Origin of the sequence: Pseudogracilibacillus sp. SE30717A (assembly GCF_037071985.1) — a bacterium.
Taxonomy (GTDB): domain Bacteria; phylum Bacillota; class Bacilli; order Bacillales; family Amphibacillaceae; genus Pseudogracilibacillus.
The window spans coordinates 1-57,671 of record NZ_JAXHDF010000004.1 but is presented as its reverse complement, the minus strand read 5'-3'; the positions used below and the strand labels follow the sequence as shown (position 1 = coordinate 57,671).

General features: G+C 34.8%; 63 protein-coding genes and 2 riboswitches (1 of these 65 running past the window's edge). Of the genes, 35 read left to right on the top strand and 28 right to left on the bottom strand.

The genetic code is table 11. The annotated features are described in order from the left end of the window. The 5 genes from sufC to sufB form a co-directional block, all read left to right on the top strand. Positions 1 to 29, top strand: partial view of a Fe-S cluster assembly ATPase SufC gene (gene sufC / locus SPD48_RS07320; protein ID WP_336257435.1) — the 3' portion only. Its footprint begins 760 nt before the window's first position; only the last 29 of its 789 coding nucleotides appear in the window; its start codon lies off the left edge, out of view; its stop codon occupies positions 27 to 29. Between the two features lie 20 nt (positions 30 to 49). Further along, positions 50 to 1,357 carry a Fe-S cluster assembly protein SufD gene (sufD, locus tag SPD48_RS07315; RefSeq protein ID WP_336257434.1) on the top strand — a complete coding sequence of 436 codons (1,308 nt, stop codon included), beginning with the start codon at positions 50 to 52 and terminating at the stop codon, positions 1,355 to 1,357. Continuing rightward, positions 1,357 to 2,580 carry a cysteine desulfurase gene (locus tag SPD48_RS07310; RefSeq protein WP_336257433.1) on the top strand — a complete coding sequence of 408 codons (1,224 nt, stop codon included), beginning with the start codon at positions 1,357 to 1,359 and terminating at the stop codon, positions 2,578 to 2,580. The genes sufD and SPD48_RS07310 overlap by 1 nt, the downstream gene beginning before the upstream one ends. Continuing rightward, positions 2,567 to 2,995, top strand: coding sequence for a Fe-S cluster assembly sulfur transfer protein SufU (sufU, locus tag SPD48_RS07305; protein ID WP_336257432.1), 429 nt, complete (start codon positions 2,567 to 2,569; stop codon positions 2,993 to 2,995). The genes SPD48_RS07310 and sufU overlap by 14 nt, the downstream gene beginning before the upstream one ends. A 120-nt stretch (positions 2,996 to 3,115) precedes the next feature. After that, entirely contained in the window at positions 3,116 to 4,513 is a 1,398-nt protein-coding gene (gene sufB / locus SPD48_RS07300) for a Fe-S cluster assembly protein SufB (RefSeq protein ID WP_336257431.1), read from the top strand. 500 nt (positions 4,514 to 5,013) lie between these two features. On the opposite strand, the gene SPD48_RS07295 is transcribed toward sufB, so the two are convergent. Further along, the gene (locus SPD48_RS07295) at positions 5,014 to 5,565 is read right to left on the bottom strand and encodes a DUF3267 domain-containing protein (protein ID WP_336257430.1); all 552 of its coding nucleotides are present in this window, start codon (positions 5,563 to 5,565) and stop codon (positions 5,014 to 5,016) included. A gap of 802 nt (positions 5,566 to 6,367) precedes the next feature. Here SPD48_RS07295 and SPD48_RS07290 point away from each other — a divergent pair. The 6 genes from SPD48_RS07290 (at position 6,368) to SPD48_RS07265 (ending at position 11,668) form a co-directional block, all read left to right on the top strand. After that, a complete protein-coding gene (locus tag SPD48_RS07290) occupies positions 6,368 to 7,195 on the top strand; it encodes a sulfite exporter TauE/SafE family protein (RefSeq protein ID WP_336257429.1) in 828 nt (275 codons plus the stop codon). A gap of 11 nt (positions 7,196 to 7,206) precedes the next feature. Then, positions 7,207 to 8,607 (top strand): bifunctional metallophosphatase/5'-nucleotidase, encoded by a 1,401-nt coding sequence (locus SPD48_RS07285; protein WP_336257428.1) that lies wholly within the window; start codon positions 7,207 to 7,209, stop codon positions 8,605 to 8,607. Positions 8,608 to 8,667: 60 nt separating this feature from the next. Beyond that, positions 8,668 to 8,970 (top strand): YunC family protein, encoded by a 303-nt coding sequence (locus SPD48_RS07280; protein WP_336257427.1) that lies wholly within the window; start codon positions 8,668 to 8,670, stop codon positions 8,968 to 8,970. A gap of 90 nt (positions 8,971 to 9,060) precedes the next feature. Then, positions 9,061 to 9,843: a sporulation protein YunB gene (gene yunB, locus SPD48_RS07275; RefSeq protein ID WP_336257426.1), complete on the top strand. Its 783-nt coding sequence runs from the start codon at positions 9,061 to 9,063 to the stop codon at positions 9,841 to 9,843. 139 nt (positions 9,844 to 9,982) lie between these two features. After that, positions 9,983 to 11,524 carry a sodium-dependent transporter gene (locus tag SPD48_RS07270; RefSeq protein ID WP_336257718.1) on the top strand — a complete coding sequence of 514 codons (1,542 nt, stop codon included), beginning with the start codon at positions 9,983 to 9,985 and terminating at the stop codon, positions 11,522 to 11,524. A gap of 39 nt (positions 11,525 to 11,563) precedes the next feature. Further along, complete coding sequence (locus SPD48_RS07265) at positions 11,564 to 11,668, top strand: methionine/alanine import family NSS transporter small subunit (RefSeq protein WP_336257425.1); 105 nt, start codon at positions 11,564 to 11,566, stop codon at positions 11,666 to 11,668. A gap of 242 nt (positions 11,669 to 11,910) precedes the next feature. Here SPD48_RS07265 and SPD48_RS07260 read toward each other — a convergent pair whose 3' ends face one another. Next, complete coding sequence (locus SPD48_RS07260; protein WP_336257424.1) at positions 11,911 to 12,900, bottom strand: M23 family metallopeptidase; 990 nt, start codon at positions 12,898 to 12,900, stop codon at positions 11,911 to 11,913. Between the two features lie 127 nt (positions 12,901 to 13,027). Here SPD48_RS07260 and SPD48_RS07255 point away from each other — a divergent pair, with 127 nt between their 5' ends. Then, positions 13,028 to 13,300 (top strand): YutD family protein, encoded by a 273-nt coding sequence (locus SPD48_RS07255; RefSeq protein WP_336257423.1) that lies wholly within the window; start codon positions 13,028 to 13,030, stop codon positions 13,298 to 13,300. Between the two features lie 38 nt (positions 13,301 to 13,338). Here the strand turns inward: SPD48_RS07255 and SPD48_RS07250 are convergent, their stop codons facing one another. Both SPD48_RS07250 and SPD48_RS07245 read right to left on the bottom strand, forming a co-directional pair. Continuing rightward, a complete protein-coding gene (locus SPD48_RS07250) occupies positions 13,339 to 13,614 on the bottom strand; it encodes a hypothetical protein (protein ID WP_336257717.1) in 276 nt (91 codons plus the stop codon). An 82-nt stretch (positions 13,615 to 13,696) separates the two neighbouring features. Beyond that, entirely contained in the window at positions 13,697 to 15,148 is a 1,452-nt protein-coding gene (locus SPD48_RS07245; protein WP_336257422.1) for an amidase, read from the bottom strand. A 226-nt stretch (positions 15,149 to 15,374) separates the two neighbouring features. Between SPD48_RS07245 and SPD48_RS07240 the strand changes: the two genes are divergently transcribed. From SPD48_RS07240 to SPD48_RS07230, 3 genes are read left to right on the top strand one after another with little or no spacing between them, the layout of a single operon-like run. Continuing rightward, the gene (locus tag SPD48_RS07240) at positions 15,375 to 15,815 is read left to right on the top strand and encodes a DUF86 domain-containing protein (RefSeq protein WP_336257421.1); all 441 of its coding nucleotides are present in this window, start codon (positions 15,375 to 15,377) and stop codon (positions 15,813 to 15,815) included. Between the two features lie 11 nt (positions 15,816 to 15,826). After that, entirely contained in the window at positions 15,827 to 16,459 is a 633-nt protein-coding gene (locus tag SPD48_RS07235) for a helix-turn-helix transcriptional regulator (protein ID WP_336257420.1), read from the top strand. A 27-nt stretch (positions 16,460 to 16,486) separates the two neighbouring features. Continuing rightward, complete coding sequence (locus tag SPD48_RS07230) at positions 16,487 to 17,257, top strand: TIGR01457 family HAD-type hydrolase (protein WP_336257419.1); 771 nt, start codon at positions 16,487 to 16,489, stop codon at positions 17,255 to 17,257. 21 nt (positions 17,258 to 17,278) lie between these two features. Here SPD48_RS07230 and SPD48_RS07225 read toward each other — a convergent pair whose 3' ends face one another. Then, complete coding sequence (locus tag SPD48_RS07225) at positions 17,279 to 17,779, bottom strand: phosphatidylglycerophosphatase A family protein (RefSeq protein WP_336257418.1); 501 nt, start codon at positions 17,777 to 17,779, stop codon at positions 17,279 to 17,281. Between the two features lie 156 nt (positions 17,780 to 17,935). Between SPD48_RS07225 and SPD48_RS07220 the strand changes: the two genes are divergently transcribed. Then, positions 17,936 to 18,901, top strand: coding sequence for a 2-hydroxyacid dehydrogenase (locus tag SPD48_RS07220; RefSeq protein ID WP_336257417.1), 966 nt, complete (start codon positions 17,936 to 17,938; stop codon positions 18,899 to 18,901). A 44-nt stretch (positions 18,902 to 18,945) separates the two neighbouring features. Here SPD48_RS07220 and SPD48_RS07215 read toward each other — a convergent pair whose 3' ends face one another. Beyond that, a complete protein-coding gene (locus tag SPD48_RS07215; protein WP_336257416.1) occupies positions 18,946 to 19,206 on the bottom strand; it encodes a NifU family protein in 261 nt (86 codons plus the stop codon). A gap of 295 nt (positions 19,207 to 19,501) precedes the next feature. Between SPD48_RS07215 and SPD48_RS07210 the strand changes: the two genes are divergently transcribed. Further along, positions 19,502 to 19,828 carry a YuzD family protein gene (locus tag SPD48_RS07210; protein ID WP_336257415.1) on the top strand — a complete coding sequence of 109 codons (327 nt, stop codon included), beginning with the start codon at positions 19,502 to 19,504 and terminating at the stop codon, positions 19,826 to 19,828. Between the two features lie 91 nt (positions 19,829 to 19,919). After that, the gene (locus tag SPD48_RS07205; RefSeq protein WP_336257414.1) at positions 19,920 to 20,276 is read left to right on the top strand and encodes a HesB/IscA family protein; all 357 of its coding nucleotides are present in this window, start codon (positions 19,920 to 19,922) and stop codon (positions 20,274 to 20,276) included. A 90-nt stretch (positions 20,277 to 20,366) separates the two neighbouring features. Here the strand turns inward: SPD48_RS07205 and SPD48_RS07200 are convergent, their stop codons facing one another. Next, positions 20,367 to 21,353 (bottom strand): NAD(P)/FAD-dependent oxidoreductase, encoded by a 987-nt coding sequence (locus SPD48_RS07200; protein WP_336257413.1) that lies wholly within the window; start codon positions 21,351 to 21,353, stop codon positions 20,367 to 20,369. A 285-nt stretch (positions 21,354 to 21,638) separates the two neighbouring features. On the opposite strand from SPD48_RS07200, the gene SPD48_RS07195 reads away from it, so the two are divergent. Next, a complete protein-coding gene (locus SPD48_RS07195; protein ID WP_336257412.1) occupies positions 21,639 to 21,950 on the top strand; it encodes a YuiB family protein in 312 nt (103 codons plus the stop codon). A gap of 137 nt (positions 21,951 to 22,087) precedes the next feature. Further along, positions 22,088 to 22,780, top strand: a complete 693-nt coding sequence (locus tag SPD48_RS07190; protein ID WP_336257411.1) for a 3D domain-containing protein — start codon at positions 22,088 to 22,090, stop codon at positions 22,778 to 22,780. Between the two features lie 49 nt (positions 22,781 to 22,829). On the opposite strand, the gene SPD48_RS07185 is transcribed toward SPD48_RS07190, so the two are convergent. The 4 genes from SPD48_RS07185 to SPD48_RS07170 form a co-directional block, all read right to left on the bottom strand. Beyond that, a complete protein-coding gene (locus SPD48_RS07185) occupies positions 22,830 to 23,306 on the bottom strand; it encodes a divergent PAP2 family protein (RefSeq protein ID WP_336257410.1) in 477 nt (158 codons plus the stop codon). A 63-nt stretch (positions 23,307 to 23,369) separates the two neighbouring features. Further along, a complete protein-coding gene (gene deoD, locus SPD48_RS07180; RefSeq protein WP_336257409.1) occupies positions 23,370 to 24,077 on the bottom strand; it encodes a purine-nucleoside phosphorylase in 708 nt (235 codons plus the stop codon). Between the two features lie 18 nt (positions 24,078 to 24,095). Further along, positions 24,096 to 24,482 (bottom strand): sporulation phosphorelay system protein KapB, encoded by a 387-nt coding sequence (gene kapB / locus SPD48_RS07175; RefSeq protein WP_336257408.1) that lies wholly within the window; start codon positions 24,480 to 24,482, stop codon positions 24,096 to 24,098. A gap of 810 nt (positions 24,483 to 25,292) precedes the next feature. Further along, positions 25,293 to 25,535: a hypothetical protein gene (locus SPD48_RS07170; RefSeq protein WP_336257407.1), complete on the bottom strand. Its 243-nt coding sequence runs from the start codon at positions 25,533 to 25,535 to the stop codon at positions 25,293 to 25,295. 723 nt (positions 25,536 to 26,258) lie between these two features. On the opposite strand from SPD48_RS07170, the gene SPD48_RS07165 reads away from it, so the two are divergent. Together SPD48_RS07165 and SPD48_RS07160 are read left to right on the top strand one after the other, a co-directional pair. Next, positions 26,259 to 26,474: a hypothetical protein gene (locus SPD48_RS07165; protein WP_336257406.1), complete on the top strand. Its 216-nt coding sequence runs from the start codon at positions 26,259 to 26,261 to the stop codon at positions 26,472 to 26,474. Positions 26,475 to 26,576: 102 nt separating this feature from the next. Beyond that, positions 26,577 to 27,152 carry a superoxide dismutase family protein gene (locus SPD48_RS07160; RefSeq protein WP_336257405.1) on the top strand — a complete coding sequence of 192 codons (576 nt, stop codon included), beginning with the start codon at positions 26,577 to 26,579 and terminating at the stop codon, positions 27,150 to 27,152. Positions 27,153 to 27,188: 36 nt separating this feature from the next. Here the strand turns inward: SPD48_RS07160 and SPD48_RS07155 are convergent, their stop codons facing one another. The 3 genes from SPD48_RS07155 to SPD48_RS07145 all read right to left on the bottom strand — a co-directional run bounded on the left by SPD48_RS07155 (position 27,189) and on the right by SPD48_RS07145 (position 30,514). Next, positions 27,189 to 28,361: a MalY/PatB family protein gene (locus tag SPD48_RS07155; RefSeq protein ID WP_336257404.1), complete on the bottom strand. Its 1,173-nt coding sequence runs from the start codon at positions 28,359 to 28,361 to the stop codon at positions 27,189 to 27,191. A 232-nt stretch (positions 28,362 to 28,593) separates the two neighbouring features. Then, positions 28,594 to 29,907: a glucose-6-phosphate isomerase gene (locus SPD48_RS07150; RefSeq protein WP_336257403.1), complete on the bottom strand. Its 1,314-nt coding sequence runs from the start codon at positions 29,905 to 29,907 to the stop codon at positions 28,594 to 28,596. A gap of 64 nt (positions 29,908 to 29,971) precedes the next feature. Next, positions 29,972 to 30,514, bottom strand: coding sequence for a thioredoxin family protein (locus tag SPD48_RS07145; RefSeq protein WP_336257402.1), 543 nt, complete (start codon positions 30,512 to 30,514; stop codon positions 29,972 to 29,974). Between the two features lie 191 nt (positions 30,515 to 30,705). On the opposite strand from SPD48_RS07145, the gene SPD48_RS07140 reads away from it, so the two are divergent. Continuing rightward, positions 30,706 to 30,837 carry a hypothetical protein gene (locus tag SPD48_RS07140; protein ID WP_336257401.1) on the top strand — a complete coding sequence of 44 codons (132 nt, stop codon included), beginning with the start codon at positions 30,706 to 30,708 and terminating at the stop codon, positions 30,835 to 30,837. A 328-nt stretch (positions 30,838 to 31,165) separates the two neighbouring features. Beyond that, a complete protein-coding gene (locus SPD48_RS07135; RefSeq protein ID WP_336257400.1) occupies positions 31,166 to 31,483 on the top strand; it encodes a YolD-like family protein in 318 nt (105 codons plus the stop codon). 397 nt (positions 31,484 to 31,880) lie between these two features. On the opposite strand, the gene SPD48_RS07130 is transcribed toward SPD48_RS07135, so the two are convergent. Next, positions 31,881 to 32,048, bottom strand: a complete 168-nt coding sequence (locus tag SPD48_RS07130) for a hypothetical protein (RefSeq protein WP_336257399.1) — start codon at positions 32,046 to 32,048, stop codon at positions 31,881 to 31,883. Between the two features lie 319 nt (positions 32,049 to 32,367). After that, on the bottom strand, positions 32,368 to 32,727 hold the full coding sequence (locus SPD48_RS07125) for a YybH family protein (RefSeq protein WP_336257398.1): 360 nt from the start codon (positions 32,725 to 32,727) through the stop codon (positions 32,368 to 32,370). Positions 32,728 to 32,957: 230 nt separating this feature from the next. Here SPD48_RS07125 and SPD48_RS07120 point away from each other — a divergent pair, with 230 nt between their 5' ends. Further along, positions 32,958 to 33,176, top strand: coding sequence for a hypothetical protein (locus SPD48_RS07120; RefSeq protein WP_336257397.1), 219 nt, complete (start codon positions 32,958 to 32,960; stop codon positions 33,174 to 33,176). Positions 33,177 to 33,221: 45 nt separating this feature from the next. Here the strand turns inward: SPD48_RS07120 and SPD48_RS07115 are convergent, their stop codons facing one another. After that, on the bottom strand, positions 33,222 to 33,731 hold the full coding sequence (locus tag SPD48_RS07115; RefSeq protein WP_336257396.1) for a DUF3231 family protein: 510 nt from the start codon (positions 33,729 to 33,731) through the stop codon (positions 33,222 to 33,224). A gap of 269 nt (positions 33,732 to 34,000) precedes the next feature. Beyond that, a riboswitch (FMN riboswitch) is annotated at positions 34,001 to 34,139 on the top strand. A 159-nt stretch (positions 34,140 to 34,298) separates the two neighbouring features. Here SPD48_RS07115 and SPD48_RS07110 point away from each other — a divergent pair. Continuing rightward, a complete protein-coding gene (locus tag SPD48_RS07110) occupies positions 34,299 to 34,883 on the top strand; it encodes an ECF transporter S component (protein WP_336257716.1) in 585 nt (194 codons plus the stop codon). A gap of 106 nt (positions 34,884 to 34,989) precedes the next feature. On the opposite strand, the gene SPD48_RS07105 is transcribed toward SPD48_RS07110, so the two are convergent. Genes SPD48_RS07105 through SPD48_RS07095 form a run of 3 tightly spaced genes read right to left on the bottom strand, consistent with a single transcriptional unit; the run spans position 34,990 to position 37,128 of the window. Continuing rightward, positions 34,990 to 35,769 carry an NRDE family protein gene (locus tag SPD48_RS07105; RefSeq protein ID WP_336257395.1) on the bottom strand — a complete coding sequence of 260 codons (780 nt, stop codon included), beginning with the start codon at positions 35,767 to 35,769 and terminating at the stop codon, positions 34,990 to 34,992. A gap of 18 nt (positions 35,770 to 35,787) precedes the next feature. Beyond that, a complete protein-coding gene (locus tag SPD48_RS07100) occupies positions 35,788 to 36,165 on the bottom strand; it encodes a hotdog fold thioesterase (protein ID WP_336257394.1) in 378 nt (125 codons plus the stop codon). A 27-nt stretch (positions 36,166 to 36,192) separates the two neighbouring features. Beyond that, positions 36,193 to 37,128 (bottom strand): 1,4-dihydroxy-2-naphthoate polyprenyltransferase, encoded by a 936-nt coding sequence (locus tag SPD48_RS07095; protein WP_336257393.1) that lies wholly within the window; start codon positions 37,126 to 37,128, stop codon positions 36,193 to 36,195. A gap of 234 nt (positions 37,129 to 37,362) precedes the next feature. Between SPD48_RS07095 and SPD48_RS07090 the strand changes: the two genes are divergently transcribed. The 7 genes from SPD48_RS07090 (at position 37,363) to ytkD (ending at position 44,755) form a co-directional block, all read left to right on the top strand. Then, positions 37,363 to 38,766, top strand: coding sequence for an isochorismate synthase (locus SPD48_RS07090; RefSeq protein WP_336257392.1), 1,404 nt, complete (start codon positions 37,363 to 37,365; stop codon positions 38,764 to 38,766). Beyond that, a complete protein-coding gene (menD, locus tag SPD48_RS07085; RefSeq protein WP_336257391.1) occupies positions 38,753 to 40,495 on the top strand; it encodes a 2-succinyl-5-enolpyruvyl-6-hydroxy-3-cyclohexene-1-carboxylic-acid synthase in 1,743 nt (580 codons plus the stop codon). The genes SPD48_RS07090 and menD overlap by 14 nt, the downstream gene beginning before the upstream one ends. Then, a complete protein-coding gene (menH, locus tag SPD48_RS07080) occupies positions 40,485 to 41,336 on the top strand; it encodes a 2-succinyl-6-hydroxy-2,4-cyclohexadiene-1-carboxylate synthase (RefSeq protein WP_336257390.1) in 852 nt (283 codons plus the stop codon). The genes menD and menH overlap by 11 nt, the downstream gene beginning before the upstream one ends. Next, positions 41,317 to 42,135: a 1,4-dihydroxy-2-naphthoyl-CoA synthase gene (menB, locus tag SPD48_RS07075; protein ID WP_336257389.1), complete on the top strand. Its 819-nt coding sequence runs from the start codon at positions 41,317 to 41,319 to the stop codon at positions 42,133 to 42,135. The genes menH and menB overlap by 20 nt, the downstream gene beginning before the upstream one ends. 232 nt (positions 42,136 to 42,367) lie before the next feature. Beyond that, positions 42,368 to 43,810, top strand: coding sequence for an o-succinylbenzoate--CoA ligase (locus tag SPD48_RS07070; RefSeq protein WP_336257388.1), 1,443 nt, complete (start codon positions 42,368 to 42,370; stop codon positions 43,808 to 43,810). 53 nt (positions 43,811 to 43,863) lie between these two features. Further along, on the top strand, positions 43,864 to 44,196 hold the full coding sequence (locus tag SPD48_RS07065; protein ID WP_336257387.1) for a hydrolase: 333 nt from the start codon (positions 43,864 to 43,866) through the stop codon (positions 44,194 to 44,196). 85 nt (positions 44,197 to 44,281) lie between these two features. Further along, on the top strand, positions 44,282 to 44,755 hold the full coding sequence (ytkD, locus tag SPD48_RS07060) for an RNA deprotection pyrophosphohydrolase (protein WP_336257715.1): 474 nt from the start codon (positions 44,282 to 44,284) through the stop codon (positions 44,753 to 44,755). A gap of 171 nt (positions 44,756 to 44,926) precedes the next feature. On the opposite strand, the gene SPD48_RS07055 is transcribed toward ytkD, so the two are convergent. The 4 genes from SPD48_RS07055 to pckA all read right to left on the bottom strand — a co-directional run bounded on the left by SPD48_RS07055 (position 44,927) and on the right by pckA (position 49,286). Further along, positions 44,927 to 45,733, bottom strand: a complete 807-nt coding sequence (locus SPD48_RS07055) for an ABC transporter permease (protein WP_336257386.1) — start codon at positions 45,731 to 45,733, stop codon at positions 44,927 to 44,929. Positions 45,734 to 45,735: 2 nt separating this feature from the next. Further along, positions 45,736 to 46,524, bottom strand: coding sequence for an ABC transporter ATP-binding protein (locus tag SPD48_RS07050; protein WP_336257385.1), 789 nt, complete (start codon positions 46,522 to 46,524; stop codon positions 45,736 to 45,738). An 11-nt stretch (positions 46,525 to 46,535) separates the two neighbouring features. Next, positions 46,536 to 47,525, bottom strand: coding sequence for an ABC transporter substrate-binding protein (locus tag SPD48_RS07045; protein ID WP_336257384.1), 990 nt, complete (start codon positions 47,523 to 47,525; stop codon positions 46,536 to 46,538). A gap of 177 nt (positions 47,526 to 47,702) precedes the next feature. After that, entirely contained in the window at positions 47,703 to 49,286 is a 1,584-nt protein-coding gene (gene pckA / locus SPD48_RS07040; protein WP_336257383.1) for a phosphoenolpyruvate carboxykinase (ATP), read from the bottom strand. A 257-nt stretch (positions 49,287 to 49,543) separates the two neighbouring features. Further along, positions 49,544 to 49,653: riboswitch (SAM riboswitch) on the top strand. 144 nt (positions 49,654 to 49,797) lie between these two features. Between pckA and metK the strand changes: the two genes are divergently transcribed. Then, complete coding sequence (metK, locus tag SPD48_RS07035) at positions 49,798 to 50,991, top strand: methionine adenosyltransferase (RefSeq protein WP_336257382.1); 1,194 nt, start codon at positions 49,798 to 49,800, stop codon at positions 50,989 to 50,991. Positions 50,992 to 51,050: 59 nt separating this feature from the next. Here the strand turns inward: metK and SPD48_RS07030 are convergent, their stop codons facing one another. The 3 genes from SPD48_RS07030 to SPD48_RS07020 all read right to left on the bottom strand — a co-directional run bounded on the left by SPD48_RS07030 (position 51,051) and on the right by SPD48_RS07020 (position 53,608). Continuing rightward, positions 51,051 to 52,394 carry a GntP family permease gene (locus SPD48_RS07030; protein WP_336257381.1) on the bottom strand — a complete coding sequence of 448 codons (1,344 nt, stop codon included), beginning with the start codon at positions 52,392 to 52,394 and terminating at the stop codon, positions 51,051 to 51,053. Positions 52,395 to 52,500: 106 nt separating this feature from the next. Next, on the bottom strand, positions 52,501 to 53,028 hold the full coding sequence (locus SPD48_RS07025) for a gamma carbonic anhydrase (protein WP_336257380.1): 528 nt from the start codon (positions 53,026 to 53,028) through the stop codon (positions 52,501 to 52,503). Positions 53,029 to 53,047: 19 nt separating this feature from the next. Beyond that, positions 53,048 to 53,608: a class I SAM-dependent methyltransferase gene (locus tag SPD48_RS07020; RefSeq protein WP_336257379.1), complete on the bottom strand. Its 561-nt coding sequence runs from the start codon at positions 53,606 to 53,608 to the stop codon at positions 53,048 to 53,050. A gap of 402 nt (positions 53,609 to 54,010) precedes the next feature. Between SPD48_RS07020 and leuS the strand changes: the two genes are divergently transcribed. Then, on the top strand, positions 54,011 to 56,422 hold the full coding sequence (gene leuS / locus SPD48_RS07015; RefSeq protein WP_336257378.1) for a leucine--tRNA ligase: 2,412 nt from the start codon (positions 54,011 to 54,013) through the stop codon (positions 56,420 to 56,422). A 43-nt stretch (positions 56,423 to 56,465) separates the two neighbouring features. On the opposite strand, the gene SPD48_RS07010 is transcribed toward leuS, so the two are convergent. After that, complete coding sequence (locus SPD48_RS07010; RefSeq protein ID WP_336257377.1) at positions 56,466 to 57,230, bottom strand: hypothetical protein; 765 nt, start codon at positions 57,228 to 57,230, stop codon at positions 56,466 to 56,468. Between the last annotated feature and the right edge of the window lie 441 nt (positions 57,231 to 57,671).

The following is a 57,671-nucleotide window of genomic DNA, read 5'->3' as shown; positions in this document are numbered from 1 at the left end:
AAGACGAAACGGTTGGTCAAAAAGCTTAAGGTAGGAGGGAGATAGTTCAATGACGACAATTACTACGGTTCCATATAATAATGAATATATTGAACAATTTTCTAAAGAAAATAATGAACCAAGTTGGATGACATCTTTACGCTTAAAAGGTTTAGATCTAGCACAATCCCTTGATCTACCTAAACCTGATAAAACGAATATTACAAGATGGAATTTCACCCAATTTAAACATGGAGCAAAGGGAGAAGCGATCTCTGATTTAAAAAATGTTCCTGAAGAATTAAAAGATTTTATTGATGAAGAGAACATACCTGAAAATATTGTGATTTTACGTAACCAATCGGTTGCTTATGCTGCATTAAGTGATGATTTAAAAAATAAAGGTGTTATCTTCACAGATATATTTACTGCTCTTAAGGAACATGGAGAGCTCGTTGAAAAGTATTATATGAAAGATGCAGTTGGTATTGATGAGCATAAGCTAACTGCCTTACATGCAGCTTTAATGAATAGTGGAGTATTTGTATACGTACCAAAAAATGTACAAGTCGATGTACCTTTACAAACATTATTCTGGCAAGAGGATCGTGAAGCAGCTTTATTTAATCATGTAATTGTAGTTGCAGAGGAAAATAGTGAAGTAACATATGTTGAAAACTATATCTCCGATAATGAGTCAGAACAAACAGTATCCAATATTATTACTGAAGTATTTGCACATGATAATGCAAAAGTTTCTTTTGGTGCTGTTGACCATTTTGCAGCTGGAACTACTTCTTATATCAATCGACGTGGAGTGGCTTATAGAGATGCTACAATCGATTGGGCATTAGGTCAGATGAATGAAGGAAATACAGTATCTGAGAACGTTACTAATCTAATTGGTGATAATTCTTCTGTTAATGCAAGAACAGTAACTGTAGGACGCGGGAAACAAACGCAGAACTTTACAGCGAAAACAGTTCACGTCGGGTTAGATACAGACGGACAAATTTCTCAAAGAGGAGTACTTAGCGGTAAAACAACTGCTATCTTTAATGCTATTGGGAAAATTGAAAATGGAGCAACTCGGGCCAATGCAGAGCAAGAATCAAGAGTACTCATGTTAAGTGGAGATGCTCGTGGGGATGCAAACCCAATCTTACTTATTGATGAAGACGATGTAACTGCTGGTCACGCGGCTTCAGTCGGTCGTATAGATGATATGCAACTATACTATCTACAAAGCAGAGGTATTACAAAAGAAGAAGCAGAAAGACTAGTCATTCACGGATTTTTAGCACCGGTTGTTAGTGAACTACCTATCCAAACGATTAAAAATCAGTTGACTCAGTTAATTGAAGGGAAATTAAGCTAATGGATATACGAGCAATTCGTAAACAGTTCCCAATTTTGGATCAGGAAGTGAATGGCCATCCTTTAGTTTATCTTGATTCTTCGGCAACTTCTCAAAAACCAATACCGGTTATTGAAGCGGTAGATAACTATTATCGACTAACGAATTCAAACGTTCATAGAGGTGTTCATACACTCGGATCTCGAGCTACCGACTTATATGAAGGTGCTCGAGAGAAGGTCAGACGTTTTATCAATGCTCGTAGTACAGCAGAAATTATTTTTAACCGAGGAACTACAACAGGAATAAATATGGTTGCGCAAAGTTATGGGCTACAAAATGTTAAAGCCGATGATGAAATTGTTATTACACCGATGGAACACCATAGTAATATAATTCCATGGCAACAAGTAGCTAAAATTACTGGAGCTACTTTAAAATATATTCCATTACAAGAAGATGGAACAGTTTCTATTGAAAATGTGAAAAATACAATTACGGATAAAACGAAAATTGTAGCGATCACCCATTTATCAAACGTACTAGGAACGATAAATCCGGTTAAGGAAATTGCAAAAATCGCTCACGAAAATGGTGCAATCATCGCTGTTGATGGAGCTCAGAGTGCACCACATATGAAAGTGGATGTCCAAGATTTGGATTGTGATTTCTATACTTTTTCTGGGCATAAGATGTGTGCTCCAACTGGAATAGGTGTATTATATGGAAAAGAAGAACTTTTACAACAAATGGAGCCAGTTGAGTTTGGCGGAGAAATGATTGATTTTGTTGAGAAATACGACTCAACATGGAAGGAGCTTCCTTGGAAGTTTGAGGGAGGGACTCCAATTATAGCTGGAGCTATTGGTCTTGGTGCAGCAATTGATTTCCTTACAGATATAGGGATGGATAATATTTTACAACATGATAAAAAATTAGCAAAATATGCACAAGAACGCTTGAATGAAATTGAAGGTCTTACTATTTATGGACCAAAAGATCGTGCAGCACTCGTGACATTTAATTTAGATGATGTCCATCCGCATGATGTGTCGACTGTATTGGATATGGAAGGAATTGCTGTTCGTGCGGGCCACCATTGTGCCCAAGTGTTGATGAAATGGTTAGATGTTTCAGCTACTGCACGTGCGAGTATGTATTTATATAATACGGAAGAAGACATTGATCGTTTAGCCGAAGGTCTGGTGAAAACAAAGGAGTATTTTGGTAATGTCGCATATTAATTTAGACACATTATACCGACAAGTCATCATGGACCATTATAAGCATCCACGAAATCGAGGAACATTTGAAGATGAAACTTTGACGGTTGAGATGAATAATCCTACGTGTGGAGATCGCATTTTCTTACAATTTAAATTAGATGGAGACATTGTTGAAGATGTGAAATTTACAGGTGAAGGATGTTCCATTAGCCTTGCATCTGCTTCGATGATGACTCAAGCAATAAAAGGAAAAAAGATTGATGAAGCACTCGAGATGTCAGAACTTTTTTCAAAAATGATGCTCGGGCAGGATGTTAATGTAGATGATTTTGGGTTAGAAGATATAGAAGCATTACAAGGTGTATCCAATTTTCCAGCGCGAATTAAATGCGCAACGCTTCCTTGGAAAGCGATGGAGAAAGTAAGTAAGTAAAGCAATGGTTAGCACTGGTGCTGTCTTTTATAGTCAGACGGCAGATTAAAAAATTTCCAGTGAGCAGTAAGAGTATTTCTTACTTTCTAACCGCCTAGAAAAACGAAGGAGGTTTTTTACGTGGCGAAAAATATGCCTGATGTTGGCGAGTATAAATATGGGTTCCATGATCGAGATGTGTCGGTATTTCGTACGGAAAGAGGACTAACAAAAAATATTGTTGAAGAAATCTCCCGCATGAAAAATGAACCTGAATGGATGTTAGAAGAACGTTTAAAAGCTTTAGATATATTTTATAAAAAACCAATGCCTCAATGGGGTGGAGACTTATCAGAACTAGATTTTGATGAGATTATCTACTATGTAAAACCATCTGAGAAACAAGGTAGATCTTGGGATGAAGTACCTGAAGAAATTAAACAGACGTTTGATCGATTAGGTATCCCGGAAGCTGAACAAAAGTATTTAGCAGGAGTATCTGCACAGTATGAATCCGAAGTAGTATACCAAAGTCTAGAAAAAGATCTTGCAGAATTAGGTATCATTTTCTCTGATACAGACTCTGCACTTCAAGAACATGAAGAGATTTTTAAAGAGTACTTCGGTAAAGTAGTTCCAGCATCTGATAATAAATTTGCTGCTCTTAACACAGCAGTATGGTCTGGTGGTTCGTTTATTTACGTACCAAAAGGTGTAGAAGCAAAAGCACCTTTACAGGCTTACTTCCGAATTAACTCTGAAAATATGGGGCAATTCGAAAGAACACTTATTATTGTTGATGAAGGTGCATCTGTTCATTATGTAGAAGGATGTACTGCGCCTGTTTATACAACGAATTCACTTCATAGTGCAGTTGTTGAAATCTTTGTTAAAAAGGATGCTACATGCCGTTATACAACAATTCAAAACTGGGCAAACAACGTATATAACCTAGTTACAAAAAGAGCTACATGTGAAGCGAATGCAACAATGGAATGGATCGACGGTAATATGGGATCTAAATTAACGATGAAATATCCATCTATTTTACTTCGTGGAGAAGGTGCACGCGGTGTGACGATTTCTATTGCTTTAGCAGGTAAAGGTCAACACCAAGATGCAGGTGCAAAAATGTATCATTTAGCACCAAACACATCTTCTTCGATTGTTTCAAAATCGATTTCGAAAGATGGAGGAAAAGTATCTTACCGCGGAATCGTTCACTTTGGACGTAAAGCAGATGGAGCTCGTTCAAATATTGAGTGTGATACGCTCATTATGGATAACGAATCTACATCAGATACTATTCCATATAATGAAATTTATAATGATAATATCTCATTGGAACACGAAGCGAAAGTTTCAAAAGTATCAGAAGAACAGTTATTCTACCTTATGAGTAGAGGTTTGGGAGAACAAGAAGCCACTGATATGATCGTAATGGGCTTTATCGAACCATTTACAAGAGAACTTCCAATGGAATATGCGGTTGAAATGAACCGACTCATTTCGTATGAGATGGAAGGAAGCATTGGATAATACCATTAACCCTTGTCACAACAACGTTTGTGGCAAGGGTGTTTTTGGCTATGCCTAATTTGTGCCTAAATGAAATGACTCTCTATGATTTGATGTGATAAGTGAATTATTCAAACATCATATTAAATCAATGTTTTGAGAAATATACTTATGAATTATAAGTATATCAAATCTATTGTAATCCATTCATATCAACATTCTACGTGTTTAAGAAGGGATAAAAATATATGAAAAAAGATTAAAAATGATACTTCTTGAACCAATTTGAACCAACATGATAGATTTTAGTTGAATACAATACTAATTATTAATATTTGACCATAAATTTTACATTAGCGTCAATACACTTATATTATGGTGAAGTCGTCACTGTTTTGTCACTGAAAAAATGGAGTATATTTAAGGTCTTTTGATTATGAAGCTTATTCGAGAACAACACCCGTTAGTTTAAGTGTAACCCTTCACATTGCTTTTAAATTACTGTAATCATTCTTAATAAATCATTGTATTGGTTTATATATTTGAATTGAATCACCATCATCTTTTATACCATATGAACGTGGAAGACCCTTGAGTAAAATTATTGCCTGTAAGTCACCTCTTGAAGCATATAGATTAATTATCCATACAAATATAGTTAGCCAAATTCCCGTTCCTGGAATGATAAAACTTAGCACTACAGAGATAATTCCTAAAATTAGCATTGGTGCTAGTGTAATTAATATGTAAGCATATTTATCAAAAACGGCTTCACTTTTAGCAAATATGAAAGGCCCACTAAAGCCATACTGTGGACTTATTCCACTAAAATATTTCATCAAAATTCCATGTATTAATTCGTGTAAAACAAGATACAACAATATTAATAGAGGGATCACAAGTATTAATAAAGGCATTTTTTTTATTAATTTTAATAATTCGATGAGCGAAACAAAATATTGCCCTACCAAAATACTTATAACAATAAGGCTAAGTATACTTATATTTATTATCTTAGGAATTTTGATTTTCTCCCAGTCCAATGACTTAAATTCTTCGTAGTTTTGATACAAGTTTTTTCCTCCTTAATGTTTCCACGTATACTAATGAATGCCTACTTGTTATAAATTGCTTCAGGAGCAAATTTTATTATTCTGCCAGTTAGTTGAACAAGCTTTGAGAGTTTTATTGAATAAAAACCTCTAATATACAATGAATCCATATTTTATAATACATTAACTCTAATCATCATACCATCACAACCTATATTTATTAAATGACAATTACAAGTATATCCTGAAGAAAAAAACGTAATGTTTCTTTCGTATGAGATAGAAGGTTCAATCGGTTAATAAGTTATATATGGTTGATACTAAATTGTATTAATCCTGTAAAAGATCTGAACTGTGATTTAAATTTCTAATTTGAATCATCGTTCGGACTTATATTTGTTATTGAAGATTTAAAGCGCAGCTTAGACTTATCAAGTAATATGCGCCTTCTTACATAAGATGAATCCGACTGAGTGAACCTCGCGTGTCACTTCGTATCTGTTGAATATACTTAGCGTAGATCGCATGTCACTTCGCATCCACTGAATCGACTCGGCAAACACCTCGCCTGCCCACTATCCTACTTTGCATCCATCCAGTCTAGGTCATACAGCTCGCATAACTCATCATGGACCAATTCGTCAAGCTTCTAATTTAGTAGCTTGACGAATGCAATTGCACTTTTATATTGTTCTTTTCTAATCAGAATCTTGAATAAAAAGAGGATAATCCTTATTAAAATAATTTACTTTTCTAGAAATGTATGCGGACGGGTGTTACTATAGGTACTACAAATATATACAACAAGGATTAGTGATTTGTTTTGATTATTATTATTTTAATATCATTATTGATCGGTTTTATTTCGGCTTTTGTAGGGAGTTTGGTTGGCCTTGGTGGAGGAATTATTTTTGTTCCGGCAATGTTATTTCTGTATGATAATTTTGGAAACTTTTCTTGGGCCACGCCACAAACTATTGTAGGAATCTCTTTAATTACCATGGTGTTTACAGGCTTGTCCTCAACCATCGCTTACTATAAAATAGGCAGAGTTGATGTGAAAACTGGAGTTATTTTCCTAATTGGAAGTTTACCAGGCAGTATTTTTGGGTCTTGGATTAATACGAAGCTAGATATGAATGATTTTTCTTTATACTTTGGAATCTTAATGCTTATTATTTTTGCAATGATGTTAGTGGATCGGAATAAATTATTAAAAAATAAAAAGTTTGAAGTGACAAAAAATACACGAACGTTTGAAATTGATGGAGAAATACATCAATACAATGTAACGTATATTCCAGCATTTATTTTATCGTTTGCGGTCGGTGCATTATCAGGACTATTTGGTATTGGCGGGGGCACAATAAGTGTTCCGGCAATGATCCTCTTTTTTGGTATACCGGTACAAATAGCGATTGCGACTTCTATGTTTATGATCTTTTTTATTAGTTTAATAAGTGCTACAACTCATATCGCCTTAGGCCATATTGTATGGGCATACGTTCTATTTTTTGTAATTGGATCGTATATAGGGGGAACTGTTGGAGCGAAAACGAGCAAATTATTTAAAGGAAAAACGTTGGAATGGATACTACGGATTGTCATCGTAATTGCTGCAATTCGATTAATTATTGAAAGTTTTCACTAGGGAGAAATTAGATGAAGGAACATATTCACTTTTATTACACAAATGATTTACATAGTTATTTTGAACACTGGCCACAAGTAGTTACATTTTTAAAGAAAAAACGTCAAGAGAGTTCTGAACGTCAGGAATCTTCTTGGACAATTGATATAGGTGATCATTTAGACCGTGTACACCCGATTACGGAAGCGACCATGGGCAAAGCAAATGTAAAATTACTAAATGATGCAAGCTATGATCTGGTAACAGTCGGCAATAATGAAGGAATTACGCTCGCTCATGAAGATTTTTATCATCTGTATGATGAAGCAAATTTTGATGTTATTTGTTCAAATCTGCAATGTATATTATCTGAAAACCCATCTTGGTTACATACATCAAAAATAGTTGAATCTCGACATGGAGTAAAAATTGGATTTATCGGCCTTACAGCACCATTTAATCCTTATTATCATTTACTAGGCTGGCATGTAGACTTGGCACATGAAGCAATTGAAAGAGAGCTTATCAAGCTGAAAGGTAAGACTGACATTATTTTGTTGCTATCTCACCTTGGGATAAATGAAGATCAAGAAATAGCAAGGAAATATAATGATATTGATGTCATTATTGGCGGTCATACGCATCATCTCTTACGTACCGGTGAGGTGGTTGATAATACATTATTAACTGCAGGTGGTAAACATTGTGCGTATGTAGGGGAAGTTCGGCTCACTTGGGACCATACTGCGAATAAATTAATTAACAAGGAAGCTTATACAACAAACATTACTCATTTACCAAAAGATGCTAAAACAGAACGAGAAATCGAAACGATGAATGAAAAGGTTGATAAAATTCTTGGAAAAAAAATTATCCGGATAGAAGAACCAATACAAGTCGATTGGTTATCCGAAACTCCAATTATTAAGAGATTGACAGAAAAACTAGTTGAATGGACAAATGCTGACTGTGGTATGTTAAATGCTGGATTATTATTGGATGATTTCGCTGCCGGAGACGTTACATATAAAGATGTACATCGTATTTGTCCTCACCCGATTAATCCTTGTGTTGTATATTTAACAGGTGATGAACTTCTCGAAGTTATTCGCGCTTCGCTTACAGATCAATTTATTAACTTCCAATTAAAAGGTTTTGGGTTTCGTGGGGTTATCATTGGTCGCATGGTGTTTGCAAAATTGGATGTCAAAACAGCGTTTCATGCCAACGGACAAGAATTTGTAAAAGAAGTATATTTTAATGATGCCCCCCTTCAACCTGATAAAAAATATAAATTAGTTACTGCCGATATATTTACGTTTGGAAGACTTCTTCCGGAGATTGCAAAGTCGGAGAAAAAAGATTTATTTCTACCTGAGTTTTTACGTGACCTATTAGTAGAAACACTAAAGGATTACGGACATACTCGATAATAGTGTCAAATCTAATCATTTTGCATACATTATAGTGGTAATATGAGAAGGAGTGATTAGGTGATTACGATTAATCCGGTTGAAATTGAAGGCAATATTTTTACCGCGATCCGCGTAGAATTACCGAAGACTAATCTGTTAATAGTAAGTAATGAGATTGGTTATATTATGTGCGCCGCACTAGATGTTGACATTCTTAATGAAAAATTAAAAGAACGAAAAGTGATCGCTGGGAGAGCAGTGGGTGTAAGAACTATTGATCAATTACTTGATGCCCCTTTAGAACGGATTACAGATGCTTCAAGAGAACATGGATGGGAAGTAGGTATGTTAGGGAAAGAAGCATTATTAAAAATTGCTTAATAAATCATCAACCGAAGACTATTTAAAGCATAAGACAACTAGTCTAACCTCTTTAAAACAATCATATATTGTTTTAGGGAGGTTTTTATTTTGCGACAAAATCAAATGCGAGTTTTTACCCGAAGAAGGTCACCACCTCCAGTTCGTTATTTATTATTACTCACAACAATGATATTTTTAGCCGTCATTATCTTAAGTTTATGGTTAATTGATCGGGGAATAAGGCCGACTTTAATGGATATTGCAAATGAAAAAACTATTGAATTTGCAACAAGAACGATTAATTCAGCCGTAAAATCAACTGAAAATATAAGTTTTGATGATCTGGTTGATATTCAAATGGATAATAACGGAAATGTTGCTACATTAGGTTGGGATGCAGATGCGGTAAATCGAGCGTTACGAACGACTACCGAAAGAGCAGAGTATTTCTTATATGGGATGAACAAAGGCCAACAGATAGATGTAAATGATCCAGATTTACAACCAATCGAGTTTGGAGATTCAGTTGGAGATTTGGCTGCAAAAGATCCTACAGTAGTAGAAATACCTTTAGGTCAAGCGACTGGGAATACCGTATTAGCAAACTTAGGACCGAAAATACCTGTCCATTTTGAAATAATTGGTAGTCTACGTTCTGATGTTGTTCATGAAGTAAAAGAATTTGGAGTTAATGCTGCCTTAGTTGAAATATATATTCCAGTAGATGTAAATATTAAAATTGTTGTGCCTTTCTCAACAGCGACTGCTGAAGTTAGTACAAATGTGTTTATTGATTCAAGAGTGATTATGGGCGATGTCCCGGAATTTTATAATGCTGGAGATTCAGGTGGACCTTCTATTTCTGTTCCAAGAAAGCCAAAAACCGAATAATTAATGTAACTAATTTAAATTGATAGAAAATAAAATGTATTTTGACATAAATATAAACTATTGCTATAATATTAACAATTAATGACAGGGATTTTTTGTATATTAAAATGCCTGTCTACCATAAAGGGGGAAGTAAATGATGGAAGGACGTTCACAATGGGGGACGAGAGCCGGATTCGTATTGGCCGCAATTGGTTCAGCAGTTGGATTAGGAAATATTTGGCGTTTCCCGGCAGTTGCTTATGAGAACGGTGGGGGAGCATTTTTTATTCCTTATCTTTTCGCGTTATTAACCGCTGGAATTCCTATTTTAATTATGGAATTTACAATGGGACATAAATATCGCGGTTCCGCACCACTCACGTATCGTCGTATGACCAAAAAAGCAGAAGGAATTGGTTGGTGGGCAGTAGCCGTAGCCTTTGTAATTGCTACTTATTACTCAGTAATTATTGCCTGGGCAATATCGTACTCATATTTTTCAATTAATTTATCGTGGGGCGAGGATACAGAAGGATTTTTATTTGGAGATTATTTACATCTTGCTGACGTTCCAGGACAAATGGGCAGCCTCGTACCTGGTGTATTCTTCCCGTTGATCATTGTATGGATCATTGTGCTTGGTGTACTTATACGTGGAGTTAAACGTGGAATTGAAATCGCTAACAGAATAATGATACCAACTCTAGTAATCGTTTTTCTAATCGTTGTTATTCGTGCAGTTACATTACCTGGAGCATTAACAGGATTAGATGCATTTTTTAAACCAGACTTTACTCAAATTTTATCCCCACATGTTTGGGTAGCTGCATATGGTCAAATATTCTTTAGTTTATCGATTGCATTCGCTATCATGATTACTTATTCAAGTTACTTACCTAAAAAATCGGACATAACAAATAATGCTTTTATTACTGGATTTAGTAACTCAGGTTTTGAGTTGTTAGCTGGTATTGGAGTTTTCGCAATCCTAGGATTTATGGCGACTTCACAAGGCGTAGGTATTGATGAAGTTGTTGCAGGTGGAGTAGGGTTAGCATTTGTCGTATTCCCGGCAATTATCAATGAGTTTCCGGCCTTTAATGAGTTTTTCGGTTTACTATTTTTCTTATCACTCGTATTGGCAGGACTGACCTCGTTAATTTCAATTGTTGAAACGTTTGTTGCCGGAGTTGCAGAGAAATTTAATATTTCTAGAACAAAATCAGTACTATTTGGAGGGGGGCTAGCGGCAATCCTCTCGATAATTTTTGCAACCCAAGGTGGATTATATTTCTTAGACGCTGCAGATTATTTTATTAACCAATTTGGAGTCGCTGCATTAGGTTTAGTAGAAGTCATCTTAATTGCATGGATTTTACGTAAACTAGGCTTATTTAAGAACCATGCAAACGAGATCTCGGATATTAAACTTGGTTCGTGGTGGACGATTAGTTTAGCCGTTATTACTCCAATAGTACTTGGCTGGATGATGATCGACTTATTGAGATTAAACATAATGAGAGGTTTCGATACAGAAACGGGTAACTATGAAGGTTATTCAAATATGTTTATTATGTGGGGCGGTTGGGCAGTTGCCATAGGAGCCCTTGTAATTGGTATTGTTTTCTCGCTTATCAAATGGAGATCAAATACGAGCGCCAAGGAAGAAACGGAGGACATTAGTAACGTTAATAACTAACATGAAATGTAAAATTTAACCTTGAGGAAGGTGAAAATGATGAGCGCTAGTGCACTTATTATGATGGTAATCGGTATCGTCATTATATGGGGAGGCCTTGTCGCCAGTATCGTAAATGCTGTTAATAAGGCAAAAGGAAGATAATCTGGGTGGATTTGTGAATATAGGTACTAAATAATGAGAATGGTTTTTATTATCATTTTGTGATAATAAAAACCATTTTTTATGAATTCAATTTTTCTATCTCAACGATAAAAAACTAAAGCAGCTGGAACATAAGAAACCGTATAGTTCGACTTTTCTTTGATGAAAATCTTAGCCTCATAGTAAGCTTGATACTTCATAAAGTGAAACATTGAAATAATTTTACTTTTCTTATTTATAAATTAGTTGCTTTTTTTATCTAAAGACATTCTTTCCCATCTTTTCAAATATGGATATGGATCAAATGACCATTCATTCCTCCCATTATCCTGATACATTCCATAATGTAAATGAGGAGGAAATTTTCCAGAAGTACCAGGGGGCCCATAACCGCTGGAACCAACACTACCTAAAACATCTCCTGGTTTCACAATATCTCCAACTTGTATTTCATCATTGTAACCATTAAGATGAGCATAATAATGATAAATATTAAAAATATCCCGTATTCCAATTCGCCATCCGCCATATAAATTCCATCCTTTTAGTTCAACAACACCGTATGTGGTCGATTTTACAGGAGTACCGTAATTGGCAAAAATGTCAGTACCTTCATGAATACGTCTACCCCCAAAACCTCTACCAGCTCCCCAAGTACTGCGATAAGTATAATTATGGTCTATTGCTACAGGAAAATCACGATCTTTCAATTCAATTGATTGAAAATGTTTAAATACTTTTGCGTTATTCGTAATCGTTTTAACGGATAAATCTCTTTTGTAATGGTCCCATAAACTGATCTTTATATCTTCATCTGATAAGCCGTTTTTCTTTAGTAATATGGCAGTAGTATATAAAATATCTTCTGGATTGTTAGGATCAGCTTTTCCATCACCGTTTCCATCTTTTCCTATACCGTTAAATAATTCAATATATTCGATATTGTTTATTTGTTGGCTATTACCTAACCCATACCACAATTCTTTTGGGAAATTTATGGAGACTAGAGGATCTTCGCGTGACTTTGCTAAATCAATATTTCGTTCATATTGGTCCATAGCAGCTAAGTAATACCATGGAACAAGTGATATTGCCTCTGTTTTTTTATAAAGCGCAAATCGTTCTGGATATTTGTTTTCTTTCTCAGCTGCAAGTATATGTAAATATGTGAAAGAATTGATTACAATAAGTAAAATAGATAATACACATAAAAGCCGATATGTTAGTTGCAACATAGTAACTCCTTTATAATCTAATTAAAAACTTATGTTTTATTGTGGAATAAATTTTGTTTTTCATACATGTTAAATTTCTGTTAAATATGATAAACTAAAACGTATAAACAGCGAGGAGATTAAAATGATTGAATTAAATGGAAAAAAATACGAATTAATTAAAAATATAAAAGATGGTTTTCAAGAAGAAGCAGTTAATGAACGTTATGCAGATGTTTTAAAGAAATATGATTTTATTGTCGGCGATTGGGGATATAACCAATTAAGGTTAAAAGGATTTTATAGTGAAGAAAATGCAAAAGCATCATTCGATACTAAAATTAATACATTAGATGATTATATTTACGAGTATTGTAATTTTGGTTGTGCATATTTCGTTTTAAAAAAGGTCGATTAAAAAAGCGCGATTAGTTTACTACTAACCGCGCATACCACTCATTCATCATGTAGAGGATGTGACCCAGGTGCCCGACGTGGTAAATCGTCGTGCTGTTCTTGGTCGGGAAAGACAAAAGCACTTGAACGCTGTTGCCCTTTTTCCCATTCCGTTGATTTACTTTCTACTTTTGTATGTTTATGAATTGGAGACCCAAATGCTCCTTCAGGAAACTCTTCAGGAATCAAAATGTCATGTTGTTGTTCTACGTTTGATATCTCAGAAAATCGATTATCATATTTTTCGTTGTCTTTTTCTTTCTGCATTTCCATCATCCTTTCCAAGGTTATTGTCTCCTATTAACGAAGATGTATAAGGGTAAAAGTGATGGAATTTTGTTACAGAAATGATTGATCATCAATCATAAATAGTGCTTCTAATATACCCGCCAAACTTACTTTCCAGTAATTTTCCTAATTTAAATATGGCATGTTCATTTTCATTTCTACTCATAATTTGAATACCAATAGGCAAATGTTTTTCGTCGAATCCAATCGGGATAGTTAGAGATGGTAGGCCCCAAACATTAGCGTACGCAATATAAGGCATATATTCTGTATATGTTTTTTTTATTGAGAAAATTTCTTTAAATAAGTCCCCATGTTTTAAGGCACTGCAATGATAAACTGGGAATATGAGCAAGCGATTTTTTAAGTAACTATTTAAAGCTCTGTCTCCCTCTTCGATAAATGCCTCTATCTCTTTCTTTCTCTTTTTGGACGGTTTAAATAGATTAGCACCAAGTAGAGCCCAAGACAAATACAGATGGACAGGAGTTTTTTTCGTCATTTTTTCTTGCATATAAGACTTCCAAATATTAGGGCGATCACTATTAAATGCTAAATCCCTAATTTCTTTCCCTCCATCAATAGACATTATTTCTTGCCAAATAGTAGCACTATCATTGAAATAAGGAGGAATGGATATATTTGTTTGATAAAAATCTTTTAGATACTCACTGATTTTATCCATAAAGAGTGCAGTTTGTTTAGAGAGAGGAAAGCCATTGTCATTAGGTAATATTTCTATTTGCATTTTTTCATAAAAAGCTTTTTTCTCTTTCTTTTCTTTTATTATTTCATAAACTAATTGAACGTCACGGACCGTTTTTCCAATCGGACCTATACTGGACATTCTTGTTTTTAAAGGAATATTATCAGGTGGAAAATGACCTTCAGAGGAAACTTGAAATTTTCCAGGTTTAAATCCAACTACTCCGTTAAAATGGCTTGGAAATCGAATAGAGCCTCCAATGTCTGAGCTCATGCCGACAGGAGTCCCTCCAACCCCAATAAGAGCTGCTTCACCACCACTTGAGCCACCAGCAGTGCGTTTCTTATTCCAAGCATTATTCGTTCTTCCATACAGTTTATTGTCCGTTTCATGGCAAAAACAAAGGGATGGAGTGTTTGTTTTACATAAGATAATTGCACCAGCTCGTTTTAATTTATGTACTACATCGGAATCTGTTGACATAATTAAATCTTTTCTATGTACAATTCCACCAGTCGTTTTCATACCTTTAACGTGTAATGATTCTTTAATACTAAGTGGAACTCCGTATAGCGGTTGAAGATCCCAATTAACGGAATCAATTTCTTTATCTTTTTGTTTGGCCTCTTTCTTTGCCTCACTAAATCGATCTTCAATAACTGCATTTAATGCAGGATTCACTTTCTGTATATGATCGATTAAGATTGAAGTAACTTCTTCACTAGTTACTTGTTTTGCCTTAATTAGCTCAGCAATTTCAGTAGCGTCCAGATTTATCAAATTATTCTTTACTTTTAGATTAATTACTTTAGACATACCACTCATCCTTTCGAAAGTAGACCATATATCAATTATATCATGGAAGGTGTTGAAATCTACTGTTTACGCGTTCTCTTAATGATTTGGTAATAAATTATTAACATAATGATTGGCTTCACTCAAAAGGGAAATAAAGTGAATCGTTACTTGCAATCTAATTATTTAGAACTATATATATTTATGGTATGATAAAGGGAGAATGGCTTAAGTGAGGGATTATTAAATGTACTTTGTTAATCGAAGTGAAATTGAAGAAATTATTTCACATATGGATACACTCTTACAAGAAATAAAAGATAAACAATATTCTACCTTGATAGAAAAATTAGGGTTGGAACGATTAGTCCATGTTGTTATTGAATCAATAATTGATGTAGGAAATCTTATGATCGATGGTTTTATTATGAGAGATCCAGGCAGTTATCATGATATTGTCGATATATTAATCGATGAAAAAGTGTTACCAGAGGAAGAAGAGAAAAATTATAAGGCAATTATTGATCTAAGACAAATAATCGTTCAAAATTATTTATCTGTAGATCATGAAGATATTAAAAATGTGTTGTTTTCGAATATAGATATATTTAAAAAGTTTAGTTCTCATATTCGGACGTATCTGGATAATGAGCTGGGAGTTGCGAATGCATTTGCCAATGAGCCCTAGGAGGGAATCTCATGAATAAAAGAGCGACGACAAAAGAAAAAGTTCTACAAATATTAAAAAAAGACAATGAGATATCCATTAAAAACATAGTGGACTATTTTACTATTTCTGAAGTTGCAGTCAGACGCCATTTAAATGATCTGATTAGGCAAGGTTTCGTAAAAGAAAGATTGGTTAAACAAAATATTGGTCGTCCTTATTATTTATATAGTTTGACTGGCAAGGGACACGACACTTTTCCAAATCAATATGAAGAGTTACCAATGGAATTATTAGAAGATTTGGAGGAATTACAAGGTAAAGAGGCTGTGTCTGAGTTATTACTACAAAGAAAAAAACGAGAGGAAAAAGAGCTTCTCCATCGTTTAACTACCAATAATTTTGATGAAAAAATTAATGACATGATTGCTGTTCTAGAAGAGAAAGGCTATATGCTGGAGTACGAAAAAACAGCAGCTGGTGACTACGAAATTAGAAACTTCAATTGCCCCATTTATAACTTAGCTTCAAACTATGTAGAAATTTGTAAAAATGAGAAAGATATTTATAAAGGGCTATTTCCTAACAGCGACGTTATTTCTACATCTTGTATGACAAAAGGCGGAAAATATTGCTGTTGGAAAGTTACGAAGCCTGAAAATTAAAAATTTAGCCAGTTGTTGGAGGTTTAAATGAATTATAAAGGATATCTAATTGATTTAGATGGAACAATCTTTCGTGGAAATGAACTAATTGATGGAGCGAAAGAGTTTATAGACTACTTAATTGAACGAAACTATCCATACTTATTTATTACAAATAATGCGACATATACGATAGAAATGATCTTAAAAAAACTAAATGGGTTGGGAATTAAAGCTGATGAAGAAAATATACTGACTTCAGCAATGGCCACTGCCCAATATATTAAGGAAAAAAACAAGCAAGCGCATTGTTATGTTATCGGAGAAACAGGTTTAATACATGCATTGGAAAATGAAGATTTAATCGTAACTGATGTCAATTGTGATTATGTAATTGTAGGATTGGATCGAAAAGTAACTTACGATAAGCTCGCAAAAGCTTGTCTTCTCGTACGAGATGGGGCACAATTTATACTAACTAATAAGGATGCCGCGATTCCAACGGAGATAGGCCTATTACCAGGAAATGGCTCGATTGGAGCTGTTATTTCTTATAGCACAGGAGTAGAACCTGTTTGTATTGGTAAACCAGAGTCAATTATAATGGAAGAGGCGATTAAGAAAATCGGTATAAGTAATAAGGAGCTGCTCATGATAGGGGATAATTATCATACAGATATACAAGCGGGTATAAACGCACAAATAGACACGTTAATGGTATTGACTGGATACAGTACAAAAGAAGATTTACAAGTCGTAGAGGTGCAACCAACTTATGTGATGGAAGACTTAAAGTCGTGGTTATTTGAAAAAGCTTAAGAAACTAATCTTAAGCTTTTTTTAATCGATAATATCACCCGCAGATGAATGGGCGAGACGACTGGAGGCAGCTGCTGCTATCGCGCCAACAATATCGTCTAAGAAAGTATGAACATTGCCGTCTGTATGGTCATTTAATTTTTTCAGAATTCCCGGCTTTTGTTTGTCGATATAGCCATAACTAGTGAAACCAATTGATCCATATACATTGACTATCGAAAAAGCAATGACTTCATCTATACCATAAAGTCCTTCATCACGATGGATAATATCTTGTAAAGGCTCACTCAGTTTATTTTCTTCCGCCAATTTATCAAGCTGGATCCCTGTTAAAATGGCATGTTGAACTTCTCTTTTAGAAAGAACACGATTCACATTATGGATACAAACTTCCATACTTAAATTTTCAAAATACCCTGATTGTAAATAATAAACCAATTCTGCAATATCGTTGATCGTTACGCCTCTGTCTTCTAACCATTCACGAGCAACTCTTTCTAATTCGCTTTGCTTTTCCTGCATGCATTTCACCACTCTCTCTCAACAATAAGGATGGAAAAATAACCGTTAAATTATACCATATGTACAGTTTAGCACGGATATTCTTAACTTGGAACTGTTTAGTTATAAGGAGCTATGGTAAAATGGGAGCAAATGATTATAGAAGAGGTGGGCATAGTGGGCAAGCCAAAAATCTATATTACGAGAAAAATTCCAGAACATTTACTAAGTCCTTTTAATGACCGATATGAGATTAATATGTGGAAAGATGAAAAAACACCTATACCTGAAGAAATATTGTTTGAAAGAGTAAAAGAGGCAGACGGTTTACTATGCTTATTAACTGAAAAAATTGATCGGAAATTTATTGAACATGCTTCTCATTTAAAAATTATCGCAAACATGGCAGTTGGTTATGATAATATTGATGTAGCTGCAGCGAAGAACAAAAAAATAATTGTGACGAATACACCTGATGTATTAACAGAGACGACAGCTGATTTAACTTTTGCTCTCCTAATGGCTACCGCAAGAAGATTAATTGAAGCGACTAACACTATTTATCATGACGAGTGGGGAGATTGGTCTCCATTTATGCTTGCTGGTACAGATATTCATCATAAAACAATTGGAATTGTTGGTATGGGACGTATTGGGGAAGCGGTTGCCAGAAGAGCTAAAGGATTTCAAATGAATGTTTTATACCATAATCGGACTAGGAATATACATGCAGAACGACAACTTCAAGCTACATATGTTTCGTTTGATAAACTATTGGAGGAGTCTGATTTCGTCGTTTCATTAGTACCTTTAACAGAAGAAACAACGAACTTATTTAACCAAAATGCATTTCAAAAAATGAAGGAGTCGGGAATTTTTATTAATGTGTCACGTGGTGGGGTAGTGGATGAAGATGCACTTACTGAGGCATTGAAACAAAAGACAATACGAGCGGCAGGTCTTGATGTGTTTAAAAATGAACCAATTAATTCAGCACAACCGCTTACAAAATTAAAAAACGCTGTATTATTACCTCATATTGGTTCAGCTTCTGTTACTACAAGAGAGAATATGCTGACCTTATGCTTGGAAAATATTGACCTTGTTTTTCAAGGTAAGACCGCTAAAACTCCTGTTTACTAAAAAAATAAAATGGCAGACTTTAAATTGTCTGCCATTCCATAAATTTAGAATACTTGTTCAATTTCGGTAACGCCTGGTACTTCTGTAGTTAATGCTCGTTCGATACCTGCTTTTAACGTAATTGCAGAGCTTGGACAATTACCACATGCTCCCATTAAACGTAACTGAACAACACCATTTTCATCTACGTCAATCAATTCAACGTCTCCACCATCACGTAGTAGAAATGGACGTAATTTATTTAAGACTTCTTGAACTTGTTCTTTCATTTTTGTATTTCTCCTCCCCAGATAATGTAAAAACATTATAGGCAAACATGATATATTATATGAAGTAAATAATTATAAAGTTAATCTACTTTTATTTTAGCTTCTTTCTCTCTTTTTGTAAACGAAAAGAATTCAAATAACTAATAGGATGAATCAGTTATTCCTTTTAATTTTTAATTAAGCTATACTATTTTTGTTTAACTGAACGAATTACATTACAGATTAAATTAATATCTAATATGACGAAAAATTATTCGAAGTTATTAATGTAGTAAAATGATGATAAATCGTCCCACGTAAGAATAAATATAAATGGAAGGGAGAAGGACGAATGAAATCACCACTTCAAATAACAGTGTATGGACGTAAAGAAATATGTCCAAGTTGCGTTGGGGCACCTGGTTCATGGGATACGTTTGAATGGTTACAAGCAGCTATCGGTCGTAAATTTGGTGTGGAAAAATTTCGTTACACATATATTGATATGGATCAAAAGCAAAGCGATGATAAACATAGAGAGTTCATTGAACATATCATAGAAGAAGATAGATTTTATCCTGTATTACTAATGAATAACGAAATAATTGCTGAAGGAAATCCTAATCTAAAAACTGTTTTTAATGTGATTGAATCTTATGGTATTCAGCCGATTAACTAAATATTTTACGTATCAATTATTTGAACGAAGATTAATCAGTTTGTATACTTAATATAAGACGGTTGAAATATTCAAAAAGGAGGTTGTAACATTGGTTATTTCAATTACAGATAATGCTCAAAAGCAGATAAAAGAAATGATGAAAGATGAAACGAAAGAGAGTAAACTACGTTTTGGTATAAAAGGCGGAGGATGTAGCGGACTTTCCTATTCTCTTGGGTTTGATGATAAGGTGAATGAAGAACTAGACTCCGTTTTTGAAATAAATGAAATTCCGGTAGTTATTTTTAAACAAGATATACCAATTATCGAAAATACAGAAATTGATTTTAAACAGAACATGATGGGTGGAGGATTCAGCATTAACAATCCAAATGCAATTGTTTCCTGTGGTTGCGGATCTTCTTTCCGAACGAAAGATAAAGTAGGTACACCTGGTGATTGTTAATTTACAAGCGTAGAGCTTTCGTTTTAGTACAGTATGAATAAAAAAGAATCTGACCGCAAGGAGCGAGCAGATTCTTTTTATCTTCGTTTTTTAAAACATACTTGTTGAATGTCGTGGTTGAATTCTTGCTTTTGGATTCATATATTGCATAGCATTATTGATTGCAGTAGGACCTTCTCCGAATCCAGTAGCAATCAGTTTTACTTTGCCCTCATACGTATTGATATCCCCAACTGCATAAATTCCTGGTATATTTGTTTCCATTTTAGAATTTACAATGATGCTGTTGCGTTCAATTGTTAATCCCCAGTCTGCAATTGGTCCAAGTCTTGAAATAAACCCATAATTACAGATCACAGAATCAACATCCATTTTAATAATTTTTTCGCCTCTTGTTTCCTGAAAGACAAGTCGTTCAATTTTGTCTTCTCCTTCAATATCTGTAGGAACAAAAGGAGTTAAAATATCAACTGAAGAATTATTTAATTGATGGATACTACCTTCATGTGCTCTAAATTCATCCCGACGGTGAACGAGAGTGACTTTTTTAGCAATCGGCTCAAGCATAAGAGCCCAATCCACTGCAGAGTCTCCACCACCTAATATAACGACATTCTCATCTTTAAATTGATTCATATCGTTAACAAAATAATGCAAACTATTTCCTTCAAATTTTTCGCAACCTTTAATATTTAGTCGTCTAGGTTCGAATGCTCCATTCCCGGCAGTAATAATGATCACTCTTGATAAATGGACCTCATTTGTATGAGATGTTAATTTAAATGTGCCATCCTCTAATTTTTCCACCATTTCAATCGACTGACCGAGTACTAACGTTGAATCAAACAGTTTGAGCTGCTCTTCCAAATTATTTACTAGTTCTTGCGCACGAATTTTAGGAAATCCTGCCACATCATAAATGTATTTCTCTGGATAAAGAGCTGTTAATTGTCCACCTGTATGAGGTAAACTCTCAATTATTTTTACACTTGCTTGACGCATTCCACCATAAAAAGCAGTAAACAACCCTGCTGGACCTGCTCCAATAATTGTAATATCATATATTTTATCTGTCATCGTTTTCCCTCCACACTATAACGACAATTCTACCTTATTTTTATTTTATCATAAACAGATAAGCCTTCAAAAAGGCCATAACCTTATAAAAAGTAATTTTATGCTCATTAAACTGTTCACAATTTATATTTGTTTTCCTAAAATAAAATCGCTTGTCTTTGCTTTTTTTGTAATCTAACTATAAAATTAGTATGAGATTATCGAGAAGATTAATAAATTTACCGAATAACTGGCACCTCCTTCGTGGCAGTTTTCGTTATGTTACGCTTGAAAGGGGAAAATTCATTGATTCAATTAATCGTATCTATGGTATTATACTTTGTTATTTTTTTTGGAATAGCCTTTATTTTAAATATGCTGTTAAGAAGGACTTGGCTGATGGCAATTCTCTATCCATTCGTTATTGCGCTAATTGTTGGAGATAGTAGCATAGGAGATTATTTTACTTCGCCGGGTGAGGCATTTTCAAGTACGTTTTCTAAAATGACATCATTGGCACTAGTTGATATCGTTATTTTGTCGTCTGGATTAGTTGGGACGATTGTGTCGGGAATCGTCATTAAATTTTTACGAAAAAGTGGTTATCAGATGTTTTAAATTAGTAAAAATAAGGGTAAATACCCTGAAATTAGGACGGTATTATTAATAATCTATTACTATTAGATTAAAATTTGTTAAAACATGAATAGATATCTACCTTAATGGAAATGATGATTTTCAGAGAGGTGTTATAAATGTCTATTCTAAAACTAATGTATAGGGCTATACTTTTACTACTATTTATTGGTGCCGTATACACAACCATTAGTTCTATTTCGAATGTAACTATTTTTGATGTAAAGGAAAGCTTTGCATTAGAAATCACGGAAGAGAGTATTGACAATACAGATAATGTTAAAGAAAGACAGTTTCATTTACCTAAAAAACATTTAAACCAGTTAATGGAAAGAAAAGAGTACATTTCAAGTGAAGAAATTGCGGAACCAAAAACATTAGAAGAGGCGATTGATTTTGGTCAATACCCAAGTGCTACTGTTACTGCAACAGGTTATACGGCAGGGGTTGAATCAACTGGTAAATCACCTGATCACCCCGAATATGGAATAACGTATTCTGGGATAAAAGTAAAAAGAGATTTATATTCTACTATTGCAGCTGATTTATCTGTATTTCCTTTAGGGACCATCTTATATATCCCTGATTATGGCTACGGCGTAGTTGCAGATATTGGTGGAGCAATAAAAGGAAATAAAATAGATCTATATTTTGATACTGTTGAAGAAGTATATTCAAAATGGGGAAAAAAAGAATTAGAAGTGTATATTGTAAAACAAGGAAATGGAACTATTACTGAAACAGAGCTGGAAGTACTGAATAACAATGAAACCTTACAAGTTTTTAGAGAACAATTTAACTTGGAATCATAAGTTTACATAAGAAAAGACCTATCGAATTAGAGATAGATCTTTTTTTTGCTTAGAAAAGTGGATAAATTAAAAACGCAATTCCGATACCGGTTAGTGCACCAACAAATACTTCAATTGGCTTATGTCCTAAAAGGGTTTTTAATTCAGCTATTTTTTCGTATTCAGCTTTGTCATGCCAGTGAGACGCTTCGTCTATAAATTTTTGAAAGTCTTTAACGAGTTGATTTAAAATGATCGCATGCTCTCCAGCTTCTCGTCGTACGCCCGATGCATCGAACATAGTAATGATACTAAAGACGAAAGCAATCGCAAAAGGAATCGATTGAACTCCTTCTGATATTCCGATCGCTGTTGTTAATGCAGAGACAGCAGCTGAATGGCTGCTTGGCATACTACCTGTTCCAAACACAAGTCCTGGTGTAAACTCTCTCGTGACAATAAATTGAATTGGAACTTTGACAACTTGCGCAAATAAAATTGCAGCTAGTGCTGAAACTAACGGGAAATTTGTAAATAATTGAGCCAACTGATACACCACCCTCTCACTGAACGCATAACTTCTTGCATGAAACGTCAGTTAGTTTAAAAATTACTTTATCGCTGTTTCTAATGCAAGTTCCATCATTTCCTGGAAGGACGTTTGTCTTTCTTCAGAGGTTGTCTGTTCCCCGGTAATGACATGGTCAGAAGCTGTTAAAATAGATAGAGCTTCACGATCATATTTGGCTGCCAAAGTATAAAGTGCTGTTGTTTCCATTTCCACAGCCAGCACATTGTAACGTGCTAATAATGCATTAAGTTCTTCTCCGTTATCTCGGTAAAATATATCACTTGTAAACACATTGCCCACATGAGTTTTTAATCCTTTTTCCTTAGCGATATCATGGGCGGTCTTAAGCAAATTAAAATTTGCCAAAGGTGCGTAATCAATACTGCCAAAAGTCTGGCGATTTATCTGTGAATCAGTCGTTGATCCTTGGGCTAAAATAACATCACGGACTTTCACATCTTCTTTCATTGCTCCGCAAGTTCCAACCCGAATTAATCGCTTCACATCATATTCCGTAATTAGCTCATTTACGTAAATGGAGATAGATGGCACTCCCATTCCAGAACCTTGAACCGAAATACGCTCTCCCTTATATGTCCCCGTAAATCCATACATTCCTCTTACTTCGTTGTATTGAACAACGTCTTCAAAAAAATTCTCCGCAATAAACTTTGCACGTAGTGGATCTCCTGGAAGCAAAATCGTTTCTGCGATATCTCCTTTTTTTGCACCAATATGTATACTCATCCTTATTCGCTCCTTCTATTAATGAAAAATTTTATTATAATAGTGTTCTTCTAAATCACTAATCCTTGAGAGAGAAAGATTACCGAATTCCGAATCTAGCTCTTGTAACTGTTTTTTCATTCTTTCTACTGCAATTTTTAAAGAGTCTGCATAATTCGGTATTTCTCCCTCATAAAGTTGCGTGTCTCTTTTACGCGCATTCATTTTTTCTTCAAAAGCGAGTGCTTTTCTCTCATGGAAGGCCACTCCATTCACTTGACCTCGGTTATGAAGATCACCTTGAGTTGGGTGTTCTAACACAGCAAGCACTTTTACAAGATAAAAGTTCCTTTTATCTTCTAACATTTCACCTATGTATGTACCAGAATTATACCGTGTTTTTACGATATCTCCAATGTTTATCACTAAGGATATTCCTCCTTTTAGAAGTACTTATTACTCTTATTGTTACAAAAATACAATGGTATGTCTAGTGGTTCGCAAAGCTAGTTATATCAATAGTTTTGAATTTCAAAATATAATTAGCCCTAAAAGAAGTAGCCCTGATAATTACCGATTTCAAATTTCTGTGGCGTTGAAAATGTATTAAAAGACGTTAATAAATCATTAAAGAATAAAACTGATCCACTAGTAGGTTAGAACTAACAAATTCTAACTTTACGACGACAGACGGAAAAGTATTTTTTCAAATGGATCTGGCTAGAGACTAGACTCAGATAACGAAAAGTTCGTCAAAAATGGAACTATTTCACCTTGAGTCTATACCGCAAGGAGGTAACAGCCTCAAAACAACACCGGTACAGCTATACAACTAGATCATCTTGATGTAAACGTAAGAGTTTGGAGTGTTATTAGTTGTGAAGCAATAGATCATTTTGGACGTGGAGGAGGTAGACATTTATATAGTCGATCTACAAACTTCACTAAATGTTAACTCAGGAAGATATGTTGAAATGATTAACAAATTGAGGGAAGGATATTAAGAATATGGAAGTATCACAAAATAGTTTGTAATTAACCGCAAAGTGGTTTTTTAAAAATAAATCTAGAGGAATATAAAATTCACTCTAGATTTTTTGTCGCACATATTAAAAATAAGTTGCTTGTTAAATATAATATTATTGAGGTTCAGGAAAACGAACCTTTCACTAAACTTAATAAATTAATATGAAGGATCGAGTCTCATTGCTAAGAGTAAGGGATTATAATCCACTATTAGCGAGAATAATGCTGCAATTCGGGATCCATTCTGTGTTGCATTCCTTGTTGCATTCCGTGGTGCATACCATGGTGCATTTCGTGGTGCATGCCATGGTGCATTTCATGGTGCATACCATGGTGCATTTCATGGTGCATACCATGGTGCATTTCATGGTGCATACCATGGTGATAGTGATGATGGTGATGATGGTGCACATGTCTTGTTTCATTACGTTGACGTGATTCTTCACCGTTCATTGCTTTCACTCTCCTTTTGAATAAATATTAATCTAACTAATTACATGTTATGACACTAGTTTAATAAAGGCGCCTGTCTATTTTGGGGATTTCCCATAAATTGATTAAAACTGAGAATTAAATAAATGAAGGATTTTTAAATGGATTAAATGTAGCTTCCTTACGGGAAACTATAAAATGGATAATCTTTACGAAAATTTTGGAAGGAAAAAGTGGCACTTTATTTATTAAATGTTTCGATTACATTTCCGAGAACCAAAGCATATAGCTGATTGGGATATAATACACTTTTGATAGAGGAAAAACCTCCTACTCTTATCATTGCAAAACGCTAGTAATATTACGCTTGCAGTGATAAGGGTTAATTTTTTATGTGAAAAGACCGATGTAGATGCAATTCGTTTATATTAAATCTACTCAGGTAGTATTTTTATTTAGTCTTAAAAGCCAGCCCAAATTATATTCATTTTCTTGCTTCTTCTTGCGTTATGGACTATTTTATAGAAATCGCTATAAGTGATGGTACAAAAGACTTTCCCGATGTAATATAAAATTTGTTGCCACTATAAGATTATAGTGTGATAAAATACAAGCAACTTTCTAATAAGATTAGTTTTAAATGGACATCTATGACTAAAATATAACAAATTTACGAAAAATATCTTGTTTCGTTAAATAAAAAGACAACATTTGATATAATGTAGGAAAGGACGTGATGTTTAGATGTTTATGGAGTTTTTATATTTTCCCGAAGATAAGTCAGAATATATACCTGCTTTTATAATGCTAGTTATCTTTATGATTGGTGCCCTTGCAACAATGTACTTATTTTACAAAAAATCAAAAAAAGAAGAAAGGTTTTTTGAAGAAAAGTATGATTTAAACAACCAATTTATTGACCAAGATGATAAAAGCAACAACTTTAAAGACTCTCATTAAAGAGTTTTTTTCATTTATAAAAAACATTTACTATAGATTAAAAACGGTTCTAATGGCATATACTAAAGATTCTAGATGAAAGAAGCAAAAGGAGTTATCCGTATGCGTTTCACGATGATTATCTTTAGTATATTTTTTTTAACTGCTTGTCAGTTTACATCACAGCCTAAAACGGCAAAAACGGTAGATATGTATAATAAAGACGGAGATATGGTTGGTACTGCTAAGTTAACGGAAGATCCGGATGGTGTAAAGATTGCTCTTAAGGTAGAGGGACTTACTCCAGGGTTTCATGGGGTCCATGTACATGAAATAGCTAAATGTACAGCCCCTGATTTTAAAAGTGCAGGAAATCATTTTAATCCTGAGAAGAAAAAACATGGCTTACTCAATCCTAAAGGGCCACATATTGGCGACCTTCCAAACATAGAGGTTGATACTAATGGAAAAGTAGACACTGAATTAACCATTAAAGATGCAACATTGTTAAATGGTAAAAATTCACTAATAGAAAGTGGGGGAACATCGCTTGTAATAACGAGTGAAGCAGATGATGGGATGACCCAAATTAGTGGAGACTCAGGTGAACGGATTATTTGTGGAGAAATTAAGGAGAAAAAAGGGGAAGTCGATAAAGAAAAACCGTCAGATCCAACTGATAAGAAAGAAAAAAAGTGACGTATTACTTCCGTCACTTTTTAAAATGAAATTTTATTAAATTTTGTTTACCGCTTGGACAATTCGGTTTACACCTTCACGCAAAGTTTCCTTTGGGCATGCAATATTAATACGCATAAAATGTTCGCCATCTTTTCCATAAGCAGAGCCAGGATTTAAACCGACTTTTGCCTGTTCAATCATAAATGTTTGTAAATCTTTATCACTTAAGTTTAATTTTTTACAATCGATCCACAATAGATAGGTCGCTTCAGAGTCAATGACGTTTAATTTCCCATTTGTTTCATTTTCTAAGACCGTTCGAACATACTTTTTATTATCTTCAATTACGTCCATTAACTCGCTAAGCCAAGCTGCTCCGTGGGTATATGCCGCTTCCATAGCAATAACACCCATTGTGTTTAACATACTAAAACCTTGTTGAGCAAGATCACGATTGATGATCATTCTTTTTTTCGGATCAGGTGTAACTAAAAAAGAAGCTTGTAATCCTGCTAAATTAAATGTTTTGGTAGGGGACATACATGTGATCGTTTGTTTACTTATTTCTTCTGACAAAGAAGCGACAGGAATATGTTTATAGTCGTTAAATACTAAATCTGCATGAATTTCATCTGCTAAAATAAGTACATTATATTTTAAACAAAGTCTAGCCATTTCGAGTAATTCGTCTTTTGTCCATACTCTTCCAACAGGATTATGAGGAGAGCATAAGATAAATGCTTTAACCCCTAGTTTTAATTTCTCTTCAAAGTCTTTAAAGTCAATTTCATATTTTTCACCATTAAAAACTAGCGAATTTTCTACTACTTCGCGCTTCCCATTTCGGATAATATTGAAAAACGGCGTATACACGGGAGTTTGCAATAAAATCTTATCATTTTCCTCGGTGAAAGATTGAATGGCAATATGTAAACTTGTAATAACACCAGGGCTAAAAGAAAGCCAGTTTTTGTTAATATTCCAGTCATGTTGCTTTTCGACCCAGTTCACCACTTTTTCTTGAATTTCATCATTGATTACGGTATAACCGTAAATTCCATGTTCAGCACGTTTTTTTAGGGCTTCATTTACCTCTTTAGGCGCTTTAAAATCCATATCAGCAACCCACATAGGCAATACATCTTCCGTTTTAAACACTGCTTGAAGATGATCCCATTTGTAAGAGTGAGTATGTTTTCGATCATACACTGTATTAAAATCTACCATCTTTTTTTCCTCCTTACTTTCAGTTATTAATTATTATAAAGAAGTTAATCGCAAAAAACGACTATTGTAGAATAGGCTTTATAAAAAAGGGCAAAAAAAGAGCAAAGCGATTACCGCTTTGCCTACAGGGGGAATACGAGAAAGTCTTACACTACTAAGTATACCCAGGTATTTTTATTTTAAACAAAAATTTAAAAGTTTTTTTAAGAAAGTATTAAATGTTATTTTCTTATTAATTATTTGGTTTTCCAAGAAGGCGGAACATATTAGTTTTATATGCTTCTACACCAGGTTGGTCAAAAGGATTAACTCCTAATAAATATCCGCTAATTGCACAAGATTTTTCGAAGAAATATACGATATAGCCAAATGTAAATGCATCTAATTCAGGAAGAGTGATAACAAAATTAGGGACCCCTCCATCTGTGTGAGCGAGCAATGCACCTTCAAATGCTTTTTTATTTACTTCATCAACGGTTTTTCCAGCCAAATAATTTAGACCATCCATATCTTGTTTTTCCAGTTCGATGGTGATATCTTTACGCGACTTTTCCACTTGTAGAATCGTTTGGAAAAGATGTCGTTCTCCTTCCTGGATGTATTGTCCAAGAGAGTGAAGATCGGTTGAAAAACTGGCTGCGGCCGGGAAGATACCTTTTCCGTTTTTTCCTTCACTTTCACCAAATAGTTGTTTCCACCACTCCTGAAAATAATGGAAACGTGGTTCATAACTTATAAGGAGTTCAATAAGCTTTCCATCTTGATATAGTAGATTACGAAGCGCAGCATACTGGTATGCTGGGTTTGAATCTAAGTCTGGAGAAGCTAATTCGGTCATTGCCAATTTCGCGCCTTCCATCATACTTTCAATTGATATGCCGCTAACAGCGATTGGCAATAATCCAACTGCAGTTAATACCGAATACCTTCCCCCAACATCATCTGGAATAATAAAGGATTCATACTCTTCTTGGTCAGCTAAACTCTTTAATGCTCCAGACTCCTTATCAGTTGTCACGTAAATACGTTTTCTTGCTTCGATTTGACCATATTTATTTTCTAAAAACTTTTTGAAAATACGAAAGGCAATTGCAGGCTCTGTCGTTGTTCCACTTTTAGAAATAACGTTAATGGATATATCTTGGTCACCGATAATGTCAAAAAGTTCATCCATATATGTAGCACTTATATGATGTCCGACAAAAATTATTTTTGGAACTCTTCGTTGTTCTTTTGATAGCTCATTTTGAAAGGAATGAGTAAGTAATTCAATGGCTGCTCTAGCACCTAAATAGGATCCACCGATACCAATAACGAGTAAAATATCGCTATCTTTTTGAATTTGTTTCGCAGAGGCTTGAATCCTGCTGAATTCTTGCTTATCGTACGAATTCGGTAAATTTAGCCATCCAAGATAGTCACTGCCTAATCCTGTTTTATTATGTAGTTGTTCGTGGATAGAATGAACATCTGATTTCATTTCTGACAATGTTTGTTGGTTAATAAATGAATTAGTTTTACTATAATCAAAACGAATATGTGTCACTATTACTTCCTCCAAGTTAGTATGCCGGGACCGCTTCTTCACAGTCCCAACAAATATGTTAGCCTTACAGTAATGTTTTTTTCATATCTTCATAAACATAATTCCAAATTTCTTTATCTGTAGTGAATTTGTTTCCGATTTCATCAACATATTTTTGAAATGCTTCTTTGTATCCTGGACTCTCTTTATCTGGAATATCTTGTTTTAATTCTGATACATATGACTCAACTTCTGGAGCCATTGGTCCCCACTTAGCAATTTCATTTCCTTCGTTATCGATAAAAATAACAATTGGGATATAACGTTTGTCGTTAGTTAAATAACGATCCATCACTTCTAAATTTTCATCACGTCGTAAAAAACGAATCGGAATGCCGGCTTCTTCAACGATATTTAGTAGGATTGGTATGTCTAACATACAATGTCCACACCATACTTCGGCAAGTACAAGTGTGCGGATGTTTTCCTTAGAATGCAATGTAGATTTATCATCATCTGGGATTGTAAAATTATTATAAATAGTCATGAATGAATCTCGGTGTTTGTCTAAGGAAGACATATATTCTTCTTTAGTAATTCCTCGTTCAAACCAAGTATTTAAATCCATTTGTAATTACACTCCTTTTTTTAATCGATTACATACTAATAGTTTACCTAAAGAGTAGGTAAACGTAAATATTTACTACTTACTAATTTCTACGCTAGATGATTGTACGATAATTTATAAGCAATCAGGATTTAATGCAGATCATGGAAGTTTATGTAGAAAGTGAAACTAGAAGGCGCAGGTGAAGTTTCATGAAGGAATTATTGAATAATGACCCGTTTAAGTATTATTGGTCATACGATTTCAAAGAATTTTTAGACGCAAATGACAAAAATAACTGGTTAATTCGAATTTTACAAACACAAGAAAAGTATATAGGATAAAACGATCTAATTTTGGCTTAATCGGGTCGGAGTTATTTTTTATCCTTTTCATCATTTTTCCAGTAGTAAAGAAACGTTTGTTCTCATATAATAATTTTATAGGAGGGGAACAAATGTACGTAATGAATTGTTGAAATATGTAAAGCGTAATAGAACTTTAATCATTATATATATTGATGATAAAGGAATGGTGACGAAAAGAATTGTAAAAGTGTTTAAAATGAATAGTACTACTTTTTACAGTTTACTGTTACTTACGTGATGCTAGACGAACGTTTAAAATAAATAATTTGTTAACGGCCGTTCCTCTAATGAAAGGGGTGGTAATATGAAAGTCAACGATAGAGGTACGATAAAGTGGACAGCATTAATGCTACCAGAGCATGTAGAGATGCTTAATAAAATGTGGGAGGAACAGGAATATAAATATATGCCTGAACTGGATGAACAACAGATTGCAGAAAATAGTTTCCTGCTACAAGAAGCACTAGCTAACGATTTGGAAATTAAAATAAAATATTATAAAGATCATGATCATAAAATAATTGTTGGCTATTTATTGCATGTTGATATTTTAAATAAGAAATTATATTTAAAGGATATTGAAATAAAAATTGAAAACATTATAGAAGTAACAATTTTATAATTAACGAGGACTTTAAATTGAATTAGGATGTGATCAATGGAAATATAATAGTGAAGTATATCCCATCTTTCGTAGATGGAATTTATACGGTTATTAAAGAAAAAACAAATGCATCAGTGAAAATTAGGTTCTCTGAATGAGATCTATTCAGTTGAATGTGCCGGATGTGGAAATACAGATCGATTGTAACGGTGAGAAAGTAAGTAAAAATAAACCTTCCAAGGAATAATGTATGTACAAAAATTCAAACATTTCAGAGATACTCATACAGAAATGTATAAGGATATGCGAGAGGAACAATTTGAATAAATATCTGTTTTATAGCATTTATCATAATGATAATGAAAAAGAAAGTATTAGTACAAGTGAAGGAACGAATAGAGAAAGGAAGAAAACATTAATCCTCCTTTTCCCCGAAATTTAAACCGTTTAATTTACTTGAAATTTCTTTCAGTATATCGTTTCGTTCTCTCTGGGCGTTAATTAAGCTAATTGCAAACCAAATAATAAATACGAAAATGGCAATATAAATTAACAATGGAATTAATGAAAATAAAGAAAACATGTGGCACCTCCTTTTAATATTGGAAATTATAACATAGTAGCAGAAGTGATCCAATGGAAATCAAGACAAATATATACCATCCAGTATATAATAACCATTCGAAGAGTTTATTCCAATTCATAAATTGTGGAATCAGATAAAGGCTCTTTTCTATGTTCTAAGCGGTGCTAGGTTTTGAAATTTTGTCTTAGAAATCAACTATATGTATCGTTTTTATATTATCTAACTTCATGTTTCGAAATTTAATGTCACAGTCCGATTAAAAGTGAAGGATTAAAAAATTTAAAAAATATCTACTAATAAAAAACGTCTCCTAAATTCATTTGGGTAATGGACTTAAATGTTCGTGGATAAGCAGCCATTCATCGGATTCTTTGACGAAGATATTTGTGGCTCTTCCACGACCACTTGCATATTTTCTATTAATATAGCCTTCATAAAAAAATGTATAAGTACAAGTTGCTGAGTCCCTTCCAGTAAATAGCCAATTCACGTCTTGCGCTGCATAACTTTCATTTTCAATAACGGACCAAGTGCGTTCAAAGAATTTTTGTATTTCTTCATGCGACGAACAAGTCTTATCACTAAAAAAATATACTGCATTAGGGTGTAGTAACTTTTTTACCTCATTGAAATTGTGGGTATTAGTTGCCTCTATATACTCATTGAGAATATCCATTATTTCACTCCTTAATTATTGTAGTTTAATTTTACCACTTCTAATTAAGTGTTGCATAATACGCATAAAAAGCGAAGGACTGTTTGATTAATGAAAAGGTGCATACGTGAACCAACGGGCATAATGGGAATGAAAGAGAGTTTGCTCCAATTTGTTATAAAAAGCATCAGCGAGAGTTGGTTGCAGCAGAATTTGAAAGAAATCAAATGATGTTTGAAAAGATGGTTTGAGTGGAGTATGAAGATCAATATGACGGTACTAGAATGATTTACAGAACTCATAATGACACGGAAGTAGTGGCAATCGAAGTAACTATCGAATGTCCACATTGCGGTCATAGCTGGCAAGGTGATCAGAGGGTTGTATACGGTGAAACATATGAAATAACTTGTGGTGAGGAACATGCTTTACTAGATCAAGGATGTAAAAAAAATTTAAATGCACTTTAATGAAGATTAAAAAAAGCCAGGATACCTCCTAGCTTTTGAACCTTATTATTTGTCTGGAGTATTCAAATGGAGGGGCGGAGGAACTAACCACCCTTTTTCTTTATTTAACTTTAGCACTTTTGCTCCAAACATGGCCTTATTCGTATGAAATTGACCAAACATTAAACCAATATCTTCACGAATAGATTGACCTATTATAGTACTGCAGGCTACTAGCCCTTTCGCTGAGTTCATTGATAACATAGCAGCTATTTCTTGGTCAGCAAAACGAGCACCTGCCGGAATTTCTTCTAAATTTGAAACTGGACGTTCCGGTGGAGCTGGAGGCAGCGCTACACCATTGGCTTTTAATAACTCCTCAATTTGTTCACTTTCAGCTGTAGCTTCTTGAATAGCTTCTTCAAGAAGTTTCTTTAAATCACCATCACCCGTGTGATTGATTAAAGTTTGATACGTGGCGATCATGCCCTTTTCTCCAAAAAGGTATGTCCAAGTTGCAGAAACTTCACCATAATGCATTGGTTCGTCTTGGGGATTGCCGCTTAATATTCCCATAATCTCACTCCTTTAGTTTATCAATAGTCGTTATATCAAATCTTAGTGTGTGTTTATATTTCTGGATTATTCATATTAGTATAGGAATAAATATACAGCACGAATTATAAGCGAAAAAAAGACGAGATCGCTCTCGATACACCTAACACGAAACATGGGGGCCGTCTTGAGAAAAGCGCCTAAAATTACAGCTCTGTAAATGGACAAAGTTTTTAGTTCTTGCAATTCCTGCTTACTTCGGCTATATTGGAAGTATAATTAAATATCGTTTCCATTTTCGGGGCAGGGTGAAATTCCCGACCGACGGTAAATAGCAGTTGCTAAAGCCCGTGACCCGCTATGTATATAGTGGTTGATTTGGTGAAAATCCAAAGCCGACAGTTACAGTCTGGATGGGAGAAGATGAAGCTTATAGGCGCAATTTATTTTTGTGCTTAAATTTCCTTATGAAATCATGCCCTAAAACTATTTGTTTTAGGGCTTTATTATTTGAAGAGATACATAAGGAAGAAGCTTATCCTTCATCATTGTTGATGGAACGATATAGGATGAAGGAGGAGAACGATGATGCAGATTAATAATCGCTCATCAAAGTTAGTTAAACTTGTTGTTTTAGCATTACTTGCTACTGTATCGCTCGTTTTATTTTTTATTAGTTTTCCATTACCATTACTACCACCTTATTTGAAGGTAGATTTTAGTGATGTGCCTGCTCTAATTGCAGCGTTGATCTTTTCACCATTAGCAGGAGTGCTCGTCGTATTTATGAAAAATGCCCTTTATTTTGTCGCATCAGGGGCCACTGATCCGATTGGTGTAGTAGCTAATTTTATTGCTGGAACCCTTTATATTTTACCAGTTGCGTATTTATATCATAAATACCGCGGTGTGAAAAGTGTTATTTCAGGTTTGGTAATTGGTACGGCTGCGATGGCAATCGTTATGAGTGTTTTAAATTATCTACTTATCCTTCCGGCATATGCTTGGCTGATGGGATGGGAAATGAATGATACGATAAAATGGGCATCGGTAATTGGCGGTGTGTTACCTTTTAACTTTGTAAAAGGGATTATTGTCAGTATGTTATTTGTGCCTGTATTTATAAAATTAAGACAATGGATTGAACAAAAACGAATGGAAGTTGCAAGTTAATTAATTGAAATAATCCCGCTAGATGAATATATCATCGGCGGGATTTTATGATTTAACGTAAAAAACATATGTAGATTTAATCAGTAGAACCTTGAAGATGTTGTAACTATATCAGGTTTCTATTTTTTATTTGAAATGAAAATGCATTTTCTTTCAAAAAGGTACCTTGTCGATATGTTCGCTCAATAAATGTAACATGGTTTTCTTTTGTAACGAGGATGACGGTAGAACATCTAGTTCCATAATCGTCTGTTTTTATAAAAACAGGTGATAACTGCCTCTCTAATTGTAGACCAACTCCCGTATTAGGCAACTCCTCGTCTATCGCTTTTTCATTGTTTTGCAGTTGAGAAAATAATATATTGGGATCGATCACGCTTTGTTCTAAAGCATATTCCCGTAACATATTTCTAGCTTGATTAACCTTTGGCCAAGATGTATTTAATAAATGATTGCTTATCGAATGGGTGCCTGGATTCACCTCAATAATATCGTCTTGCCTGTTGCCATAATAATATAAAGTATCCATGTTTCCAACAAGAATATTAAACCCATTGTAGACATCTTTTTTCTTTCGTAAGTCTTCCAAAAATTCAGGTCCTGATTGATTTCCTGTTAAATAGGAAGTAACAATATGACCTCTCGACGTTTTACCTTCTTTTTCATTTGCAGGATCTCGGTAATTTGTAAGTGCGGCAAATTTCCCGTCCTTCGTCATCCCAAGCCATGTACCCATCTCTTTTAAATCACGGCCAGCTACAATCTGAGGATGATCCTCCCAGAAATAGGCTTCTTTTGTTGGACGGGCATAAAATTCATCGCGGTTTGCTGCTACAATTAATTTATAATGAGGATGCTCATTTAGGTGAAAACTGATAATACACATACTAACGCGTCCTTTTTCCTATTTCTTTTTTACAACTCCAAGCGTACAACGAGAAACACAGATTAATTTATCCTGTTCATCTTTAATTTTAATATCCCAGACCATAGTCGTTCTTCCGATATGAAGAGGAGTTGCTGTAGCAGTAACCATTCCATCTTGTTTACTTCGAACATGGTTAGCGTTAATTTCCATACCGAAAACTGCCTCGTTTTCCTGATCGATATTTAAAAATCCTCCTACACTTGCAACTGTTTCGGCAAGTAAAACACTTGCTCCGCCATGTAAATATCCAGCCGGCTGGTGTGTTCGATGATCAACTGGCATTGTCATAACTACTTTATCTTTTTCTAATAGGATGGTCTCAATCCCTAGAGCTTCCATAAGTGTGCTATTCAAATGAATCGTCCCCTTTACTTATATGAATTAAAATATCTTACTAATAATTAATGAAATACCAAGTAAAAATCCATATAATGAGTTTGTTTTCCCTGTAGCAACCATTGCTGGCATCATTTCAATCGGTGTCGTTTTCCCACGAAATCCAATGATTACATCCCATGCTTTTTTGATGCTAATAAGTGTAATAAAAGACCAGACCGGAAGCATGCCGATAATGATTAAAATCGCCGTCATACTATATGCGATGAAAAAAAGGCTTGCTAAAAAGATGATTGCATTTTTACGGCCAATTAATATAGCAATGGTTTTTCTCCCACTTACTTTATCTCCATCTAAATCTCTAATATTATTTGCAAGTAATATGGCTCCAATAAAAATGGCGATTGGTATTGAAATTAACACTACTTCTTTAGTAATCATAAGTGTTTGAATATAATAGCTAATCGCAATAATAACTGTGCCCATTAACAATCCGGCAAATAGTTCACCAAAAGGAGTATACGCGATTGGTATAGGGCCCCCTGTATAAAGATAGCCAATAACCATAGATGCCGCACCAATTACAGCAATCCACCAACTTGACTCGATACAAATATATACTCCAAGTAGAATAGCGATGCCAAAAAAGATGAATGCTAAATTTAAAACCGTTTTTGGAGCAACTCCATCTCGAACAATCGTACCTCCAATACCGACCGACTTATCTGTATCTAAACCACGAACATAATCATAATACTCATTAAACATATTCGTAGCGGCTTGAATTAAGATGGATGCAACTAACATCGCGATAAATAAACCTGTATGAAACGTATTATTTTGAATAAGGGCGTACATTGTTCCTACAAAAACAGGAACAAAAGAGGCTGTTAACGTATGTGGTCGTAATAAACGCCACCAAACCTGCAACCCATCCCTTTCATTTAATGCTTCTTTAATGTCTGTTTTATCTGAACTCATACTAATCTCCTTAACTGTAATCGTATTGTAAACTTATTATCATCTTTCATATTATGGAATTCAATAGACGATGTCAATTCAATCAAGCTATCGACCAAATTAACGTGAGTTAAGAATATTTATCCTTAAATTTAGTTAAATCCCATCGGGTTATATCCCTTTCCTTGAGAATCAAAGGAAAAGAGAATAAAATAGAGGGGTAGCCTATTGCTACGCATTATTGGAGGTTTAACTATGATCGAATTAAAGGAAATGACCTTAGAGTCCTTTTTATATAACATACAATCGAAATTAACTCATAAGGAAACAAAACAGTTAATTAGTTGGACAAGTAAAATTAATCCAGTTGATCTTCTTACTGTTTTTGAATCAGCTAATAAGTCTAATCTTGATCGTATTTTTTGGACAAATAGCTCAAATGATTTTGCATTAGTTGGTGTGGGAAGTGTTCATAAACTAATTTCTGAACAGCAAAGTTTTGATCAATTGGAAAACGAATGGAAAACGATCTTGCAGCAAGCTATTATACATGATCCATTTCAACAGTCAGGCACTGGACTTGTCGCTATGGGAGGAATGTCATTTGACCCAAAAAGAAATAAAAGTAAATTATGGGAAAAATACCCTACCAGTCAAATGACAGTACCACAATATGTTGTTGTTCAAAATAGGGAGGACTATTTTTTCACTGTAAATTATTTAATACAAGGTAATATGAATACGGAACAATTAGTGGCAGATAGTAACAAAATGCAGAATCTGTTATTACACTCTTCAACAAAACCATATAATGAGAAACTTTCGATTGTTTCAAAAAAGGAGATCGAGCCTGACAGATGGAAACAGTCGGTGCAAGAAGCAGTTGAAGAAATTCGCAAAGATCAGGCTAAAAAAATTGTACTCGCAAGGGAAATGCGCATTATACTGAATGAGCCTGCTGTTATTTCTGAACTACTAAAAAAGCTAAAGGAAACACAACCGAACAGTTATATTTTTGCCTTTGAACATGGGGATAACTGTTTCTTAGGAGCGACCCCTGAAAGACTTGTTCAAGTAGAAGGAGAAAATGTATTATCGACTTGTTTAGCTGGTACTGCTCCAAGAGGAAAAACAGTTACGGAAGACGAGCGAATTGCCGATGCTTTATTAAAGGATCAGAAGAATCGAGAAGAACATGAGTATGTTGTTCAAATGATTAAGCGAAGTATGGAACAATACTGCGAAGATATTTATATTCCTAATGAACCAGTTGTATTGTCATTACGAAATTTACAACATTTATATACGCCTGTTAGGGCGACGCTCAAAAAGGAAAGTACTGTGTTTGATATCGTGAAGGAACTACATCCAACTCCTGCTTTAGGCGGAGTGCCAACGGAAAAAGCTCTAGCATTTATTAGAGAGAAAGAATTAATGGACCGGGGTTGGTATGGTGCACCGATCGGCTGGTTAGACAGTGAAGGAAATAGTGAGTTTGCTGTCGCAATCCGTTCAGGACTTATTCAAGGTAAGGAAGTTTCTTTATTTGCAGGTTGTGGTGTTATGAAAGATTCGGATCCAACAATGGAATATGAAGAAACGAATGTGAAATTTTTGCCAATGTTAACAATTTTGGAGGATACGGATGAATCATACTGAGAAATTATCACGCTATATTGCAAATTTTGTTGATGAATTAGTTTGTAGTGGACTAGTTCATGTCGTTATTTCGCCGGGTTCAAGATCGACACCACTTGCAATGCTGTTTAGTGAGCATGAAGAAATACAAAATCACGTCTTAATCGACGAACGTTCTGCTGCTTATTTTGCGTTAGGGATAGCAAAAGAGACGAAAAGAGCAGTTGCTTTAGTTTGTACGTCGGGGACTGCGGCAGCTAATTATTTTCCGGCAATTGTTGAAGCTTATTATGCACGTGTGCCACTAATTATTTTAACTGCTGACAGACCACATGAATTAAGAGATATCGGTGCTTCACAAACAATTAATCAAATGAATATGTATGGCGACTTTGTTAAAGAATTTCATGAAATGGCAGCTCCAGAAGCGACTCCGGAGATGCTGCGGTATATAAGGAGTAGAGCGTCAAGAGCCGTGCGAGTTGCAGAAGAGGGGACTCCTGGACCTGTACATCTAAACTTTCCATTTCGTGAACCACTAGTACCTAATCTTACATTAGATAACTTATGGGGTGACCGATCTCATGATTGTTTTAATCGTTCATATGAAGGTAAAAAACAATTAGACGAACATTTGTTGAAAACACTTTTTGAAAAAATATCTTCTTTACCCAATGGGATTATAGTTTGTGGACCACAAACAGATGCAAGATTGGCTAGAAACATAGCAGAGTTAAGTAATCAATTACAGCTGCCAATTTTGGCCGATCCTTTATCACAACTGCGTTCAGGTTCTCATGATACAACGAATGTTATAAGTACGTATGATGCTATTTTAAAATCTGAAACGATGCGTGATAAATTAAAACCAGATTATATCATTCGCTTTGGAGCAATGCCAATATCAAAAAGCTACTTATTTTATTTACAACAACATGGAGATGTTTTACAAATTGTTGTGGAAGATTATGATAAGATGCGGGAACCTACGAATCATGCCAGTGATTATATCTTTGCCGATGGTTCGTTACTATGTCAGCAATTGGGAAGGCTTGTGAAAGACTGTTCTCCGGAAGTTACTTGGTTAGAAAAGTGGAAAATGCTAGAAGGGGAAAGTCGCGTTGAACTAATGAAAGCCTCTGAAAAGCAGCTTACAGAGGGGGAAACAGTTCGTGAAATTGTGAAATCACTCCCGAAGGAAAGTAGATTGTTTATTGCTAATAGTATGCCGGTGCGCGATTTAGATACTTTTTTTATGCCGGATGATAAACGTATTATTGTTCATGCGAACCGTGGGGTTAGCGGGATCGATGGAACAATATCTAGTGCATTAGGGGTAGCGGCTGTTGCAAACAAGCCAGTTACATTAATTGTTGGCGACTTAAGTTTTTACCATGATATGAATAGCCTGTTCGCTGCAAAACGATATAATATTGATCTCACAATTGTACTGATTAATAATAATGGTGGGGGAATTTTTTCATTTTTACCTCAAGCAAAAGAAGGCAAACACTTTGAAGCTTTATTCGGTACACCACTTCATATTGATTTTCAAAAAGTAGTGGATATGTTTAGTGGAGTGTATAAGCAAATACAATCAAAGCAAATGTTAGTAGAATCATTGGCAGAATCCTATCAAAAAAGCGGACTTTATGTTTTAGAAGTGCAAACCGACCGAACAGAAAATGCCGCCTGGCATAAGGAGTTATGGGCGAATATCGAGCAGAGGTTAGTTGATAATGATGTATAAATTTCTTAAAATAAACGATGCAACATATAGCTATACCATACAAGGAGAGGGAGAAACTCTTGTTCTGCTCCATGGATTTACCGGCAGTAGTATGACGTGGGAAGATTGTGTGAAAAAGTGGGCAAGACATTTTAAAGTAATTACCATTGATTTACCTGGTCATGGTAAGACAGCTACAAAATCTCTGAGAACAATGGAAGCATTTTGCGAAGATCTAAAAACACTTCTTATAACAATGAACATAGAGTCAGCACACATACTTGGGTATTCAATGGGAGGGAGAACGGCATTAACATTTGCGTTACTCTATCCCGAAATGGTTCGTTCACTTATTTTAGAAAGTGCTTCCCCTGGACTAAAGACTAAAGAAGAACAAGAAAAACGAATGGAAACAGACGCACTATTAGCCGAACAAATAATGGTAAATGGTGTCCTTGATTTTGTTTATTATTGGGAAAATATTCCGCTATTTAAGAGCCAAAAGCAATTGCCTGCAAAAGTAAGAGAAAAAATTCGTACTGAAAGGTTATCACATAGACCTGAAGGCCTGGCCGAGTCATTGTTATTTATGGGGACGGGCAGACAAAAGTCGAATTGGGGACAACTTCCAGATTTAAATAAACCGGTTCTTTTAATTGTCGGTGAAGTGGATCAGAAGTTTGTAAGCATTAATGAAAAAATGAAGAATAAATTTCCACAAGCAAAACTAGAAATTGTAAAAAAAGCAGGTCATGCCGTACATGTTGAACAAGTAGAAAAGTTTGTTAAAATAGTAAGAGAGTTTATAAAAGAAAAAAATTACATAAAAGAGGGTGCGATACATGACAGTTCAATGGAATAAAGTTAGAGACTACCAAGAAATAATTTATGAGAAATATAATGGTATTGCTAAGATTACAATGAATAGGCCAGAAAAACATAATGCATTTACGCCACTCACAGTAAATGAGATGATTGATGCTTTTGCAGATGCACGAGATGATTCATCAATTGGTGTTATCGTTCTTACTGGAGCAGGAGATAAAGCCTTTTGTTCGGGCGGAGATCAGTCTGTACGTGGACACGGAGGATATGTCGGAAGTGATCAAATTCCTCGATTAAATGTATTGGATTTACAAAGACTAATCCGTACGATTCCTAAACCGGTTATTGCCATGGTAAATGGATATGCGATTGGTGGAGGCCATGTGTTGCATGTCATTTGTGACTTAACGATTGCATCAGAAAATGCTACATTTGGACAAACTGGTCCTAAGGTAGGAAGTTTTGATGCAGGATATGGCGCTGGATATTTGGCTCGTATGGTCGGTCATAAAAGAGCTCGTGAGATTTGGTATTTATGCCGCCAGTACACTGCAGCGGAAGCATATGAAATGGGTATGGTAAATACAGTTGTACCTTTAGAAAAATTGGAAGAAGAAACAATCCAATGGTGTGAGGAAATTCTCGAAAAATCTCCAACTGCGCTTCGTTTCTTGAAAGCATCCTTTAATGCGGATACGGATGGACTTGCAGGAATTCAGCAAATGGGCGGAGACGCTACACTTCTTTACTATACAACAGATGAAGCGAAAGAAGGAAGAGATGCATTTAAGGAAAAACGCAAACCAGATTTTGATCAATTTCCACGTTTTCCATAAATTGAAATTAGAACGGTAATAGTTAGAACAGATTTAATGTTCCCGCTTGCTTTACGTAGGCATGCTACAAGGAAACTGGAATTAGATTCTTTGTAGCTTGCTACATTCGTGAAAGTTTGCGGGTTTTTATTTGGAAACTGATTTGAAAGTTAGTTTTTCTTCTGAATTAAAACTCGTAAATGATCCTCCACTTGGAAACACTATTATTATAACTAGTTAGGAGTAATAAAATATGTCTGAGCATATGCCTCATTGGTTAACAAAACAAGCGAGTTTATCTCCAAACAAAGTGGCTATTGAAACTGCAGATAAGCAAATAACATTTTTGGAATTAAAGGAAACAAGTGAACGTTTCGCTAGGAAACTTTCTTCTTTAGGGGTGAAAAGAGGGGACCCTGTTGCTATCTTATCAACAAATCATGTAAATATGGCTATTACAGTTCATGCACTAAGTTATTTAAAGGCAGTTGCAGTCATGTTAAACACACGTCTAACGACGGATGAATTAACATACCAATTATCTTCCTCGGAAGCTAAATTAATCATTACAACTGAGATGTTACGTGACGAAAAAAAATTATCTCATCCTTATCAAAAAACTTTTCAAGAGATATTTTTACTACAAGAAAAGGATACAGAACTAGCAACACATATTGATTTACATGACCCATTTACAATGATGTTTACTTCTGGTACAACTGGTTTTCCAAAAGCAGTCGTCCATACTTATAATAATCATTGGTGGAGTGCGATTAGCTCTGTTCTTAATTTAGGCTTAACACGAGAAGATAAATGGTTACTTACATTGCCAATCTTTCATGTAGGCGGACTATCTATTTTATTACGAAGTGTCATTTATGGCATGACAGTATACTTGATGGAAAAGTACAATAAAAAAGTTTTATTATATGTGTTGAACGAAAAGAAAATAACAATTGCGTCACTTGTCACATTGATGTTACGAAATTTGCTTGATGACATTGATGAAACGGGATTTCCAAGTCATATTCGTTGTATTTTACTCGGTGGTGGTTCTGTTCCAGAATCATTATTAAAACTAGTTAAACAAAATGGTATTCCTTTATTTCAGTCCTACGGGATGACGGAAACAAGTTCTCAAATTGTTACACTAAACATGGATGATGCATTGTCGAAATTAGGGTCTGCAGGGAAACCGTTATTTCCAGCAGAGGTAACAATTGATTGTCCGGATGAAGCAGGAATAGGAGAAATATGGGTAAGAGGACCAATGGTAATGAATGGATATAAAAACGAAGAGGCGAATAAAAAATCTTTCGTCAATGGCTGGTTTAAGACTGGTGATCTAGGACACATAGATAATGAAGGGTTTTTATTTATTGTTGATCGCCGATCTGATTTAATTATTTCTGGTGGAGAAAATATTTATCCAACTGAAATTGAAAATGTGTTATTGGAATTAGATGAAATTAATGAAGCAGCCGTCGTCGGTAAAAGTGATTTTTTCTGGGGAGAGGTACCAGTCGCATTTGTAGTAAGTAAAGAAAAAGTAGCAGCAGAGAGTATTCAACATTATTTAGCAAAGCGACTTGCTACGTATAAAATACCGAAAGAAATTTATTTTATCGCCAGCTTGCCTAGAAATGCCTCAAACAAAGTGCTACGCCATCAGTTAAAAAGTCGAGTGAATCTTTAAGTAATGCATGTTTTTTTTAGAATGTGACACATTAATCGTAGGAGGTGTCCATTATGGATAAAAAGAAATATTATGTTAGTTTACAGTCAAGAGAAATTTCTCAAATCCAATATCAAAATAACAATGCATTTACAATTTACGCTACTCCAACTGAAATTCAAATGTTACGAAAAGTTTTGGATAATGTCCATACATCAGAATTTGATACTTTTTGGCGCGCGCACGTTCCTATTTTACCATATCACAATGATCCATCTAATGATCGATATGATGAAAGTTTATCAAATGCTTTATCCATTATTTATGAACTTGGTGATGAACAGGCAAGAAAATTTATTGAAGAGAGCGGGATACTCGGCGATCGTCCAATTGATATAAATCGATAATAGTACTTGAATGAGCACTATCTTTCTATTTTTCAATGAATACTATACAATAGAAGAAGAAATGGATTTGAAGGTAGTTGGTTCCATGGAAGAATTTGTGTTTAAAGATTATTATCGGAATGAAGTTAAATTATCATTTCAGGATCATCCTTTTTCTAAGGCGCCAAAACATGTATGGGTCATCTGTAAGTATGAGAATAAATGGTTGTTAACAGAGCATAGCACTCGAGGACTTGAGTTTCCAGGTGGTAAAGTCGAAAAAGGTGAATCGGCTAGAGAAGCAGCCATCCGTGAAGTAAAGGAAGAAACCGGCGGTATTGTTAAAGATTTACACTATATTGCACAATATTTCGTTCGTGGAAAAAGCGATACAATTATTAAAAATGTTTACTTTGCCCCAATCGAGTTGCTTACAGAGCAGTCAACATATTATGAGACGCATGGACCTGTTCTGTTAGATAAGATTCCTGATAATGTAAAAGATAAAAAGCGATTTAGCTTTATGATGAAAGATGATGTGCTTTCACGTTGTCTCCGGTATGTTCAAGAGAATTATTAAAAGAAAAAGGCTGGGAAATAAGCTAGAAAGAATTATTGAAACACGAATGATTAAGTTTATAACAGTCACTACAGAAATATTGTTCGTGTTTCATTTCTACTATTTTGTTATGTCACAGCCTCTTTTAATTATTCACTGTCCTCTACAAAGGATAATTCAGATAAAACAGTGTTATGTCGTATGTTTAATTAACCAACTTTCTAACTTTTCTACAGCTTTATACATTATAGCTGCAAATAATGCTATGATGACTAAGCTAGACATTACAAGTGTAAAATCAAACACTTGGAATCCATAAATAATTAAGTAACCTAAGCCATTATTTGAAACTAGAAATTCACCAACGATCACTCCGACCCAGCTAAGACCAACGTTTACTTTTAACGTAGAAATCATCGTAGGAAGTGTGGCTGGAAAAATTGCTTCCTTAAAACATTGCACCCTCGTTGCTCCAAAACTTTTTAAAACACGTTGATAATTAGGATCCACTTCATTAAAAGCGGCATATACCACTAGCGTCGTAATAATGACGGAGATAATCGCGCCCATCATGATAATAGATAAGAATCCAGGACCTAAAGCGACAATAATAATCGGTCCCAGTGCAACTTTAGGCATTGCATTTAGAATAACTAAATATGGATCACAGATCTTTGCGAATCGCTCAGATGACCATAATAAAGACGCAATAATGATCCCTAAAACTGTGCCGATAATAAATCCAAGTATCGTCTCAAATAAAGTGTATTGCAAATGACTGAGCATGGAACCATCGGCTATTTTTTCATAGATTAATTGAGAGACTTTGGTAGGAGAACTGAATAATAACGGATCGATAAATCGCTTTTTACTTGCTATTTCCCATAGCGCAATAAAAAAAATAAACAATAAAATTTGCCAAACTGTTACAATTCGTTTTTCCGACTTAATCTTCTTTAAATAATTGTCGTAAAAAATTTTGTCAATTATTTCTTTCATTATCAGACCTTCCTTTCGGTTTCGTCCGACATATCATCACTTAACTGTTCCCATATTTCATCAAAAATAGGTTGATATTTAGGATGCCTTCTTACGAAAAAAGGGGCTTCATTGCGTAATTCTTCAGGGACATTGAAGGTTTTAGCAATTCTGCCTGGAGATCCTTCCATTAAAAAGATTCTATCACTCATTGAAATAGCTTCCCCTAAGTCATGCGTAACTAATATGGCAGTTTTATTGTATGTTTTCATTAATTTAGCAACTAGATTTTCTAATTTTAATTTTGTAACATAATCAAGAGCGGAAAAAGGCTCATCGAATAATAATATTTCGGGATCTGTTATTAATGTTCTGACTAAAGCAATCCGTTGACGCATGCCTCCAGATAGTTCGGATGGATACACATTTTCTGTATGAGACAAATTAACATCTTCTAATAATTTACGAGCAAGTCTTTTTGTTTCATCAGTAATGTTTTCACTTATTTTCGGGCCGAGTAGAATATTATTCATCACTGTTTTCCAAGGAAATAAATAGTCTTGCTGAAGCATATAACCTATATTCAACGAGGAATTAATGATCGATTCATTTCTTAATTTTATTTCTCCTTCAGTTTGTTTCATTAAACGAGCGATGATAGATAAGATGGTCGATTTACCACATCCACTAGGTCCAATAATAGAGACAAATTCTCCTTCTTTAATTGATAAGTTAATTTCATCTAGTGCTTTCGTATATCCGGTGGTAGTAAAGTAATAATGTGATACGTTATCTAAGGTTAAAAATGACATTCTTTTTCCCCCTAGTCTTGAGTAACCTCATTTGCAATATCTGTATTCACTAACTCTTCATATGGTGCATGTTTAGGTAACTCTCCCGCTTCATCCATTATGTTTTGTAAGTTATCCCAGGCCTCTTCGGTTAATAAAGGACTTGTAGCAAATGAACCTTGTCGTTTATAGCGGTCTATGGAAGCGGTCAAAATATCCAATTCTGTATCTTCAAAATAGGGCTGAACAACTTTTGCAATTTCTTCAGAATCTGATTCTTCAACCCAATTTTGTGCTTTATAAATTGCTTTTGTAAAACTATTTATGACGTCTTCATTTTCTTTGATATAGCTTTCTTTTGTCATAAACACCGTGTAGGGGATCAGGCCTGATTCTTCCCCAAAGGAAGCAATTACATGACCTTTACCTTCTTTTTCAAACGTACTTGCTGTGGGTTCAAAAAGTTGCACATATTCAGCATCTCCGGAGACGAAAGAACTTGGAATATTGGCGAAATCAATATTTTGTAATAACTCCAGGTCAGCATGAGGATCAATATTATGTTGTTTTAAGACATATTCTCCTACCATTTGAGGCATTCCTCCCTTACGTTGCCCCAAGAAAATGCTGTCTTTTGTGTCTTCCCATGTAAAATTAGGCTTTTCACTTTTAGCAACTAAAAATGTCCCATCTGTTTGTGTTAGTTGTGCAAAATTGATCACAATATCTGAAGCATCTTGTGCGTAAACATAAATGGATGTTTCGGAACCGACTAAAGCAACATCCGCATTATCGGAAAGGAGAGCAGTCATTGTTTTATCTCCTCCCCATGTAGTTTGTAAATCAACATCCAATCCTTCTTCTTCAAAAAATCCTTTTTCAATTGCAACATATTGAGGAGTGTAAAAAACAGAGCGGGTAACTTCCGCCAACTTGACTTCAGAAACATCTTTGGAAGAACAAGCTGTAAATAGTACGAGAGCAAAGAGTATTAAAACACTTGCTAATCTTGTTATTCTCATTCAATTCGACTCCTTTACTTTTTCGTATATCAACATTAGCCTATGCGAATTAGTAAAGTTGTGTGTCAATGGATGTAGAATAGAATAAAAAATACATGTAGTTGGAAGGGGAGGGAAGTACGTCACTTATACGCAAAAAAAGCCCCTCATTGAATGAGGAGGCTTTATATGAAAAATTTATTTATAAATTGGTCCCGCTTGTTGAATATTTTCGCTTGCGTTTGCAAACTTTTTGAAGTTCTCATGGAATTCTGTGGCTAATTTCTTGGCTGTTTTATCATATGCATTTTTGTCTTCCCATGTACCTTTAGGAATTAATACTTCATCAGGAACACCAGGAACTTGGGCAGGAATATTTAAACCAAATATTTCATCTTGAACTGTTTCGATCGTATTTAACTCACCTTCTAATGCTGCATGAATCATTGCGCGCGTATAAGATAACTTCATTCGGCTTCCTATTCCATAAGGGCCACCAGTCCACCCAGTGTTAACTAAGAATACATTTGCATTGTATTGATCAATTTTTTGCCCTAGCATTTCTGCATATTTATTAGGTGATAACGGAAGAAACGGTGAACCAAAGCAAGCTGAGAAAGTAGCTTCAGGTTCTGTAACTCCGCGTTCTGTCCCAGCTAATTTACTCGTATAACCACTTAGGAAATGATACATCGCCTGTTCTTTAGTTAATTTACTGATAGGTGGCAATGTTCCAGAAGCATCAGCTGTTAAGAAAATAATCGTATTTGGATGGCCAGCGATACTAGGCTGAACAATATTGTCAATGTTTTCTAATGGGTATGCTGCTCTTGTGTTTTCAGTTAAAGATGTATCTTCGTAATCTGGTTCGCGTGTTTCATCATGTAAGACAACATTTTCAAGTACTGAACCAAAGCGGATAGCATTATATATTTGTGGCTCTTTTTCTTCAGAAAGATCAACACACTTTGCGTAACATCCACCTTCGATATTAAAGACTCCATTTGGGCTCCATCCATGTTCATCATCACCAATTAATTTGCGGTAAGGATCAGCGGAAAGAGTTGTTTTACCTGTACCTGATAAACCGAAAAATAATGCGACATCGCCTTCTTCACCTACATTTGCAGAGCAGTGCATCGATAATACATTCTGCTGTGGAAGTAAGTAATTCATGACAGAAAAGATTGATTTCTTAATCTCACCAGCGTATTCTGTCCCACCAATAAGCACAACACGCTTTTTAAACGATATAACGATAAATGTTTCTGAATTTGTCCCATCCACTTCAGGGTCTGCTTTACATGTTGGAGCAGATATAACAGTAAATTCTGATGTATGATTTTTAAGTTCATTCTCATTAGGTGTAATAAATAGTTGGCGAGCAAACAAATTGTGCCAAGCATATTCATTAATTACTTCAACTTGCAAGCGGAATTTTTCATCTGCTCCTGCAAATCCTTTAAATGAAAACAGTTCATTCTTTTCTTTTAAGTGATTAATTACCTTATCATATAACTTATCAAATGACGTTTCATCTAACGGCTGATTTACTGCTCCCCAATCCACAATATTATCAGAAACATCGTCTCGAACGATAAATCGATCTTGCGGTGAACGCCCTGTATATTTTCCAGTAGTAGCCTTAACAGCACCAGTTGCAGTTAAGACACCTTCTTCTCTAGATAAAATTTTCTCTACTAATAATGGAACAGATAAATTGGTGTGCACATTATTATTTACAGTTAATTCTTGATTCATAGACTTTGCTGTCATGTTCATTACACAAACCATCCTTTACAAGTACTTAATTCTGAATATAGTATAACACATTTGATTATATAGTCCATACTAAATGTGAAAACAAAAATAGCTTACTAATTATATATGTAATTTTTGAATTTTTATCCTTTATAATATGCGGATTAACGGTGGTTCGGGAAAAATGTTTACAATATTGTGAATGGAGTAAAAAGAACATAAATTATTCCTGTTTGACACAAATAGACACTTTGAGGTAAGCTAGTGCATAACGGACTCTCTTATTCGGAGTTGGTGGAGGGACAGACCCGAAGAAGCCCAGCAACCATCACATTATGTGAAAAGGTGCTAACCTGATGCAAGGAAATAATTCCTTGAGCAATAAGAGTGAAAGGCAGTATTTCCTTTCCTCTATCACTAGCGGGAAGGATTTTTTGTTTGAACGAATACGAACGAATTATGAATTAAGACTTCCTTTGACCTCTGATGTTTTTGAGCTCCGTGTTACATTAATAAGGAGGCTAATTATAGCATGGCAGAAAATCGTCGGTTATTTACATCTGAGTCGGTTACAGAAGGTCATCCTGATAAAATATGTGACCAAATATCAGATGCTATATTAGATGAAATTTTAAAAAAAGATCCAGATGCTCGTGTTGCTTGTGAGACGACAGTTACCACAGGACTTGTATTAGTGGCTGGAGAAATAACTACTTCAACCTATGTGGACATCCCACGCACTGTAAGAAACACGATAAAAGAAATTGGATATACACGTGCGAAATATGGTTTCGATGCGGAAACTTGTTCCGTTTTAACAGCTATTGATGAACAATCACCAGATATTGCAAGTGGTGTGGATACCGCTTTTGAGGCACGGAAAGAAGGGAAAGAAGAGACCATTGGGGCAGGTGACCAAGGGTTAATGTTCGGCTTTGCTTGTGATGAAACGGAGGATTTAATGCCGCTTCCGATATTTCTAGCGCATCGGCTAGCAAAACAATTGGCAGATGTACGTAAAAATGGAACATTAAATTATCTTCGACCTGACGGCAAGACTCAAGTTACAATTGAATATGATGAAAATGATCAACCGATCCGCGTGGATACGATCGTTATTTCCACACAACATCATGAAGATCTTACATTAGAACAAATTGAAAAAGACATGATGGAATATGTCATCCATCCTGTAGTGCCAAGCTTTTTATTAGATGAGAATACAAAATATTATATTAATCCCTCAGGTAGGTTTGTTATCGGAGGACCGCAGGGAGATGCTGGTTTAACTGGTAGGAAAATTATCGTTGATACGTACGGCGGATATGCTCGCCATGGTGGAGGGGCATTTAGTGGGAAAGATCCTACCAAGGTTGACCGATCGGCAGCTTATGCGGCAAGATATGTAGCGAAAAACATTGTAGCGGCTCATTTAGCTGAAAAATGTGAAGTTCAATTGGCATATGCAATTGGAGTTGCGGAACCAGTATCCATTTCGATAAATACATTTGGTACTGGAAAGGTTGCTGAAGATAAGTTAGTTGAGGTAATTCGTCAGTTATTTGATTTAAGCCCGGCAGGAATTATTGAAATGTTAGATTTAAGAAAACCTATTTATCGACAAGTTGCTGCTTATGGCCATTTCGGACGAGGAGATTTAAATTTACCTTGGGAGAAAACGGACAAAGTTGAAAGTTTACAAAAATCATTATTGAAGTATGTTTAAAAAAGAAGCTTGCCTTATCGTTATATATCAAATAACTGTAAGGCAAGCTTTTCGTTTTATTAACGAATAAATAAACTAAGAACAAACACAACTGCAAAACCAACGAGAGCGATAATTGTTTCCATTACTGTCCAAGATTTCAATGTGTCTTTTACGTCAAGACCAAAGTAACGGTTTACAAGCCAAAAACCTGAATCATTTACGTGAGATGCAATTGTAGCACCTGCAGCAATGGAGATCGTAATTAATCCGAGTAGTGGCCCGGTAATGTTCATAATCTCAATAATAGGAGCAATAAGTCCAGCTGCCGTCACCATTGCAACAGTTGCTGATCCTTGAGCGATTCGAACGATAGAAGCAATGATAAATGCAAGTACAATCGGCGGTAAACTTGAATTCGCCATCATCTCTCCTAAAATATCTCCAATTCCTGAGTCAATGAGTACTTGTTTTAATACCCCACCTGCTCCTGTAACTAAAATAATAATCCCTGCCGGTTCTAACGCTTTTGTAGCGATCTCTTGCACATCTTGGCGACTATATCCTCGCTTTACTCCTAAAAAATAAAATGTTAATAGCGTTGCGATTGTTAAAGCAACAAACGGATGCCCTAAAAATGTGAAAAAGCTACGGATCATATTACCTTCTTCAAATATAACTGCAGATACTGTATTTGCTAAAATTAATACTAAAGGAATAAATATAAGTGTCGCGATCATGCCAAAGCTCGGTAATTCATTATTATATTCCTTTTCTTCAAATTCCATATAGTCCGGAATGCCGACATGAATTTTATTTGAAATATATTTTCCAAAGACCGGACCTGCAATAATCATAGTAGGAATTCCTGCAATAATTCCAAATAGTATTACCCATCCGAGTTCTGCACCAATTAAATTGGCAACCGCAATGGGCCCCGGAGTAGGTGGGATATAACTATGTGTAACAGCAAGACCTGCTAAAAGAGGTATACCATAATAAAGCAATGAACGACCTGTTTTACGAGCTAGTCCATAAATAATTGGCACTAAAATAATGAATCCGACATCAAAGAACACAGGAATTGCAACTATAAAACCAGTAATACCAAGAGCCCATGGTGCTCGATCTTCACCAAATTTATTAATTAATGTTTGAGCAAGGCGATCAGCACCTCCGGATACCTCAAGCATTTTTCCAAACATCGCACCTAGTCCAACGACGACAGCTACAAATCCTAGCGTACCCCCCATACCACTTTCAACAGAAGCAATAACATCACTTAGTGGCATTCCTGTTGCAACTCCTATGGATAAACTAACTAAAAGAAGAGCAACAAAAGCGTGAAGTTTTGTTCGTATCACAAGAAAGAGTAAAACAAATATTCCTGTGATGGCAATCATTATAAGCGAAAAATCTTCCATTTAAAATCCTCCTTCGAAAGCATTATTTATTTAAAACATCGTGATCGCCAAATTTTTTGCTTGAAAATGTGTCGTCCTCTAAAAGTGCTTAGGTGCTTGTTGAGAATTAAAAATCTAAACCTAAATCAGTATTTTCTTTATAATAATCTCTTTTATCCGTATATGATTTTCTTACTCTTTCCATTTCATCTAAATCTTTTTGTGTGAGTTCACGAATAACTTTTGCTGGACGCCCAAATGCCAGTGTATTTGGTGGTATTTTTGTTCCGGGAGATACTAAACTTCCTGCCCCGATAAATGCATTTTCACCAATTTCTGCACCATCCAATAAAATAGTTCCCATCCCGATTAATGCATTTTTACGGATTGTACAACCATGTACAGTAACTTGGTGTCCAATCGTTACATCATCTTCAATAATGACTGGTAGGTTAGGGCTTTGATGGACAAGTGAAAGGTCTTGAATATTAACATTCTTACCAATTCGTGTAGGAGCTACATCTCCACGAATTACCGTTTTGAACCATATACTTGCCCCTTCATCGATTGTAACATCTCCGATAATGGTTGCATTTTTTGCTACGAAAACGGAGTCGTGAATTTTTGGACTGATATTTTTATAATGATGAATCATTTTATTTCCTCCAATATAATTACTTTTTTTGAACCGCTATGACAAAAGGCGGATTATTTTTTTGATTGATGAATTGATAAGTAAGAACAGAAAATTGTTTCTGATCTAATTTGCTTGTAAAATCAATGACTGCATCTTTCTCTTTATTTCCACCTTCGTGTCCATAATAAACAACGATAGCGATGATCGCGTGTTTTTTTAACCGTTGAGCGAGAGAGTCAATAGCGCGGATCGTAGAATCTCTTTGAGTAATAATTTTTTTATCACTTCTTGGCAAGTACCCTAAATTAAAAATAGCACCTGCAATTTGATGTTCAGCTTGGATATATGTATTTATTTTTTCATGACTATCATGAATAAGCTGTACATTTGAACAGTTATTATTCGTAAGCAAGTCCTTAGTCGTTTCAATTGCTTGTCGTTGGATATCGAAAGCAAAAACTTTTCCCGAATTTCCGACAAGTTTACTTAAAAATAATGTGTCGTTTCCATTTCCACTAGTTGCATCCACTACAACATCGCCTTCTTTAATTGTTTCTTTAAGAATTTGGTGTGCAAATGGAATTATTCCTTTCAACATAGAAATTACCTCAACTTTTCTTCATAAATAGAATTTAAGATTTAACTTTTGTATTATAAATAGTATAAAATAAATAAATATTCAATGAAAGCAGTAGCTAGCAGGAATCTTGACAAAGACTACACTATTATCTACAATTCGAGTAGTTAGTGCAATTTTTTTCAAAAATTAAACCTGCTACTAAAATAGTGGTCGTTTAATCAAAGAGAAAGTTGATTAAACTAAAATAATGTATAAAAAATGGAAAAGTAAGGAATGCGTTCAACTATTTAATCAAAATTGATTATACATAAAAATGAACAGAAATCTGATATTAGCTTATCATTATCAATCGTTTAAAAACTAGGTTATTTAGAATGAGGTATGTTGATACGGTACTTTACTATTAGGGAGGCAATGGTTGTGAGTTATAACCATAAGGAAATAGAACGGAAATGGCAAACATATTGGTTAGATAATAAAACATTTAAAACAGATACAAAGTCGGAGAAGGAAAAAATATATGCACTCGATATGTTTCCGTATCCATCGGGATCGGGATTACATGTTGGGCATCCTGAGGGGTATACTGCCACAGATATTATATCGAGAATGAAAAGAATGCAAGGATATGAAGTATTGCACCCAATGGGTTGGGATGCTTTTGGGTTACCAGCAGAACAGTATGCCCTTGATACTGGTAATAGTCCAGCTGAATTTACCGAAAAAAATATTGAAACATTTAAACGCCAAATCCAAGAATTGGGTTTTTCATATGATTGGGATCGAGAAATTAATACAACGGATCCAGCATACTACAAGTGGACACAGTGGATCTTCATTAAATTATATGAAAAAGGTCTTGCTTATATGGACGAAATTGAAGTTAATTGGTGTCCGGCTTTAGGTACAGTACTTGCTAACGAGGAAGTTATTGATGGAAAGAGTGAGCGAGGAAGCCATCCAGTAGTTAAGAAACCTATGAGACAATGGGTATTAAAGATAACAGAATATGCTGATCGACTTTTAGATGATCTTGAAGAGCTTGATTGGCCAGAGAGCATTAAAGATATGCAGCGAAATTGGATTGGACGTTCTGAAGGTGCAGAAGTTGAATTTAAAATTGAAAATCACGACAAAACTTTCCATGTTTTTACTACCCGTCCAGATACATTATTTGGCGCGACTTATGCGGTACTTGCACCAGAACACCCACTAGTAAATGAAATTGTAACGAAAGAACAGCAAGAAGCTGTTAACAATTATATAGAAGAAATTACGAACAAATCAGAAATCGAGCGTACAGATGTATCTAAAGATAAAACTGGTGTATTTACTGGTGCTTATGCAATTAACCCAGCAAATAACGCGAAAATTCCAATTTGGATTGCAGATTATGTATTGATGTCATATGGTACGGGAGCTATTATGGCGGTGCCTGCTCATGATGAACGTGATTATGAATTTGCTCGTAAATTTGAACTGCCAATTGTAGAAGTCGTCGAAGGTGGAGATGTTTTAAAAGAAGCATACACAGGTGACGGGAAACATATCAATTCAGATTTTCTTGATGGACTTGGTAAGGAAGATGCTATTACTAAGATGATAGATTGGCTGGAAGAAAACGAAAAAGGCAAGAGAGAAATAACGTACCGTTTAAGAGATTGGTTGTTCTCAAGACAAAGGTATTGGGGAGAACCTATCCCAGTTATTCATTGGGAAGACGGAACAATGACAACTGTACCAGAGGAAGAGTTGCCATTAACTTTACCTGAAATGACAGAAATTAAACCGTCCGGAACAGGGGAATCTCCACTTGCTAATAGTGATTGGATAAACGTAGTGGATCCGGAAACTGGAATGAAAGGCCGTAGAGAGACAAATACGATGCCTCAATGGGCAGGTAGCTGCTGGTATTATTTACGTTATATTGATCCTCATAATAATCAATTTTTAGCAGATCCTGAGTTACTTAAGAAGTGGTTGCCAGTTGATATTTATATTGGTGGGGCCGAACATGCTGTTCTACATTTGTTGTATGCTCGTTTTTGGCATAAATTTTTGTATGATATAGGTGTTGTCCCTACAAAAGAACCATTCTATAAATTATTTAACCAAGGAATGATCCTTGGAGCTAATAATGAGAAAATGAGTAAATCAAAAGGGAACGTCGTTAATCCGGATGATATTGTGACAAGTCATGGTGCTGATACGTTACGTCTCTATGAAATGTTTATGGGACCTTTGGATGCAGATGTTGCTTGGTCAACGACAGGACTTGATGGGGCACGTCGCTTTTTAGATAGAACTTGGCGATTGGTTGTAAATGAAGAGGGAGAAGTTTCTTCCAAAATAATAGATGAGTATGATTCATCAATGGAACGTATTTATCACCAAACGGTCAAGAAAGTGACTAAAGACTTTGATAACTTGCATTTCAATACTGCGATTTCTCAGATGATGGTTTTTGTCAATGAAGGATACAAAAATGATAAGATTTCAAAAGAATTTATGGTAGGTTTTATTAAATTACTTTATCCGATTGCTCCTCATTTGGGAGAAGAGTTATGGAATCGATTGGGAAATGAAGGCACAATTAGTTATGAAGAATGGCCGACGTATGATGAAACGAAGTTAGTGGATGATGAAGTCGAAGTAGTTATTCAAGTAATGGGGAAAGTCCGTTCGAAAATAAGTGTTGCGAAAGATATTTCTAAAGTAGATTTAGAACAAGAAGCATTAGCAAATGAAAAAATCCAACCATGGATTGACGGAAAAACAGTTAGGAAAGTAATTGTAGTACCTGGTAAATTAGTAAATATTGTAGCAAATTAATATAAAGAGTCTTTCCATTTATAGGGAGAGACTCTTTTTTATATTATCGCTCGATCCAATCTGTCTGTAAGACGAGCCAACGATCTTTTTGATAATACCAAAGTGTGATTATTTCACCAAAAACATCTTCATTATTTACCCCTTTAATTGGTTGATAACTTTTTAGTCCATAACCTTTTGACTTACTAATTAAGACAGGTTCAAGCTTTTCTATAGGTGGAATTTTTAAGTTTTTTTCTTCAATTAATTTTCCGTTCTCTTCATATAAACCTTCTTCTATATAAGAGTGTTTATTATTTGATATATCTTTAATAATCGGTTTCATGTTAGGATTGATTTGTAGCTCGATTTTGAAGTCATTTATAAATTTTCCTTGGATGTGATTATGTTTTGGAATAGGGAGTTGTTTTACTACATTATTTTTTAATGTATATAGTTGATAATTAAATTGATGTTTATTTTCGTCTTTTGCTACGCTATATAATAAGTCAAATGTTTGATCATGGGTAAGATCAATTAATTGTAGATCGGGATCGTACCCACCCTCAAAAGATACTTTCCATTGATGAGAAAAAGGACTTGAGATATCTAGCCAAACATCCCGGTAAAATTTACTCTTGTCAGTAAGTAACGTTCCGTTCAATGTGAAATATTCCCTAAATCCGTCTCCGGTTAGGTCTTCTTCATATGAATTAATAAAGGAGGAGTTGTCTTCTTCCTGTGGATCTATTGCTGCTTGTACAGAAATAGCGCTAAGAATGAATAAAATTAAACATGTATAAACTAAAGCAATTGCATTTCGTCTCAACAGTTATCCCTCCGAGTTTTTGATGAGTGTATTTTGTGTATAAATAGACAACCCTATACGTATAAATGTAATTCACGAGATAAAGCTAGTTTTTTTAAAAAATATCATATTATATCTTGACAATTAAAAATGAGCGTTGTATTATTGTTATTGCTGCTTAACAAAGCAGGTCATTGTATTGACAAGTTTTAAATACAATGGTATAATGAGATTCCTCTTAAAGGTCTTGACTTTTAAATTGTGAAATGTTACATTTATAAAGTCGCACTTTTGGAGAAAAAAGTTTTTTGAAAAAGTGTTGACACATTAAATTGATTTGTGTTATACTTGAAAAGTTGCCTCTTCAAGAGGTGATGGAATTTGTTCCTTGAAAACTGAACAGAAACAACATATGTCAAGAAGAGATAAGAAGAATGTTGAATTCTATTTAACATGCTTTTT

What these genes read in the sequence shown, in the direction of transcription:
- sufD (WP_336257434.1), top strand. Translation starts at nt 50, where the DNA reads ATGACGACAATTACTACGGTTCCATATAATAATGAATATATTGAACAA.
- SPD48_RS07310 (WP_336257433.1), top strand. Translation starts at nt 1,357, where the DNA reads ATGGATATACGAGCAATTCGTAAACAGTTCCCAATTTTGGATCAGGAA.
- sufU (WP_336257432.1), top strand. Translation starts at nt 2,567, where the DNA reads ATGTCGCATATTAATTTAGACACATTATACCGACAAGTCATCATGGAC.
- SPD48_RS07285 (WP_336257428.1), top strand. Translation starts at nt 7,207, where the DNA reads ATGAAGGAACATATTCACTTTTATTACACAAATGATTTACATAGTTAT.
- SPD48_RS07270 (WP_336257718.1), top strand. Translation starts at nt 9,983, where the DNA reads ATGGAAGGACGTTCACAATGGGGGACGAGAGCCGGATTCGTATTGGCC.
- SPD48_RS07265 (WP_336257425.1), top strand. Translation starts at nt 11,564, where the DNA reads ATGAGCGCTAGTGCACTTATTATGATGGTAATCGGTATCGTCATTATA.
- SPD48_RS07255 (WP_336257423.1), top strand. Translation starts at nt 13,028, where the DNA reads ATGATTGAATTAAATGGAAAAAAATACGAATTAATTAAAAATATAAAA.
- SPD48_RS07250 (WP_336257717.1), bottom strand. Translation starts at nt 13,614, where the DNA reads ATGATGGAAATGCAGAAAGAAAAAGACAACGAAAAATATGATAATCGA.
- SPD48_RS07245 (WP_336257422.1), bottom strand. Translation starts at nt 15,148, where the DNA reads ATGTCTAAAGTAATTAATCTAAAAGTAAAGAATAATTTGATAAATCTG.
- SPD48_RS07240 (WP_336257421.1), top strand. Translation starts at nt 15,375, where the DNA reads ATGTACTTTGTTAATCGAAGTGAAATTGAAGAAATTATTTCACATATG.
- SPD48_RS07235 (WP_336257420.1), top strand. Translation starts at nt 15,827, where the DNA reads ATGAATAAAAGAGCGACGACAAAAGAAAAAGTTCTACAAATATTAAAA.
- SPD48_RS07230 (WP_336257419.1), top strand. Translation starts at nt 16,487, where the DNA reads ATGAATTATAAAGGATATCTAATTGATTTAGATGGAACAATCTTTCGT.
- SPD48_RS07225 (WP_336257418.1), bottom strand. Translation starts at nt 17,779, where the DNA reads ATGCAGGAAAAGCAAAGCGAATTAGAAAGAGTTGCTCGTGAATGGTTA.
- SPD48_RS07215 (WP_336257416.1), bottom strand. Translation starts at nt 19,206, where the DNA reads ATGTTTTTACATTATCTGGGGAGGAGAAATACAAAAATGAAAGAACAA.
- SPD48_RS07210 (WP_336257415.1), top strand. Translation starts at nt 19,502, where the DNA reads ATGAAATCACCACTTCAAATAACAGTGTATGGACGTAAAGAAATATGT.
- SPD48_RS07200 (WP_336257413.1), bottom strand. Translation starts at nt 21,353, where the DNA reads ATGACAGATAAAATATATGATATTACAATTATTGGAGCAGGTCCAGCA.
- SPD48_RS07190 (WP_336257411.1), top strand. Translation starts at nt 22,088, where the DNA reads ATGTCTATTCTAAAACTAATGTATAGGGCTATACTTTTACTACTATTT.
- deoD (WP_336257409.1), bottom strand. Translation starts at nt 24,077, where the DNA reads ATGAGTATACATATTGGTGCAAAAAAAGGAGATATCGCAGAAACGATT.
- SPD48_RS07170 (WP_336257407.1), bottom strand. Translation starts at nt 25,535, where the DNA reads ATGAACGGTGAAGAATCACGTCAACGTAATGAAACAAGACATGTGCAC.
- SPD48_RS07165 (WP_336257406.1), top strand. Translation starts at nt 26,259, where the DNA reads ATGTTTATGGAGTTTTTATATTTTCCCGAAGATAAGTCAGAATATATA.
- SPD48_RS07160 (WP_336257405.1), top strand. Translation starts at nt 26,577, where the DNA reads ATGCGTTTCACGATGATTATCTTTAGTATATTTTTTTTAACTGCTTGT.
- SPD48_RS07155 (WP_336257404.1), bottom strand. Translation starts at nt 28,361, where the DNA reads ATGGTAGATTTTAATACAGTGTATGATCGAAAACATACTCACTCTTAC.
- SPD48_RS07145 (WP_336257402.1), bottom strand. Translation starts at nt 30,514, where the DNA reads ATGGATTTAAATACTTGGTTTGAACGAGGAATTACTAAAGAAGAATAT.
- SPD48_RS07140 (WP_336257401.1), top strand. Translation starts at nt 30,706, where the DNA reads ATGAAGGAATTATTGAATAATGACCCGTTTAAGTATTATTGGTCATAC.
- SPD48_RS07135 (WP_336257400.1), top strand. Translation starts at nt 31,166, where the DNA reads ATGAAAGTCAACGATAGAGGTACGATAAAGTGGACAGCATTAATGCTA.
- SPD48_RS07130 (WP_336257399.1), bottom strand. Translation starts at nt 32,048, where the DNA reads ATGTTTTCTTTATTTTCATTAATTCCATTGTTAATTTATATTGCCATT.
- SPD48_RS07125 (WP_336257398.1), bottom strand. Translation starts at nt 32,727, where the DNA reads ATGGATATTCTCAATGAGTATATAGAGGCAACTAATACCCACAATTTC.
- SPD48_RS07115 (WP_336257396.1), bottom strand. Translation starts at nt 33,731, where the DNA reads ATGGGAATATTAAGCGGCAATCCCCAAGACGAACCAATGCATTATGGT.
- SPD48_RS07110 (WP_336257716.1), top strand. Translation starts at nt 34,299, where the DNA reads ATGCAGATTAATAATCGCTCATCAAAGTTAGTTAAACTTGTTGTTTTA.
- SPD48_RS07105 (WP_336257395.1), bottom strand. Translation starts at nt 35,769, where the DNA reads ATGTGTATTATCAGTTTTCACCTAAATGAGCATCCTCATTATAAATTA.
- SPD48_RS07095 (WP_336257393.1), bottom strand. Translation starts at nt 37,128, where the DNA reads ATGAGTTCAGATAAAACAGACATTAAAGAAGCATTAAATGAAAGGGAT.
- SPD48_RS07090 (WP_336257392.1), top strand. Translation starts at nt 37,363, where the DNA reads ATGATCGAATTAAAGGAAATGACCTTAGAGTCCTTTTTATATAACATA.
- menD (WP_336257391.1), top strand. Translation starts at nt 38,753, where the DNA reads ATGAATCATACTGAGAAATTATCACGCTATATTGCAAATTTTGTTGAT.
- menH (WP_336257390.1), top strand. Translation starts at nt 40,485, where the DNA reads ATGATGTATAAATTTCTTAAAATAAACGATGCAACATATAGCTATACC.
- menB (WP_336257389.1), top strand. Translation starts at nt 41,317, where the DNA reads ATGACAGTTCAATGGAATAAAGTTAGAGACTACCAAGAAATAATTTAT.
- SPD48_RS07070 (WP_336257388.1), top strand. Translation starts at nt 42,368, where the DNA reads ATGTCTGAGCATATGCCTCATTGGTTAACAAAACAAGCGAGTTTATCT.
- SPD48_RS07065 (WP_336257387.1), top strand. Translation starts at nt 43,864, where the DNA reads ATGGATAAAAAGAAATATTATGTTAGTTTACAGTCAAGAGAAATTTCT.
- ytkD (WP_336257715.1), top strand. Translation starts at nt 44,282, where the DNA reads ATGGAAGAATTTGTGTTTAAAGATTATTATCGGAATGAAGTTAAATTA.
- SPD48_RS07055 (WP_336257386.1), bottom strand. Translation starts at nt 45,733, where the DNA reads ATGAAAGAAATAATTGACAAAATTTTTTACGACAATTATTTAAAGAAG.
- SPD48_RS07050 (WP_336257385.1), bottom strand. Translation starts at nt 46,524, where the DNA reads ATGTCATTTTTAACCTTAGATAACGTATCACATTATTACTTTACTACC.
- SPD48_RS07045 (WP_336257384.1), bottom strand. Translation starts at nt 47,525, where the DNA reads ATGAGAATAACAAGATTAGCAAGTGTTTTAATACTCTTTGCTCTCGTA.
- pckA (WP_336257383.1), bottom strand. Translation starts at nt 49,286, where the DNA reads ATGAACATGACAGCAAAGTCTATGAATCAAGAATTAACTGTAAATAAT.
- metK (WP_336257382.1), top strand. Translation starts at nt 49,798, where the DNA reads ATGGCAGAAAATCGTCGGTTATTTACATCTGAGTCGGTTACAGAAGGT.
- SPD48_RS07030 (WP_336257381.1), bottom strand. Translation starts at nt 52,394, where the DNA reads ATGGAAGATTTTTCGCTTATAATGATTGCCATCACAGGAATATTTGTT.
- SPD48_RS07025 (WP_336257380.1), bottom strand. Translation starts at nt 53,028, where the DNA reads ATGATTCATCATTATAAAAATATCAGTCCAAAAATTCACGACTCCGTT.
- SPD48_RS07020 (WP_336257379.1), bottom strand. Translation starts at nt 53,608, where the DNA reads ATGTTGAAAGGAATAATTCCATTTGCACACCAAATTCTTAAAGAAACA.